Raw genomic sequence first — 57,443 nt, 5'->3', positions numbered from 1 at the left:
ATGATGTCGGCGCACGGACCGGACCGGGAGACCTTCGACCGGGCGAGCGCCGCGGAGCTGCGACCCCAGAAGATCGACGACGGCCTGGCGTTCATGTTCGAGACCCGCTGGCCGGTGACGGCCACGGCCCAGGCGGCACACGCCGACCATCTCCAGCAGGACTACGACGGCGTCTGGCGGGGCCTGCAACGCCACTTCCGCCCCACGCACTGACAGTTCCCCAATTCCCCACCGTCCTACGGCCCTTGCACTGATCCCTCCCGACCGGTACGGATGGCCCCGTGACCTCCTTCGCCCCGGATTCGATCGTCCTGAACCGCAAGCTGCCGCTCTGGTACCAGGTGTCGCAGTCCCTGCGCGCCTCGATACTCGGCCGCTCGCCCCGGGACCCGCTGCGGCTGCCCACGGAGGAGCAACTCGCGGGGCACTACGGCGTCAGCGTGCTCACCATGCGGCAGGCGCTGAAGGAACTGGAGGACGAGGGCCTGATCACCCGGCACCGCCGCCGGGGCACGTTCATCGAGCCGGACGTCCGACGGGCCACGCCGGTACGGCTGTTGGGCTCGGTGGACGCGATCGTCGCCCAGCAGTCCGGCATGACGACCGAGCTCCTGGACCACGGCAAGGTGTCCGTACCCCCCGAACTCACCGAACACTTCCCGGACTTGGCCGAGGTGGCGGCGTACCACCGCCTCCGCAGCGACGAGAAGACCGGCGAGCCGACGAACCACGCCCGCAACCACATCCGTCCCGAACTGGCCGCGCGCCTAGATCCGGACGACCTGGTCCGCTGGCCGATGACCAAGGTGCTGCGGGATGTCGTCGGGGCGGACATCAGCCGGATCACGGACACGGTGGAGGCGCGTCTCGCCGACCCGGAGACGGCGCGGCTCCTTCAGGTGCCGTTGCTCAGTCCGATCCTGCACTACACGGGCATCACCTATGACACACAGGGGAGGGTGCTGGATGTGGCCGTCATCCACTATCGGGGGGACCGGTTCTCGTTCTCCGTCACCCTCGACGCGTGACGCTCCGCCGGGTGGGCGGTGCGTCGTCTGCGGGTTCGGTGGGGGCTGGTCGCGACCACGCGGCGGAGCCGCGTATCAAACAGAGCCCCGCGCCCCCGAGGGGCGCTACCGCCACCCCTGCTGCCACAGGCAGGTCGTACGATGCCGAGCGTGACGCACGATGACGCTCCGCTGCTCGCGGACCTGATGCCGTGGTCCGTCGCACCGATCCGGCTCGGCCGGGGGTGGCCGACGGCGCCCGACGCGGCAACCCTGAAAGCGCGCTGGGACGCCCTGGTGAAGGCCGAAGTCCCGGACCGGGAGACGCTGTTCGAGCCGAGCCGCTCGCGCACCCTGCACTCGGCGGTGTCCCAGCTCCCGGGCCAGTCCAGCGGCACGGAGAAGCTGATCCGCGCCACGGGTCCCTGCCCGGAGCCGGTCCGTGTCCTGCACGCGCCCTTCGACGAGCAGTGGCTGATCCCGGACCACCGGCTGATCGACGTGGCACGGCCGGAGTTGTGGCGGGTGGCGGACGAGCGCCAGATCTTCGTGGTGGAGACGGCGGGCGCCCCCGGCCCGCTTCTCCTCGCCTCCTCGGTCCTCCCCCAGCTCCGCCCCGGCCGCGTCCGCCCCCTCTACCGCCGCCCCGCCGCCGAGGAACCCAACCTGGCGCCGGGCCTGTTGGACCACCTCGCCACCCACCTCGGCCACTCCCCCACCCCGGCGGACGTCCTCGCCTGGACGGTGACGACGGCCCGCCCCGGACTCGCCGTACCCCTCACCCGCGACCCCGAACTCTGGTCGCGCGGAGTCGAGTTGGGCCACCGCGTCCTCTGGCTGATGCGCCGCAACGGCGACCGCCCCAAACTCCCCGGCGGCCGACGCCCCTACGTCCGCGCCCCGCTCCCGCCCCTCCCCCTCACCCTCCACTACGACCGCGACGAGGAGACCCTGCACCTCGACGAGGGCCGCATCTCCCCGGTACCGCCCGGGTCCTGGGACTTCGAGGTGAGCGGAGTGCGCGTCCTGGAGGAGTGGTTCACGTCCCGGACCTCGGAGTCCGCCGAGCCGGGCACCCTGGCCGCGATCCGCCCGACCACATGGCAGCAGACGTGGACGTCGGAACTGCTGGAGCTGATCACGGTGTTGGCCCTGCTGGCGGAACTGCGTCCACAACAGGAGCAGTTGACGGTGACCGACCCGATCACCTCCGCCGAGCTACGCAAGGCGGGCGTCCTTCCGGTGCCGGAGTGGACGCGCCGCCCCGCATCGGTCCTGGACCACCACGAGGAGGGCCCGGAGGGCCAGTTCGCTCTGATCTGAGACACGTAGCCGATCTGAGACGCGTAGGGGACCCGCTATTCCTGGGGCGCGAGTTCAGGCCCCAGCGAAGAGAACTTCTCCTGGGACACCACCCGTCGGGGCGGCCAGGTGATGTTGTCCGGTGGCCAGGTCTGGCCGGTCCGGTCCAGGAACCACTGGGGTGGTTCGTACATGGGCGGTTCGTAGCCGTCGGGCAGGGCCGTCCGCCACTCGATGCCCTCCGTGCGGAGCCTGAACTCGTCCTTGATCGAGGCGAGTCGGTCCGGCTGGGTGAGCAGGTCGATCGCCGTCGCCGCGAGGTAACGGGCGGCGGCGATGACGGTCGCCCGGCCGGGGGCCGCCGCCGCGCAGGAGGTGACGGCCCAGGTGTGCAGTTTGGTGCCGATCGGGGCGAGGGCGGCGCCCATGGAGACGGTCGGTACGTTCCAGCTGATGTCGGCGACGTCCGTCGAGCCGCCGCCGAGGAACACCGGGTTGGGCGGGGCGAGTTCGGCGATCTCGGTGTGCAGGCCCTTCGGTGGGAGGCCGAGCGACTCCTGGAGGTCCCGTGCCAACCGCTGTGCCTCGTCGGTGAATTCGGGCGGCCCGAGCTGTCGCATGTTGTCGTGCATCAGCTCCGCGAAGGCCCTGGAAGGGAGTTGGTTCCAGCAGGCGGCGGTGACGCGGTGTCGTACCGATGTCCGTGATGCCTTCGCCGCCGCCTCGGAGACGGCGATCACCTTGTCGAGGAGGACCTGGACTCGGGCGGGGCTGCCCTCGCGGACGTAGTAGCTGATCTCGGCGATCTCGGGTGTGACGTTGGGGATGTCGCCCCCGTTGTTGATCACCCAGTGGAGGCGTCCGCTGTGCGCCAGGCTCTCCTCGCGGAGGAACTCGGAGAGGGTCGCCATCATCACGGCCGCGTCCAACGCGCTCTTGTTGCCGAGGGGATGGCCGCCGTGCCCGGCCACGCCGAGGAAGGCGAAGGTCACCGCCGTCATCGCGGTGCCGCTGCGCCAGCCGGTGGCGTTGGACGTCGAGGGGTGCCAGTCGAGGAAGGCGTCGAGGCCGTCGTAGACGCCCTGGCTGACCGCGTACGTCTTGCCGATCAGGTTCTCCTCGGCGGTCGAGCCGAAGAACCTGACGGTGACGGGCAGTCGGTGGCGCTCCGCGGCCCGCGCCACGGCCGCCGCGGCCGCTGCCGCCGCCGTGCCTAGGGCGCAGTGGCCGCAGCCGTGTCCGGGGCCGTAGCCGGGTGCGAAGGGGTCGTGGACGTACTCGCGCGGGTCGTGGTGGCCGACCCCGCTGCGCTGGGAGAGGCCGGGGAGGGCGTCGTACTCGCCGCTGAAGCCGAGGACGGGGCCACCGGTTCCGTACGAGTAGGTCGCGGTGAAGGCGGTGGGGAAGCCGGCCGTGCCGAACTCGACCTGGAATCCGGCCTGTTCGAGGAAGGCGGCCTGGGCGAGGGAGGACTTCCACTCGCGCAGGCTGAGTTCGGCGTTGTCCCAGATCTCGGCGTTGAGGCCGGTGATCCGGTCCGTGTGCTCGCCGATCCAGTCCAGCGCGGTCGTCTTGGCGGGGCTGTCCCGGGCGAGGCCCGTGGGCGGGACGTAGGCGGACGCGGCCAGGTGGGCGGCTGCCGGCACCGGGTCGGTGGCGGTCGGCGGCTCGTGTTCGTGCTGGTCGTGGGGGTCACACATGTGCGCCTCCGGGAGCGGCGAGGATCGGTGCATCGGCCATACGCATCATGCTCCCCGTACTCCCCCCGCATGCTCTCCCCATGACAAAGGTGTCGGGCGCGGGACATGATCCCCGGCATGGAGCCCTTGCCGCTGCCCCTGGAGGGCATCACCGTCGTCGCCGTCGAGCAGGCCGTAGCCGCCCCCTTCGCCACCCGCCAACTCGCCGATCTGGGCGCCCGGGTGATCAAGGTGGAGCGGATCGACGGGGGTGACTTCGCGCGCGGCTACGACACCGCGGCCGGCGGTCTGGCCTCGCACTTCGTGTGGTGCAACCGGGGGAAGGAGTCGATCGCCCTCGATCTGAAGGATCCGCGCGGGATCGATGTCGTACGGCGGCTGGTCGCGGACGCCGACGTGTTCGTGCAGAACCTCGCGCACGGGGCCGCCGCCCGGCTCGGGCTCGACGCGGCGACGCTGTGCGCGGCGCATCCTCGGCTGGTCGCCGTGGACGTCTCCGGATACGGCCCGGACGGCCCGTACGCCGGCAAGCGGGCCTACGACATGCTCGTGCAGTGCGAGGCGGGGCTGGTGTCGGTGACGGGGACGCCGGAGCTGCCGGTGAAGGCGGGGATCCCGGTGGCAGACATCGCGGCGGGGATGTACGCGTTCTCAGGGGTGCTCGCGGCGCTCGTGCGCCGGGGTGTGAGCGGGCGCGGCGGTCCGGTGGAGGTGTCGATGCTGGACGCGCTGGCGGAGTGGATGGGGCATCCGCTGCATCACGCGATGCACGGCGGAACTCCCCCGGCGCGCACGGGACTTGCGCACGCCGTCATCGCGCCGTACGACGCCTATCCGACGGCGGACGGCTGGGGGTCCCCCCACGCCCCTTCAGGGCAGTGGGGGAGGGTGCTGCTGTCGGTGCAGAACGACCGGGAGTGGCGGCGGCTCGCCGAACAGGTGCTGGAGCGGCCGGAGTTGGGGACCGACCCGGACTTCGCGACGAACGCGGCGCGGGTGGCGAACCGGGAGCGCACGGACGCCCTCGTCGGCAGGGCGCTGGGTGGGCTGGGCGCCGACGAGGCCGTGGCACGGCTGGAGGGCGCGGGTGTGGCCTGCGCGCGCCTCAGGAACGTACAAGAGGTGGCGCAGCACCCGCAGTTGGCGGCCCGGGAGCGATGGCGGGAGGTGGGTTCGCCGGTCGGGCCGCTGCGGGCGCTGCTGCCGCCCATCACCTTGCCGGGCGGAGGCGAGGCGCGGATGGGCGACGTGCCCGCGCTCGGGGAGCACACCGTGGCGCTGCTGCGTGCCGTGGGGATGGCGGACACAGAGATCGCAGCGCTGCGCCGGGACGGTGTGGTGGCCTGAGCGCGGGTCCCCGGGAACTCCCGGGGGACGCCGAGGACTTGCTCAGCGCCCGCCGAACAGCGAACGGCGCAGTCTGCGCAGTGGCGCGAAGAGCTTGACGCGGCTCACGCGGGTACCTGTGGCACTGCGTTCCTGCGTGGTGTCACGCGAGGTCAGCTCACGCATCAGCGAGGTCGCCTCGGCCGTCTCGCGCTGCGGGACGACAGGGCCGCCCAGCACCGAGAGATGGCGGTCGAGGCGCGAACTCGTCGCGCTGCTCCCGCACGTGATCGCAGGGACCCTTGCCCTGCTGCGCACTATCTGTTCCATGTCACTCCCCACCCGTACGAGTCCACCCGGCCCGGGCAGGGTAACCCTATCGCCCCAACCGGGCACTCGTGTATCGAGGTCTCAGGATTCACCTTCCCCGTAAGGGTGTTGACCACCCCTCCGTGATTACTCTCCGAATCCAACCGATTTCAGGGCGAGTTGGACAACTGGCTGAGTTGTGGGCTGTGCTGAGCCTCCGTCGGGCTCCACGGTCACTGCGAGTGATGTTGCGGATTTGTCGAGTCCGGTGGTGACCAAGGGCGTGTCGTCCTTGAACAGCCCGAGGGAGCGCGGTTGCACATTGGGGCGCATCAGCCACAGTTGACGCACTCGCCCGCTCGGTGGTGCGCCGTATCCGCTCAGGGTGACGACCGCGCGCCCCTCCGAGGCGGAGGCGATCACGCCGATGCTCCGGCCCGTGGTGTCCGCGCCGGTGGTCGCGCGGGCGTCGGGAGCCGCGAGAACGTGGGCGATCTCACGCGACTGCGCCTGCGCGGCGTCCAGCTTGTCCTGTGTCTTGTTCGCCTGCACGGCGAACAGCGAGGCCACGACGAGAGCGGCGGCGGCCGTCGCGGTGGCGAACGGCACGAAGAACGGGCGCCGTTGGGGCACGCGGGCACGCGAGGCCTGCGGCTGTGTGCCCCACACATGCGCCGGCAGCCTAGGTGTGTACTCCCGCTTCCGCTCCCCGGCACGATCCCCCGTCCGCTCCCGTATCTGCTCCCGCGCGTGCTCCCTCCCGTGCTCCCGCAGCGGCCCGGACTCCTGCGGAGTGTTGCGTACGGCGGCCAGCACCCGGTCGCGCATGGCGAGCGGCGGCTGGGCCACCGTGGACCAGGCGAGGCGGACCGCGTCCTCGGCCATGGCCCGCACCTCCTCGGCGCAGCGGTCGCAGCCCCTGAGGTGTTTCTCGAACTGACGTCGCTCATCGGGTTCGAGGGCGTCGAGGGCGTAGGGGGCGGCGAGCGAGTGGAGATCCCCCCGGCGGAACAGTCGGGCGAGGATGCTCATGCGACACCTCCCAGGCAGTCGCGCAGCCGGGTGAGTCCGTCGCGCATGCGGGTCTTGACCGTGCCCAGCGGCAGCGACAGCCGCTCGGCCACTTCACGGTACGTATAGCCGTCGTAATAGGCGAGGGTGACCGACTGCCGTTGCAGGGCGGTGAGCCGGTCCAGGCAGCGGCGCACCAACTGGCGTTCCAGGCCTGCCTCGACCTCCTCGGTCACCTGGTCGAAGGCGGGGTGGTGGGAGCGGCGGGCCTCGCGCTGCTCGCGTTCGCCGGCCGCGCGGGCGCTGCGCACCCGGTCGACGGCCCGGCGGTGGGCGAGGGTGAGGACCCAGGACAGGGCGCTGCCCCGGCCGGGGTCGAAGCGGGCGGCGGACCGCCACATCTCCAGGAGCACCTCCTGGGATACCTCCTCGGACTGCGCCGGGTCGCGCACCACCCGGCGCACCAGCCCGAACACCGGCCCGGACACCAGTCCGTACAGCTCCTCGAAGGCCCGTTGGTCACCTGCCGCCACCTGCACCAGGAGCTCGTCGGCCTCCACCCGTCCCCCACTCTTCGACCGCACGCGGCCCATCCCCTCATCACATCCCGTCACACGAGGCGTTCGTAGCGAACACCCCTACGGATGGGTTACGGATCAGAGTGCCCAAAACGCGGGTCAAGGGAAGGATTGCGGGGCGCCAAAAAAACTTTTCAGGTTTGACCAATCCGCCCCGCCGCCTGCTCCGAATCCTGGTGCGTCAGGCAAGTTGGCACTGAGGACGGACGGCATGACACCTATCTCCAGGAGCGGTGCGGGACGCAGGAAGCTTGCGGCCCTCATATGTGGCGCGCTGGCCACCGGGGGGCTCACGGCCGCCGGCACGGCCGCGCTGGTGCCGGGAGTGGCCTCGGCCTCCTCCCACCGGGAGGCCCCCCTGATCTCAGGGACCCCGCAGTACGACAACACGGACCTGTACGCGTTCGTCAGTCCGGACAAGCCGGACACCACGACGATCGTGGCGAACTGGATCCCGTTCGAGGAGCCCGCCGGCGGCCCGAACTTCTACCAGTTCGCGGACGACGCCCAGTACGACCTGCACATCGACAACAACGGTGACGCGCTGGACGACTTCATCTTCCGCTACACCTTCAGCACCCAGATCAAGAACAAGAAGACGTTCCTGTACAACACGGGTCCGGTCACCAGCCTCACCGACCCCGACCTCAACATCACGCAGTCGTACGACGTCGAGCTGATCAAGCTCAAGAAGGGCAAGGCGGTCTACAAGACCAAGATCGCCGACGACATCCCGGCGGCGCCCTCGGACGTCGGCGACGCGTCGATGCCGGACTACGCCAAGCTGCGCTCGCAGGCGATCTACAAGACGACGAACGGCGGCGCGACCTTCGCGGGCCAGGCCGACGACCCGTTCTTCGCCGATCTGCGGGTCTTCGACCTGCTCTACGGCGGCAATCTGAGCGAGGTCGGCAATGACACCCTCAAGGGCTACAACGTCAACACGATCGCCCTCCAGGTGCCGAACGACCTGATCCGGCAGTCCAAGTCCCGTCCGACCGTGGGTATTTACTCCACGACCCAGCGCAAGAACGCGAAGGGCTACTACACGCAGGTCTCGCGCCTGGGCAACCCGCTGGTCAACGAGGTCGTCAACCCGCAGAAGGACAAGGACAAGTTCAACGCGTCCGAGCCCAAGGACGACGCGCAGTTCCTGAAGAACGTGACCGAGCCCGAGATCCCGAAGCTGATCGAGTCGATCTACAAGATCAAGGCGCCGAAGGAGCCGCGCAGCGACCTCGTCAGCGTGTTCCTCACGGGCGTCAAGGGCCTCAACACGGAGCAGCCGTACGCGAAGCCGTCGGAGATGCTGCGCCTGAACACGTCGATCCCGCCGACCGCGCACCCCAAGCGCCTCGGTGTCCTCGACGGTGACAACGCGGGCTTCCCGAACGGGCGTCGGCTCACCGACGACGTGATCGACGAGGCGCTCCAGGTCATGGAGGGCGAACTGGTCGGTTCCAAGAACGACTTGGGCGACGCGGTCGACAAGAACGACAAGGGCTTCGAGAAGTACTTCCCGTACGTCGCCGAGCCGACCTCGGGTTCGCGCGGTCCGCTCGCCAAGGGCACGACCAGCGGCAGTGACGTCAAGAACCAGCTGGGCGACGCGTTGCAGCCGGCGGGTTCGTCCTCCGGTACGGACAACATGATGCTGATCGTCGCCTCGGCGGCCTCCGGTGTGGCCGGCGTCCTGCTGATCGGCGCGGGTGTCGCGTGGTGGCGCCGCCGGATGAGCTACCGCCCGTACTAGACCCCCACCGACTGGCGCGGCCCGCACAGTACCTTCCCCCACGGTGCGGGCCGCGCCACCCCCACGTGAACTCCCCTCGGCACCACAGCACTTGAACCACCCCAGGCGATGGAGGAACGGCATGGCCCCGCGCGAGACCGACAACAAGCCGCCGGAGGAAGAACCGGTGCCTCCGGCGGCTGAGCGGGAGTGGGAGCGGTTGTGGAAGCAGGGGGAGGATTCGGGGGACGTGGGCGACGGGGACGGTGACGGAGAGGTGAGCGCCGAGGTTGAGGGCGGGCGCGCTGCGAAGCGGTTCGCCGGAGGGCCGGGGGCCGAGCGGACCACCGACTCCGACGCAGGAACGGAGGGTGGACGCGCCACGGAGCCGGTCGCCGGAGCACCGGTGAGTGAGCGGAGCACCAACTCCGGTGCTGGATCCGAGAGTTCGGGCAGCTCGGAGACGGGCGCCGGACTGGACAGCGCGGCAGGCCGGGTGCCCGCCGCCTCGGTTGCCTCCGGCACGGAATCGGTGTCGGCCGACAGCGCGGTGCGCGGCGAGGAGTCGCAGGCTACGGACGCCGATGCCTCCGCGGAGGTTGCGGCGGACGCCTCCGGCGACGCGGACGGCGAGACGCCCGGTGGTCCGACTCGTGCCGCCGCCGAATCCGCTGAGCCGACCTCCACCATCGACGACGCGGCTCCAACGTCCGCGCACGGCAACGCCGATGAACCGGTCCCCACCCATCACCACACGGCCGCCCCCCACAGCCACGACGCCACCGGCGAACCGGTCCCCCACAGCCACACCACCGCCGACGGGCCGAGCCCTCACCATCACGACCACGACCACGACCGCTCAACCCCCCACAGCCACACATCCCCCGACGATGACGCCGCCCGCCCCCACCACCCCGACGACGACCGCATCGCCGCCGTGCGTCGGGTGGCCGCCGCGGGCCGGCGCTGGCGGGCGGTGCAACTTGCCGGTTGTGCCGCTCTGTTGGCCGTGGCGATGACCGCCGGGGCCATTGCCATCGGGGCGGCGAAGGACAGCGGGGCCACGGGGGTCGCCGCGTCCAGTGCCGTGTCGCCGGAGTTGTTGGCGAGTGGGAGTCTGGACGCGAGTATCGCCTCGCTGCAGGCTCATCTCAGGACGCAGCCCAAGGACTACGACGGGTGGGCGACGCTCGGACTGGCGTATGTGGAGCAGGCGCGGACGAAGGGCGACCCGTCCCGGTACCCGCAGGCGCAGGCCGCCCTTCAGCGGTCGTTGAAGGTCTCGCCCGGGAACGAGAACGCCATCGAGGGACAGGCCGCGCTCGCCGCGGCCCGGCACGAGTTCAAGGAGGCCCTGACCTACGCGGACCAGGTCCTCAAGGAGAACCCCTACAGCGAGCGCGCCCTGTGCTCCCGTATCGACGCCCTCGTCGAACTCGGGCGTTACGCCGACGCGTCGAAGGCCGCCGACCTCGCCGACGCCCGCAAGCCCGGCGTCCCGGTCTTCACCCGGTACGCGTACGTGCACGAACTGCGCGGCGACGTGACCACCGCCCGCAGCGTCCTGGAGCGCGCGCTCGCCGGCGCGACCTCCCCCGGAGACATCTCGTACGTGGCCGGCACGCTCGGCCAACTCGCCTGGAACCAGGGCGACTACAAGTCCGCCCTCGACTACTACGGCCGCGCCCTCGCCGCCGACGAGAACTACCTCCCCGCCCTGGAGGGCCGCGCCCGCACCCAGGCCGCCCTGGGCGACCGCGCCGAGGCCATCAAGGGCATGGAACTGGTCGTCTCCCGCTACCCCCTCCCCCAACCCCTCGTGGAACTCGGCGAGTTGTACGAGAGCCGGGGCGCCGAGGGCGACAAGGCGAAGGCCGACGACCAGTACGCCCTCGTCGACGCCTGGATCGCGCTGGCCCGCGCCAACGGCGTCAACGCCGACCTGGACACCGCGCTCGCCGCCGCCGACCACGGCGACGTCAAGTCGGCTCTGAAGGCCGCCCGCGCCGAGTGGGCCCGCCGCCACACCGTGCACACCGCGGACGCCCTGGCCTGGGCCCTGCACGTCAACGGCCGCGACAAGGAAGCCCTCCCCTACGCCCGCCAGGCCACGGCGACCAATTATCACAACGCCTCCTTCATCTACCACCTCGGCATGATCGAGCTCGCCACCGGCCACAAGGCCGACGGCCGCGCCCACCTGGCCAAGGCCCTGAAGCTGAACCCGGGCTTCTCACCCCTGGGCGCGAGCAAGGCCCGCAAGGCGCTGGAGGCGACCAAGTGAGGCCCGCCCGCCGCCTGCGAGTGAAGCCGGTCCGCCGCCCTCAACTGAGGTCCGCCCGCCGCCTGTTCGCCTCCGCCGCGGCCGTCCTCACGGCCGCCGGCGCGCTCCTGATCGTCCCCGCGGCGACCGCGAGCGCGCACCCCCTCGGCAACTTCACCGTCAACCGCTACGACGGTCTCGTCGTCGCCCCCGGCAAGCTGCGCGTCACGCACATCGAGGACCTCGCCGAGATCCCGGCGACCCAAGCCAAGCCGGACATCAAGCAGTTGGGCATGACGGAGTGGGCCCGGCAGCGGTGCGACAAGGCCGCCGAGGGCAGCAAGGTCACCGTCGACGGGCGAACGGTCGCGCTCACGCCCGGCAGCAGTACCGCACGGCTGCGGCCCGGGCAGGCCGGGCTCAACACCCTGCGGGTGGAGTGCAGTTCGACCGCGCCGCTCCCCAAGGGCAGCACGGTCGCCCTCGGCTTCCACAGCGCGGGCCTGACCACCGGTCCCGGCTGGCGGGAGATCACCGCGCGCGCCGACCGGATGACGCTCACCAAGTCGGACGTGGCGAAGAAGTCGATCTCGCACGAACTCACCAGCTACCCCAAGGACTTGCTCTCCTCCCCCGCCGACACCACGACCGCGGCCCTGCACGCGCGCCCCGGCGGCCCGGCCCTCACCGACGCCGACCAGTCCACGTCGGAACCGCCCGCCGCCTCCGTGCTGCCGCGCGGCGCGGACCGCTGGACGGAGGCCCTGAACAACCTGGTGGCCCGCCACCACCTGACCGTCGGCTTCGCCGCGCTCGCGCTGCTCATCGCGATCGTCCTGGGCGCGATGCACGCGCTCGCCCCCGGCCACGGCAAGACCCTGATGGCGGCCACGGCCGCCGCGCGGGGCGGTCGCGCCCGGCTCAAGGACGTCCTCCCCCTCGCCGCCTCGGTCACCGTCACCCACACCCTCGGCGTGATCGCCCTGGGCCTCCTGGTCACGGCCGGCTCCGCCGCGACCCCCTCGGTGATCGCCTGGCTCGGTATCGCGAGCGGCGCCCTGGTCCTGTTCGCCGGCGCCAACCTCGTACGCCGAGCCTGGCGCAACCGCCCACGGCCACAAGCCACTTCACACCCGCACCCCCATGCGCACGATCACGCTCACGAGACCGCCAAGACCCCCGAGCGTTCCCTGGTCCTGGCCTCCGCCCACGCACACGCCGGCTCCGCGGCCCCCCACGCCGAGACCCACGCACACCCGCACCCCCACAGCCACGACGACGACCACTCCCACAGCCACGGTCACGACCACAGCCATGACCACCCCCACCCCCACGATCATGGCCACGCGCACGACCACGCCGTCGAACACACCCACGGCGGCTTCACCCACACCCACGAGACCGCCCCCACCGTCCGCGGCACGATCCTGCTCGGCTTCGCCGGTGGACTGGTCCCCAGTCCCTCCGCCGTGGTCGTCCTCGTGGGCGCCGCCGCGCTGGGCCAGGCCTGGTTCGGGCTGCTGCTCGTCGTCGCGTACGGCGTCGGGCTCGCCCTCACCCTCACCGCCGCCGGATTCGCGGTCGTCAAGCTGGGTACAGGGATGAACCGAGTGCTGGACCGGCGCCCCCGCTGGACCACCAGCCCCATGGCAGTACTGGTCCGCCGGACCCTGCCGTTGCTCTCCGCGCTCGTCGTCGTGGGCCTCGGGGTCGGATTGGTGCTCAAGGGGGCGGCATCCGCACTCGGCTGAGCTACGTTTGTGGAGAATTGGCCCGGATGCGAATGGGAGTCACCCATGCCCGAAGAACCGGGCACTGAACGTGTGATCGCGGGCCGCTACCGGCTGCTGTCCCCCCTCGGCGAGGGCGGGATGGGCACCGTGTGGCGGGCCCGCGACGAAGTGCTGCAACGCGAGGTCGCCGTCAAGGAGGTGCGCGCGCCGGCCGGACTGGCCTCCGATGACATCGAGCGGATGTACGCCCGGCTGGAGCGCGAGGCGTGGGCGGCGGCGCGGGTCGCCAACCGCAACGTGGTGACGGTGTACGACGTGGCGACGGAGGACGGCCGCCCCTGGATCGTCATGGAGCTGGTACGGGGCGTGTCCCTGGCCGATCTCCTGGACGCCGAGGGCCCGTTGACGCCGCAGCGGACCGCGCACATCGGTGCCGAGGTGCTCGCCGCGCTGCGGGCCGCGCACGACGCCGGGGTGCTGCACCGCGATGTGAAACCGGCCAACGTGCTGATGTCGAACGACGGCCGGGTCGTGCTGACCGACTTCGGTATCGCGATGGTGGAGGGCAGTTCGGCGCTCACCATGACGGGTGAGGTCATCGGTTCGCCCGAATTCCTCGCCCCGGAGCGGGCGTTGGGCCGTACGCCGGGTCCCGAGTCCGACCTGTGGGCGCTCGGCGTGCTGCTGTACGCCGCGGTCGAGGGCCACTCGCCGTTCCGCCAGAACACCCCGCTGAGCACCCTGCGCGCGATCGTGGACGAGGAGTTGCCGACACCCCGTCTGGCGGGTCCGCTCATCCCGGTCATCGAGGGGCTGCTGCGCAAGGACCCGATCGACCGGATCTCGGCCGAACAGGCGGAGCAGGATCTGCGGCTGGTCGCCGCGGGCGGTGCCCCGCGTGCCGCGACGGCGCCGTACACGCCGACGATGGCGGGTGCCCCGCAGAACGGCTACGGGCAGCAGGACTCGCGGACGCCGGTGCAGGGCTTCGGGCCGCCGCCCACCTCCTACTCGACGCCGACGGCCGCGGACGAACCGCACGGCAACCGGCGGGCGGCCGCCGTGATCATCGCGGGCCTGCTCGCGCTGGCCCTGGCGATCGGCGGGCTGACGTACGCGCTGATGAACCGGAACGACGACGGGGACAACAACGCGGGGACGGGTGCGAGCACCCCCAAGAGCCAACCCTCGGACGGGACTTCGCCCAGTCCGAGCAGCAGCAGGACGACCGAGAGTGAGACGCCGAGCCCTAGCGCCAGCAAGTCCTCCTCGGCTCCGCAGTCGGTGCGGGTGACGGTGGGGGGCGCCAACACCGAGTATTCGGGCAGTTGTCCGCCGTCGACCTCGAAGGCGCCGACGTTCACGGCGAGCATCACGGTGGGGAAGGTACCGGCCGAGGTGTCCTACCGGTGGGTGACGAAGACCGGTTCGCTCTCCGACTCCGGCTGGAAGACGCTGTCGTTCCCGTCGGGCGGCGGGAAGACCCAGCAGGACCGGGTGCGCCTGACGACGTACAAGAACAGCGGGACGTTCACGAACGAGATCAGTGTCGAGATCCGCACCCCGGTGAAGACGACGTCCAACTCGGTGCCGTTCTCGGTGACTTGCGTGGCGGAGACCCCGTCGGACGGGGCCTCCCCCTCGGATTCGGCATCACCCTCGGACGGGTGAGACCTCAGACCGCGCCGGTCAGGACCGGCAGATAGCCGCCGGACTGGCCGGCCGCGGTCGGGTGGTACGACTCGCTGATGCTCAGCAGGTTGAGGCTGTGCAGCCAGGAGCTGCCGGAGCAGATCTCGTGGCCGGTGAACGGGGTGCGGACGTCGCCGAAGGTGAAGCCGTGGTCGGCGGCGCGCTTGGCGAGGGCGGCGTCGAGGTAGTCGGCCGCGCCGTTGATGGCGGAGCGCTTGGTCGCGGAGAGGCCGAGGCAGGTGGTGCCGAGTTTGTAGAAGCGCGGGTAGCCGAGCACGACCACGTGCGCGGCGGGGGCTTTGGCGCTGATCGTCGAGTAGACCTTGTCGAGGAGACCGGGGAGCGTCGAGTCGACGTAGGTCTTCGCGGTGGCGATCCGGGTGAGGCAGGAGCTGTCGGACTGCAGGACGCAGGTCGTCATGACGTCGGTGAAGCCCGCGTCGTTGCCGCCGACGCTGATCGAGACGAGGGCGGTCGAGGTGCTGAGGGTGCCGAGCTGATTGGCGAGAACATCACCCGTACGAGCGCCCGAGCATGCCTTGAAGTCGAACGTCGAGGGTGAATGCGCGGCCGCCCAGAGGTAGGGGTAGGCCTTGGTGCTGCGGTCGCAGGACCCGCTGGAGCTGATCTTGCTGCCCGCGCCGACCCCCGCGGAATAGGAGTCGCCGAGGGCCACATAGCCGCCGGTGGCGGCGACTTGGGATGCCTGCGCCGTCATCGCCCCGGTGAGGGCGAGGCCGGCGGCGAGGAGGAGCGAGGTCACGTATGCCGTAAATCGGGAACGTCTCATGGAACCTCCCTTAGCAGGATCTCTGCCACAACTGTCGTACCAACTACGCGCATTGCCGGGAAGTGTGCATGCCAATGGAGAGCTCGCCAGGGTCATTGATTGCGTGCTCATGACAGCCCTGTGACAGGCCGTCAACTCCCTTGAACCAGACCGGTTCATGACCCAGGCTTTGCTCAGCCTTGGTGCGGAACGCAACGCTCCAGGGTTGTGCGCGCGACAGCGTGCGCACCCCCACAGTCGCGCGCCGGACCCAGGCGCGCGCCGCCTGGAGGAGGACTCCCTCGCAATGGCACTCCTGCGTAGCAACAAGCTCCGGCTCGCCGCGATAACCGGCGCGGCCACGGCCGCCCTCGTCGGCGGGCTCACCGCGTTCCCCGCCCAGGCCGCCCCGGCCACGGGCACGGTCCTGGCCGCCGGCTCCCCCACAGCCGTCGACGGCAGCTACATCGTCACCCTCAAGAAGAGCGCCGGCCTCAAGGCGTCCTCGGCCGCGGGCAAGGGGCTGGTCAAGGAGTACGGCGGCACGGTCACGAAGACGTTCAACGCCGTGCTGAACGGCTACACGGCGAGCCTCTCCGCGACCGAGGCCGCGAGACTCGCCGCCGACCCGGCGGTGGCCGCGGTGGAGCAGAACCAGCGCGTCCACCTCACCGACACCACTCAGTCGAGCGCGCCCTGGGGCCTGGACCGCATCGACCAGGCCGCGCTGCCGCTCTCGGGGACGTACACCTACCCGGACACCGCGGGCAGCGGCGTGACCGTGTACGTCATCGACACCGGCGTCCGGATCACCCACACCCAGATCAGCGGTCGTGCCGCGTACGGCTACGACGCGGTCGACGGCGACACCACCGCCTCCGACGGCAACGGCCACGGCACCCATGTGGCCACGACCATCGCGGGCTCGACCTACGGCGTCGCCAAGAAGGCGAACATCGTGGCGGTCCGGGTGCTGGACAACAGCGGTTCGGGTACGACGGCCGGTGTGATCGCGGGCATCGACTGGGTGACCTCGAACCACACCACCCCGGCGGTCGCCAACATGTCGCTCGGCGGCTCCGCCTCCACCTCGCTCGACACGGCGGTCGCCAACTCCATCTCCAGCGGCGTCACTTACGCCATCGCGGCGGGCAACAGCGCTGCCAACGCCTCCTCGTACTCCCCCGCCCGGGTCGCCACGGCGATCACGGTCGGCGCCACCACCAGCACGGACGCCAAGGCCAGTTACTCCAACTACGGTTCCGTGCTGGACATCTTCGCGCCCGGCTCGTCGATCCTGGCGGGCTACAACACCAGTGACACCGCCACCGCCACCCTGTCGGGCACCTCGATGGCGACCCCGCACGTGGCGGGCGCGGCCGCCGTCTATCTCGCGGGCCACACCTCGTCCACGCCGGCCCAGGTCGCCACGGCCCTGGTGAACGGCGCCACTTCGGGTGTCGTGACCAGCGCGGGCACCGGGTCGCCGAACAAGCTGCTGAAGCTCGTTCCGTAGCACTCACCCGCCCCACCCGAACATCCGTTTCCCCGGAGGCAGCACGCGCCTCCGGGGAACATTTGTACGGAGATGCCCGAGAACAGGTACGCGCGGCTTTTGTGTCTTGACGTCCCCGGTCGGGCTGCGCCACATTGAAGTCCGGCATCCGGCGCGCTGGGGGGCAAAGTCGCCAATGCAGACCTTGGGTACCAAGAGAACATCCACCGCCGGCACCGAGCGGGCGCGACCAGGACCGGGGAGGGACCTGTCGGCGTTGCTCGCGGGTGCGGCCGTGGCCCTGGGGGCGGTCGGCGCGGTGCTCGCGCTCACCGACTCCGGATCGCCGTTGCGCGGGCCGTTCGCGCTGTTCTTCCTTTTCTCCGCGCCGGCCGCGGCAATCGCCGCGATATTGCGCGGACTTGATCCCTTCGCGCGCGTCCTCGTCTCGGTGGCGGGCGCGGTGGTCGTCGACATGCTGGTGGCCCAGGGAATGCTGGCCGTGCACCGGTGGTCGTCCGACGGCGGAATCATCGCGGTGGCGGCGATCAGTTGTCTGATTGCCGTGCCGGTATTCGTGCGGCATATGCGGCGCCGTACAACGGCTGACAAAGGAGTGTAACGGTCAAACCAATAAAAACGTGAGGCTTCGTTCCAGGCCTTGCCATACAGGTTCAATCATCAATACCGTCGTACATCTCACCCGCACTGGTTCATCATTGAGCGGCTCTAGGGGAGGGCTCAAGGACCGCGATGATTCCGGGGCGGGGCGCGGTAGGGGGGTGCCGTGCTCGGTGACCGTACCGGTCAGCGAGTCGTGCCGCGCGGCCGGCTTTCATGTCTTTCGGGGGTCGACCAGCTTTGCCAGCTCACCACGCGTGCACGGAGATCCATTAGTCCGTGGCGCCTGTGAGAACCCCCCTTTCGAACCGGAGCACAGAGCCGGGCCGCCCAGGGGCGGGCGGTCCGCCGGACAAGAGGGACCAGACTCGTGAGTTCTGTTCTGCGCCCAGCGACATCGGGCCAAGATCCGTTAATGTCGGCCGCATATCGGCCGATCTCCTCTCACCTGGCGATCACACCGCCGGTGAGCGTGGTGATTCCCGCGATGAATGAGGCGGAGAATCTCCCGTACGTCTTCAAGACACTTCCCGCGTGGATACACGAGGTTGTTCTTGTGGACGGCAATTCCACCGACAACACCGTCGAAGTGGCCCGCGAGCTGTGGCCCGGGGTCAAGGTCGTCGAACAGCAGGGCAAGGGCAAGGGGGATGCCCTGATCACCGGATTCGAGGCGTGCAGCGGCGACATCATCGTAATGGTCGACGCCGACGGCTCGGCGGACGGCAACGAGATCGTCAGCTATGTCTCCGCCCTCGTCTCGGGCGCGGACTTCGCCAAGGGCTCGCGCTTCGCCAACGGCGGCGGCACGGACGACATGACGTTCATCCGCAAGCTCGGCAACTGGGCGCTGTGCACGATCGTCAACCGCAAGTTCGGCGCCCGCTACACCGATCTCTGCTACGGATACAACGCGTTCTGGCGGCACTGCCTCGACAAGATAGACCTCGACTGCACCGGCTTCGAGATCGAGACCCTGATCAACATCCGGGTGGTCAAGGCCGGTCTCAAGGTGCAGGAGATCCCCAGCCACGAGTACCTCCGTATCCACGGCACCAGCAATCTGCGCGCCGTGCGGGACGGGATCCGGGTGCTCAGGGTGATCCTCAAGGAGCGCTCCAACCGGCGTGCGCTGCGCCGCCGTTCGCACTCCACGATGATCGACGGTCTCGACCGGAAAACCGACCCGCAGCTCACCTCGGTCCGGGGAGAGGTGTCTTGAGCGGTCCCGACATCTCTGTCGTGATCTGCGTCTACACCGAGGACCGCTGGGAGGACATCCTCGCGGCGGTCTCCTCGGTGCGTACGCAGTCACGGCCCGCGCTGGAGACGTTGCTGGTCGTCGACCACAACCCCGCTCTCCTGGACCGACTCACCAGGGAGTACAAGGACGTTGAGGAGACCGGCGAGGTCCGCGTGCTGGCGAACGCGGGCCCGCGCGGGCTGTCCGCGGGCCGCAACACCGGCATCGCCGCCTCGCACGGCGAGGTCATCGCCTTCCTCGACGACGACGCCGTGGCCGAACGGGAGTGGCTGCGGCATTTCGCCGAGGCGTACGCCGATCCGAAGGTGATGGCCGTGGGCGGCCGCACGATGCCGATCTGGGCGTCGGGCCGCCGGCCCCTGTGGTTCCCCGAGGAGTTCGACTGGGTGGTGGGCTGCACCTACCTGGGCCTGCCGCCGGGCCGGGTCCGGGTGCGCAACGTCCTCGGTGGGAACGCCTCGTTCCGGCGTACGGCCTTCGCCGCGGCCGGCGGCTTCGCGTCCGGTATCGGCCGCGACGGCGACAAGCGTCCGCTCGGCGGCGAGGAGACGGAGCTCTGCATCCGGCTCACCCGGGCCAGGCCCGACGCGGTACTGCTGATCGACGACCGGGCGGTGATCCACCACCGGGTGCCGGAGGTGCGCGAGCACTTCGGCTACTTCCGTACGCGGACGTACGCCGAGGGTCTCTCCAAGGCACTGGTGGCCCGAAGTGTCGGCGCCGACAAGGGACTTGAGTCCGAACGCCGGTACACGACCCGGGTGCTGCCGGCCGGGGTGGTGCGCGGGCTGCGCGACTTCGTGTTCGCCCGGCCGGGCGGCGCGGGCCGGGCGGGGGCGATCGTCGCCGGGGTGTTCACGGCGGCGGGCGGATATGTCGTCGGGAGCTTCCGGGCCCGGCGCGGCGGGGTCACCTTCTCGGTGGTGGGGATCGAAGGAGACGTACACGAGCGTGGGGAGCATGACCATGGGGGGCACGACCGTGGGGGGCGGACATGAGTGACGCACCGGTGCCGATCCTGATGTACCACTCCATCGCCGCCGCCCCGAACGACGCCACCCGCGCCCTGTCCGTCGCGCCGGAGGCGTTCGCCGAACAGCTGGCCCTGCTCGGCGACCTGCACTTCACACCGGTCAACACCGCCGACCTGGCGGCGAGTTGGCGCTCGGGCAAACCGCTGCCCGAGCGCCCGGTGCTGATCACCTTCGACGACGGCTACGAGGGCGTGCACCGGCACGCGCTGCCCGCACTCGCGCAACACGGCTTCGCGTCCACCCTGTTCGTCTCCACCGGCTGGATCCGGGGCGCGTACGACACCGGGGGCGGCCTGGACACCATGCTCGACTGGGACCAGGTGCGCGAACTCGCGGGCGCCGGCGTCGAGATCGGCGGCCACAGCCACACCCACCCGCAGCTCGACCAGCTCGACGACGACACCCTGCGCACCGAGCTGGTCCGCTGCAAGGAGATCGTCGCCGACGAACTCGGCGCCGTACCCGTCTCGTTCGCCTATCCCTACGGCTACTCCAGCCGCCGGGTGCGCGTCGCGGTGCGGGAGACGGGGTTCGCGCAGGCGCTCGCCGTCGGCAACGACCTCGCCCGCCGCAAGCAGGGGCCGTACGCGCTGCGACGGGTAACCGTGCGCCGCGGTACGGGAGTCGAGGAGTTCGAGCGGCTCGTCGAGGGCCGTGCGATCGCCCGCAACTTCGCCAGGGACCGGGCCCTCACCCAGGGGTACGCCATGGTCCGCAGAGCTCGACAGGTCCGCCGGAAGGCCAGCCGTTCCCGTGTCTGACACGACCACCACCACCCAGGCCGCAACGCCCGAGACCGAGCCGCCCCGACAGCCGGGGCGCCGTCTGCGCCTGCCGGGGAGGGGCAAGTCCCCCGGCGGCAGCCCGCTGTTCCGCAACGCCTACGCCCTGATGCTCAACACCGGGATCTCCGCGGTGCTCGGCCTCGGCTACTGGCTGATCGCGGCCCACTACTACTCGGCCTCCGCCGTCGGACAGGGTTCGGCGGCGATCGCCGCGATGAAGCTGCTCGCCGGGCTCACCGCGGTGACCCTGACCGGCGCCCTGGCCCGCTTCATCCCGGTCGCCGGACGCGCCACCGGCCGGCTCATCTTCCGTACGTACGTCGGCAGTTCGGTCGTCGTCGCGATCGGGGCCGCGATCTTCCTGCTGACCCTGAACGCGTGGGGACCCTCGTACCGCTTCCTGCACGGGCCGGTCAACGGCCTCGGCTTCGTCCTGGCGATCGTCGCCTGGAACGTGCTCACGCTCCAGGACGGCGTGCTGACCGGGCTGCGCAGCGCGCCCTGGGTGCCGGTGGGCAACACCGTGTTCTCGGCGGTGAAGCTGGCGCTGCTCGTGGGGCTCGCGACGGCGCTCGCCACGAGCGGTGTCTTCGTGTCCTGGGTCGCCGCGATCGCGTTCTCCGTGGTGCCGCTCGGCTGGCTGGTGTTCCGGCGGCTGGTGCCCCGGCACATCAAGGCGACCGAGGCGCACGCGAAGCCGCCGACGCTGCGGGAGATCGGGCGGTTCCTCGCCGGGGACTACACCGGCTCGCTGTTCTCGCTCGCCGTGGTCTATCTCGTGCCGGTGATCATCGCCTCGCAGGTCAGTTCCGAGGACAACGCGTACTTCTACATCACCACGACGATAGGCGGCACGGTCAACCTGCTCGCCATCAACATGGGTGCCTCACTGACCGTCGAGGGCTCCCACGACCCGGCGCGCATCGCCGCCAACACCCGGGCCGCGCTCAAACGCATGGCCCGGATCATGCTGCCGATCTGCGGGCTGCTGTTCATCGGCGCCCCGTACATCCTGGGCGTGTTCGGCACGGGCTACGCGGACGCGGCGACCCCGCTGCTGCGCTGGTTCGCGGTGGGCGCGCTGCTGCGGGTCGTCATGGAGACGTACTTCGCGGTGCTGCGCGCGCAGAGCCGCACCGGTGGACTCGCCTGGCTCCAGGGCCTGTTGTGCGTCCTGGTGCTCGGTCTGACACTGCTGCTGCTCCCCCGTATGGGCCTGACCGGCGCGGGCGTCGCCGAGATCTCCAGCCTCGCGGTGATCGTGACGATCGCCGCGCCCAAACTCTTCAGGACGCTCAGGGCGGCACCCGCCGCGCCCGAGGACGCGGCTCCGGACGGCGACCTCGCCGACCTGGGGACGCTCCCCCACGCTCGGCTTCGCTCGCGCGGGGGGACCCCCACCGTCCCGGCCGCGCCGCGCCGTCGCGGTCCGGCCTGGGCGCTCGACTCCGACACCCTCGCGCTCGGCATCCACGTCGACTTCGACCACCTGGAACGCCGGCCGGACGTACGGCCGGGCCCCGGCACCCCGCCCACCGGCACCCCGATCGTGTCCGGCGATCAGCGTCCGACCTGGGCACTCGGCATCAAGCGGTCCGAGATCGTCGGGCTGCCGGTGGAGATGGGGGTCCCCCCGCGCGAGGTTGTTCGAGCGTGGGGGAGGGAGCCCGGCTCGGAGGCATCCCTGAGCCCGTCCGCCGAACCCGAGGTGGACGCGCCGTTCGAGCCCCCCAACGGCTCCGACCGGGTGGTCGTACCGGAGGCAGCGCTCGTACGGCGGCAGGCCCGGAAGGAAGCGGCGGAGAAGGAGGCTCAGGAGGCCGAAGTGCCGCCGCCCGCCCGCCCGTTGTCGCTGCGTGAGCGTCTCGTGCCGACCCGGCCCGGGGTCGTCCTGGGCTGTCTGCTGGTCGCCGCGCTGCTCCTGTACTGGGTGCCCGCGTCCCGGCTGGACGAGTCCGATCTGGACCGCATGGGCGGGCTCGGCCTGATCTCGGTGCTGCCGCTGCCCACGTTGGTCGGGGCCGCGCTGCTGATCACGGTGTTCGCCTCGCTGCTGTGGCTGGGCCGTGAGCACAAGGCGCTGCTGCTGATCACCCTGCTCGCGACCGTGGTCTCGCTGCACGCGCTGCCCGCGGTGATCGAGCCCGAGCCGCGTTTCCCGACGGCCTGGCAGCATCTCGGGTTCATCGACTACATCGACCGCACCGGGTCGGCCGTACCCGACCTGGACGCCCGCTGGAGCTGGCCCGGCTTCTTCGCGGTGGCCGCGTTCGTCGGCAAGGCCTGCGGGGTCACCGACTGGACCGAGGTCATCCGCTGGTGGCCCACCGCCATCCAACTCGCCTATCTGGCACCGATGTTCCTCCTGGTGCGTTCGCTGCGGGCGAGCTGGCGGGCGAAGTGGACCGGCATCTGGATCTTCGTGCTCAGCGGCTGGGTCGGCCAGGACTACTTCTCCCCACAGGGCTTCACCTTCCTTCTCTATCTGGCCTTCGTGGCGATCCTCCTGGTCTGGTTCCGGGCGCCGGGGGTGCTGTGGACGAGGATCCGCCCGGGCGAGGCGGAGGTGGAACCGACCGACCGGCGTCAACAGGCCGTCCTGCTCCTGGTGTTGATCGGCCTGTTCGCGGCGAGCGTCCCGGCCCACCAGCTCACGCCGTTCGTGATGCTGGGCGTGCTCACGGTCCTGGTCCTGATCGGCCGCTCCGAACTGCGCGGTCTGCCCATCCTGTTCGGGGTACTGGTCGCGGTCTGGCTCGGTTTCATGGCCGAGCCGTACTGGTCCGGACACTTCAACGACCTGTTCGGCGGGGTCGGCGGCGTCGGCAGCAATGTCTCGACGTCCGTCTCCGGCCGTATCCAGGGCGGCAGTTCGACCCACAAGCTGGTCCTCTACACCCGCGTCCTGCTGGCCGGCGGCGTCATGGCCTTCGCCTGCTGGGGCTGGTGGCGCCGCCGCGACCACAAGTACCGCGAACGCTCCCTCCTCGTCCTCACCTTCGTCCCGTTCCTGGGCTTCGGCATGCAGTCCTACGGCGGTGAGATGGCGCTGCGGGTCTTCATGTTCGCGGTGCCGGGCGCGGCCCTGCTCGCGGGTCTCGCCCTCTTCCCGCGCACCGGCGCAACCGCCAAGGAGCGCGAGAAGGACCGGATGAGCCTCGCCCCGCTGGCCGCGCTGCTCGCGGGTCTGCTGCTCATGAGCGGCTTCCTGGTGGCCCGTTGGGGCAACGAGGGCTTTGAGCGGGTACGGCCCGGCGAGGTCGCGGCCATGAACTACGTGTACGCCCACGACAGGCCGACCGTACGGCTGCTGTGGCTGACCGACGACACGGTCAACGACGTGACGCCGGCCATGCCGTGGGGCGCGAAGGACATGGAACGGGTCAACTACGTTCCCACGCTGGCCCCTTCGGACCCGGTGCTGGTGTCCGGTCTGGTCAAGGCGCTCAAGGACGCAGGCCCGAACTCGTATCTGATGCTCAACAAGAGCCAGGTCGTCTCGCTCCAGATGGACGCGGGCTACTCGGCGACCTGGGAGTCCCGGCTCATCCAACACCTGGACAACCGGCAGGAGTTGAAGAAGGTCCTCGTCAACGCGGACGTCACCATGTACGCGCTGCGCGAGCAGCCGGCCGGCGCGGTCCCCCAGCCCGATCCCGGGCCGATCGGACCGCAGATCACCTGGACACCGTGGTCGGTGGTCGGCGCACTCGCCGCGCTCGCCCTGATCCTGATGCTGACGGCCCGCGAGGTCGTCCGGGTCGCGGTGCGGCCGAGCGTGCGTCAACTGCGGTGGCTGCAGAGCAGTTTCTGGTTCTCGCTGCCCCTGCTGGCGGTGCTGCTGGCCTCGTTGGTGCAACGGTTCCTGACGATGAAGTAGCCAGGCGCTACGGGGTCAGGTGGCTCAGCGTGTCAGCCACTTGACCCCGTAGGCCGCCAAGTCGAACTGCTGCCCGTCGACCTTCGCGGTGATCTGCCGGTCCAGGGTGTTCACGACCAGGACGGACTTGTCGGTGGCGAGGACCTTGACGTTGGGCACGTCGTCGGCGGCAACGGACACCGTCTCGTACTTCGTGCCGGGCCCGAAGGCCGCGTCGAAGCGGGAGATCAGCTCGTACATGGGGAGTCGGCGCCCGCCGTCGGAGCTGTCGGTCGGGGTCCACAGGCAGCCCGCGCAGTTCGCGCCCCTCTCGTCCTCCGGGTTCCAGTAGAAGCCGGAAGTGGCGCCGCCCTTGGCCATGGCGATCAGACCGGCGGCCTGGACGGCGACGCGGTGGGTCTCGGACCAGCCCTTGCGGTCGTCGTTGCCGTCGGCGGGCTCGACGTAGTACTCGGCCCACCACAGCGGCAGGTCGTGCGTCTGCTCCCGGACCCACTCGCTCACGGCGGTGAGTTTGTCGGTGGCCCCGAACTCGTTCGGCAGCAGCTCGTCGTCGTTGGTGTAGCTGGAGCCGTCGACGACCACGAAGTCCGCGCCGGCCTTGTGCTTGTTCCAGTAGTCGAAGGCGTCGATGCTCCGCTGGTCCATCGCGCCCCAGGTGCCCTTGAAGGTGCTGGAGGCGTTCGCGTCGCGCGGGTCGACGCTGTCCATCACCAGATAGGGACCGCCGACCATGATCTTCGGGTTGACCTTCTTCAGCGCCTTGTAGACCAGGTTGTAGAGCCTGGTGTAGCCCTCGTAGTCCCAGCGCTGTTGGGTGTTGTTCCAGAAGCCCTTGAACTCGTTCCACACCATGAAGTGGGTGACGTCCGGGTACCGCTTGGCGACCGTCGCGGCCAGCGCGGCGAAGTCGGCGTAGTGGTCCGGCTTCGGGGCCGTCTCCAGCGACGCCTGGCTCCAATCGGTGTTGCCCACACCGGACTTGCCGCCCTTCATCCAGTCCGGGGAGCAGCACAGCGTGATGACGGGCGTACCGCCGGACTCGCGGACGAAGTCGACACGGCGGTCCAGGGCGCCGAAGTCGTAACGCCCCTTCACCGGCTCGGGGTTGTCGGCGCCCCAGCCCATGATGGCCTGGTCCTGCGGCAGTTGGGACTTCGCCAGCAGCCCCTCGACGCGCTCGGTCGCGGTGTCGCTGCCCTCGTCGGCGCTGTACTGGGTATGGGTGAAGCCCCAGCCGACCTCGGGCCGGTCCTCGTCGGGCGGGGTCGCCGGGGTGCCGTGCACCTTGTCGCCGTCGCGTGAGGTGCCCGCGGTGCTTCCGCCGCCGGGAAGCGTGTTGATCAGGGTCACGATCAGAGCCAGTGCGGCTGCACCCACGCCGAGCAGCGCGGTGAGCCGCCACCGCAGTGCCCCCGAATTCCACCCATGACGTCCCATCAAGGACAACACTAACGTCGGGTCCGGGTGGTGGGGCAGGTCTCCGCGTACACAGCCTTGTAACAGGGAGAAGGTGATACACGGCGGACACGGAGCGGACACATCGGATGGACCGGGCGGAACCGACACTCGGGGGCGCACTCCGGAAAGCGGGTGCACACGGCGTCGTCGTGCCGGATCATGGCCCCATGTCCACCAACCCGCACGACGCGTTGCCGATCCGGCTCAACGTCGACGACTCCGACTCCCCGTCCGATGTCGTCGACGCGCTGTTCCTCGGCCGCTTCGCGACGGGCGAGCAGCCGTACTCGCACGCGGCGAACATCGACCGCGTACGGTCCGGGGCGACCCTGCTCCCACCGGGCGCCCGGGTGCTGCGCGCCGCCCGCGACGACGACCGCAGCGCGACGCTGGCCGAGGGCGACGGCTGGACCCTGCTGATCTCCCGCTGGAACCGGGGCGCCGACGTCACGGTCACCGCGACCAGCGAGGAACTCGCCGAGAAGGTCCTGGAGCAGGCGACCGACGGCGCGGCCGACGAGCCCGAACCGCAGCCGGAGAACGTGACGATGGGGTTCTGGTACGTCTCCCCCCGGCGCGGTCCGCACCGTACGACCCGGCAGATCTCGGCGGGTACGTGGGACGAGGTGCGCCCCAACTACACGGGGCCGGTGGCCGATGCGATGGACACCCTGATGAAGACGACGCCGGAGGACATCGCGGGCCGGCTGCTGTTGCTGCACGGCCCGCCGGGCACCGGCAAGACCTCGGCGCTGCGCACGCTGGCGCGTTCCTGGCGGGACTGGTGTCAGGTGGACTGCGTACTGGATCCGGAGCGGCTGTTCAGTGACGTCGGCTATCTGATGGACATCGCGATCGGCGAGGACGACTCGACGGGCAAGGGCCGTTGGCGGCTCCTTCTCCTTGAGGACTGCGACGAGTTGATCCGCGGCGAGGCGAAGCACACGGCGGGCCAGGCCCTGTCCCGGCTGCTGAACCTGACGGACGGACTGCTCGGCCAGGGCCGCAACGTCCTGGTGGGCGTCACCACCAACGAGGACCTGGAGCGCCTCCACCCCGCCGTGGTCCGCCCCGGCCGCTGTCTGGCCCGTATCGAGGTCGGCGCGCTCACCCGCAAGGAGGCGGTGAACTGGCTCGGCACGGAGGAGGGCGTCGGCCGCGAGGGCGCGACCCTGGCGGAGCTGTACGCGTTGCGCCGGGGCACCCAGCCGACATCGGTACCGGACCAGCGGGAGGGGGCGGACGCGGGGTTGTACTTGTAGGCGCCGACTCCGCAACTGCCGGTCGTCTGTCTCCGCCGCAACGGCGCCCAGCCACAACAGCGCTTCACGGCGGTGCCGAACCCGCCTCACCCCTCCCCGTAAGCCGCCCGCAGGGCATCCCGCACAGCAGCCACCGCATCCCCCTCCGACAACCCCAACCGCCGCACCTTCTCGGCGTACGCCTGTGCGGCCAACGACGCCTCACGCTCGGCCGCCGAACCCGCGGCAGCGATCAGCGTTCCGTTGCGGCCCCGCGTCTCGATCACCCCGTCCGTCTCCAGGGCCCGGTACGCCTTGGCGACGGTGTTGGCGGCGAGGCCTAGCGACTCGGCCAGCCCGCGCACCGTGGGCAGCCGGTAACCGACCGGCAGTGCTCCGGACCGGGCCTGCTCCGAGATCTGGGCGCGGATCTGCTCGTAGGGCGCGGCGCTGTCATCGATGTGGATCTTCAGGGTCACGGCCCGATTGTCCCGCACCCGGCGACGGACGCGCCCCCCGGAAAATGGGAGGCACGCCCGCACGGCTCCGCCGTAGCGTGCGACCCCATGACCGTGATCGTGCGCGACCTCCGCCCCGACGTCCCGGCCGACCTGGACGGCTTCGTCCAGGTGCGCCACCTCGCCCTCCCCTTCATGGTGTTCACCCCGGAGTCCGTCGCCTTCGACATCGCCCACGCCCATCCGGAGGCCAGGCTGCGCAGGCTGGTCGCGGAGGAGGACGGCGAGATCATCGGCACGGCCCAGGTGGGCATCGCCTACGAGAGCCCGGAGCCGGGCCAGGGCTTCGTCAACGTGCATGTGCACCCGGAGCACACCCGTCGTGGCGCGGGCGGACTCCTGGTGCGCACCGCCGAGGAACACCTGGCCGGCGCGGGCGCGACCCGGCTCCTCTCCTGGGTCCTGGACACACCGGCGAACCGCGCTTTCGCCGAGCGCTTCGGCTATACGGCGAGCCGTTCCGCGCGCTTCCTCCGCCTGGACCTGGCGCACGGCACCCTGCCTCCGCTCCAGGACCCGCCGCCCGGTGTGGAGATCCGTCCGGGCTCGGCCTTCTCCGACGACCCACGCCCCCTGTTCGCCCTGGACGCGGAGGCGTCGCTGGACGAACCCAGCGACATCGACACCGAGTTCAGCGACTACGAGGCCTGGCTGGACGAGAACTGGCGACACCCCCTGTTCAGCGCCGAGTTGACGTCCGTGACCGTCGTCGACGGACGCCCGGCGGCGTTCAGCGCGGTCCGCGCGGACGGCGGCACGCGCTACTTCACCGCCATGACCGGCACCGCCCGCGCCCACCGCGGCCGGGGCCTCGCCAAGCTCGCCAAGAACGACTCGCTGCACCGCGCCCGCGCCGCCGGATACACGGAGGCGTTCACGGGCAACGACACCGGCAACGGGCCGATGCTCGCGATCAACAAGTGGTTCGGCTACGAGATCTGCGCCTCGGAGGTGCGCTATGTCAGTGAACTCACCTGATCCCACCCGTCAGTTGGACGTCGTCCTCGTCAAGGCGGGCCGTACGAAGATCCGTTACGCGGCGGAGCTGCTCTTCGACGACGGTGTCCGCCTCGCCGTCCGCGCCCCGTGGGCCGGTGACGGCGTCCGCGACTTCGGCTTCGTGCGCTTCGAGCGCGGTGACGTGTTCACCGAGTACTACTGGCGGGACCGCTGGTACGCGGTGAAGGAAGTGCGGGACAGCGCCGGGGAGTTGAAGGGCTGGTACTGCGACGTCACCCGCCCCGCCGCGCTCTCCGGTGCCGAACTCGTCGTAGAGGATCTCGATCTGGACCTGTGGCGATCCGCGGACGGCAGGGACGTACGGCGCCTGGACGAGGACGAGTTCGCGGAGAGCGGGCTGGCCGAGTCGGACCCCGCGGCCGCGGCGGCGGCCGTGGCGGCGCTCGACGAGCTGGAGCGGCTGGCCCGTGAGGGCGGGTTCGACGCGCTGCTGGAGTGACGTTCGGCTCGCTGTCGGTGCGATGCGGGCGGGCCGGGCTACGGCACGGCCACCACCGCGTACCGCTCGTCGGCCACGGGTCCGCCCCACAGCAGCGGGTCCTCGGACAGCCGCTCCACGCGCACGTGCCCGGTGCCGGACACCAGGGGTGCCAGGAGCTCGGTGAGGCGGTCGGCGGGTATGCCGACCGGGCTGACCGTGCCCCAGCGGCCCTCGATCAGCACGAGCCGGCCTCCGGGGCGCAGCAGGTCGCACCAGTGCCGCAGGACCCGGGCGGGGTCGGGCAGCGACCACAGCACATGCCGGACGAGGACGACGTCGAAGCGCTGCTCGCCCACCGGTGGCGCCGTCGCGTCACCTTCGAGGAACGCCGCGTCACGGCCGGCCAGCTTGGCGCGGGCGAGGTCGATCATCGCCGGGGAGAGGTCGACACCGGTGACGCGGTGGCCCTGCTCGGCCGCGAGGAGCGACAGGGTGCCGGTGCCGCAGCCGAGGTCGAGGACGTCGGCCGCGCCGGCGGGCAGCCAGGTACGCAGCCGGTCGGCCCAGGCCCGCCTGATCTCCGGGTCGCGCAGGCCGTGATCAGGCTGTTCGTCGAAGGCGGCGGCCTCCGCGTCCCAGTCGAAGTTCGCTACAGATTCACTCATGCGCCAAGCGTGACACCCACCACTGACAGTCCAATCGTGACAGCCGCCACAGACAGACCCGCGCCGATGAGTCACCCTCCCGGGAACGGTCCACCTCGTGAGAACACGAACCCGGGTGGACACAAGGAGGCAGCCATGCGCCGCGTGACCGTGCAGAAGCCCCTGAGGAAGTCGGACACCCGCCGTGTGCGGGACGAGGCCGACGAGCGCCCCGCCGAGCGCCCCGAGGTCCGAAAGGACATCGCCCGCACCTGGTGGCCGGACGGCTGAGCCCGGTCCGGCACCGGTCGGTCGAGCCGCTTCCGGTAGTGGACGCGGTCGTAGGGCCCGTCCGTGCGCCGCGCGACGACCTCGTACCCGAACTTCGGGTAGATCTCCTGGTTCTCCCACATCAGCGCGTTCGTGCAGAGCCTGACCTCCGGCAGCCCGAGCTCACGCGCGCGTGCGTCCACGAAGCCCAGGAGCAGCCGTCCGACGCCCCTGCCGTGCGCCTCGGGGTGGACGGCGATGCTGTCCAGGAACAGGTGATCGTCGCGCTCCTCGATCACCACGAGTCCGATCACGGGGTCGCCCGTCACGAACACCCGTCCGGCGGCCACATTCGCCGTATGGTCCGCCTCCATGGGCTGCGGCACCACACCGATGCGCGCGATGTAGTGGCGGTACGCCATGTCGGTCACGGCCTTGACGACGGGCACGTCGGTGGCGACGGCCGCGCGAACCTCTTCCGGCCCACTCATCCGCAACACCTCTCCGGGCTCGCGGAGCCGTTTCTCCCTGAGCCCTCAGTTAGCTCTGCCTTAACGCGACCATAAGGATCTCCCTCCCCCCTCTCCAGCAGGCGGTTTCGCGGTTTTCAGGGGCTAGCTTCTGATCACCCCCACGGGATCAGTCCCCGCACCGCGAACCGTCCGAGGAGTTGGAGTCCGTCATGCCCGCACGCCGCAAGGCCGCCGCTGTCGCCGTCCTCGGTCTGGCCCCCCTCGCGCTGACCGCGCTCGCCGCGGCGCCCGCGGCGGCGCACGGTTCGATGGGCGACCCGGTCAGCCGGGTCGCGCAGTGCTACGCGGAGGGGCCGGAGCACCCGAGGTCGGCCGCGTGCAGGGCGGTGGTCGCGGCCGGTGGGACCCAGGCGCTCTACGACTGGAACGGCATCCGGATCGGCGACGCGAACGGGCAGCACCAGACGCTGATCCCGGACGGCAGGCTGTGCAGCGCGAACAACGAGGAGTTCAAGGGCCTCGACCTGGCCCGCGCCGACTGGCCGGCGACCGACGTGAGCAGCGGCTCGTACACCTTCAAGTACCGCGTCACCGCCCCGCACAAGGGCACCTTCAAGGTGTACATCACCAAGTCGGGCTACGACCCCGCACAGCCGCTCGCCTGGGCGGACCTGGACCTGGAACACCCGGTGGCGACGAGCACCGACCCGGTCGCCGCGGGTGGTTTCTACACCTTCTCCGGGACCCTGCCGCAGCGCTCCGGCAAGCAGCTCCTGTACGCGATCTGGCAGCGCTCGGACAGCCCGGAGGCGTTCTACTCCTGCTCGGACGTCAGCTTCGGCGGGAGCAGCGGTGGCAGCAACAGCGGTGGTACGGCGGGCAGTTCGACGCCGACGCCCACCCCCGCCACCCCCACCACTCCTGCGGCCACCGCCTCCGCCCCTTCCGACCGGCAGATCGCGGAGGGTGCCGACAAGTCGACCGTCGAGCACAACGGCCACGGGGACGCGGACGCGAGCACCTCGGCGGAGCCGGTCGCCGCGACGGACCGGGCCACCACTGAGGCCAACGAGCCGCAGGCGGCGGGCAGTTCACCCGACCTCGCCGAGACCGGCGCCAACGACAACTCGCCGTATCTCGCCATGGGCGGCGCGGCCTCCCTGGCGCTCGGCTCGGCGGCCCTGTTCGCCTCGGTCCGCCGTCGTGCGACCAACGGCGGTCGACGGCACGGCCGTTAGGGCGGCTGTGCAGAGGGCGGGGCCTGTCCGGCGGCTCAGGTCGGACAGGCCCCGCAGAGGTGCGATCAGCTCAGTGCCGACAGGCAGTTGGTGGTGGTGGCGCGGGCGGGGTCGAGGGCGTTGGCGACCTCGTGGAAGGCGATCCGGTCCGTCAGCCCGAGCAGGGCGTGCTCGGAGAGATCGAGTGAACACAGGTTCTGGATCAGCACGTTGTGCACGTCTGACCCGCTCAGGAACTGGCTGCTGTACGGCGTGACCACCTCGTCGTACCGGGTGGCGATGACCGTGTAGTGCACGCCGGGGACGGTGTCGCCGCCCGCGTTCAGCTTGGTGAGGAAGGCCGAGCCGGCGATCTGGTCGGCGAGGGCGGGAGTCGCCGCCGAGATCACGTCCTCGGCGCCGGGGAAGTACGGCAGGAGTTTGGTGAGGCCGTCCAGGGTGGTGCCGTGGTTGTCGGGCGCGATACCGACGAAGGTGTCCACCTTGGCGGCTCCGCCGAGGAACTTGAGGTAGTAGCGGGGCATCATCCCGCCCTGCGAGTGCCCGACGAGGTCGACCTTGACCGCGCCGGTCGCGGCGAGCACCGTGTCGACGTACGTCTGGAGTTGTACTGCCGACTTGTCGATGGGGCCGAGGCCGTAGACGAGGGGGACGCCGGGGAGCCGGCCGTAGTCGAGGGAGAAGACGCAGTAGCCGCGGGCCTCCAGATACGGCGCGAGAACCAGCCAGTTGTCGGTGCTGTTGGCGAACGTTCCGTGTACGAGAACGACCGGATCGGGGTGGGCGGCGGAGGGCTTGCAGCTGTAGTCGTTCCAGCCGGTGCTCGGGGCGCTCGCCGCGTGGGCGGCGGTGGGGAGAGCGGCGACCGCGGCGGTCAGGAGCAGTGCGGTCAGGGGTCTGAGCACTCGTTTCCAGGGCAGCATCGTGTGATCTCCTTGCGGCTCAAGGGAGTTGCGACGGCCTTACGCCCTGTGATCCGGATCACAAGAATGCTGTTCACTCGTCAAGTTACGAGCGAGTAGGTGAAGTGTGAAGTTACGCGTCAGTAAAAACTTCCAGTGATAACCAGTCACCAGGCGGGCTTGAGGGGACCGTAGGGCGCAATACGCCACAAACGGTCACACAACACGCGCACTTCACTCTCGCCGAGCAGTTCGACCCAGGGCCCCCACCGCGTCGGACAGTTGACGTCCCCTCAGCACGTCAGTCGGTACGACGTTCCCGTTCCGTAAGGTTTTCGACCGCCCCGGTCGCACCGAACGGGACGAAGCTGGGCGGTGGACGCGGGCGGGTGCCGCCGCGGACGTACCGGTGCGAGGAATGGAGTGTCCATGGTGGTCCGTGGTGTCGGGGGGATCATCCTCGTCGTGCTCGGCGCGGTCTGGATCGCGCAGGGCACCGGCGCGATGAACGGCTCGGCCATGTCCGGCCACGGCCAGTACGCGGTGCTGGGCGTGGCGGCCGCACTGATCGGGCTCTTCCTGCTGGTGCGGGCCTGGCGGGTGCGGAACGACGACCGCCGCCAACGGTAGGAAACCGATGCAGACCAGCACGTGCACCCGAAATCCACGGGTGGTCGAGCACGCCGGCTTGCTGACGGCTCCGGCAGGTCCGGCAGCGTTGACGACCCCGCGCTACCCTCAGGTCGTCGGAGGAATGTCGACGGGGTGGAGGACGACGTGCCGGACTCGGAGCCGTTGAACGGCGACCCGATCGCCCCGCACGGGACGCCGCCGGCGATCGACCCGACCGTGGCCACGCCGGCACGCATCTACTCGTATCTGCTCGGCGGCAAGGACCACTTCCCGGCCGATCGCGCGGCTGCGGAGAAGGCCCTGGAGGCGATGCCGGTCCGGGACTTCGCCCGCGTCAACCGCGCTTTCCTGACCCGCGCCGTACGGCACCTGGCCTTGACCGGCGTGGATCAGTTCCTGGACGTGGGCATCGGCCTGCCCGCCCCCGGCAGCACGGCCGAGACCGCGCTGTCGGTGCGGCCCGACGCGCGGATCGTCGGCGTCGACAACGATCCGACCGTCCTGGCGTACGCCCGCGCGCACGGCGAGGAGCCCGCGCCGTCGGGCGCGACGATCGTCGCCGGGGACGTCCGCCGTCCGGCGGAGATCCTTCAGAATCCCGAGGTACGCGGCCGCCTGGACTTCGACCGGCCCGTCGCGGTGCTGCTGGTCGCGGTCATGCACTTCGTCATCGACGAGGACGACCCCTACGGCGCGGTGCGCACCTTGATGGACGCCGTCGCCCCGGGCAGTGTGCTGGTGCTGTCGCAGGTGACCGCCGACCTGGACCCGGACGGGGTGCGCGCGACGGCGAAGACCTACGCCCGATCGTCGGTGAGGACCGCCGTGCGAAGCGGCAAGGAGATCGCCGCGTTCTTCGACGGCCTGAAACTGATCGACCCCGGCCTGGTGCCGCTGTCGCAGTGGCGGCCGGACGAGCAGGTCCTCGCCGGGGACGACCGGATCGGGATGTACGGCGGAGTGGCGTTCAAGCCCTGAGCTTGTGGTTGCAGCCGACGCCTATGCCGACCCGTCACCGCTCTCCTGCCCGTCAAGGGGGCGTGCGATGCGAGGCTTCGCGCCTCTGTACGGCAGTCCACCGGGCCCGGCAAAAGCTGTTGGTGCCACTCGGGGACCCACGTGTCGGTGGGTCCCCGAGCCGCCGGTGTGCGCGCCGGGTGACTTACATCGGGGTCGCCTTGATCACGGCGAAGCGGGCGCCCTGGGGGTCGGTGACCACGGCCGTGCGGCCGGCCGCCAGGTCCGACGGCGGAACCAGCACGTTGCCGCCCGCCTTGACCAGGGCGTCGACGGTGGAGTCCGCGTCGTCGACCGCGAAGTAGGTCCGCCAGTACGGCAGGGTGCCGGGCGGTTCCTCGTCGAGCGTGGTGACGCCGCCCACCGACCGGCCGTCGGCCTCCACTGTCCAGTACGACTCCGTGCCGCCCATCGGCGTGACGCTGACGCCGAACACCGTGCTGTAGAACGCGCCGGCGCCGGACACGTCGCTGGTGCGCAGTTCGTTCCACACGAGCGCGCTGGGCTCGTTGACCACCTGGGCGCCGGGGAAGTCGACGGGCTGCCAGACGCCGAACACCGCGCCCTGCGGGTCGGCGGCCACCAGCATGCGGCCCCTGGTGCCGATGTCCGCCACCGGGGCGAGCAGGCTGCCGCCCGCGGCGACGATCGCGTCCTGGGTGGCCCGGGCGTCGGTGCCGACCAGGAAGGTGGTCCACGCCGGCGGCGGCTCCGGCGCGTCCCCGACCGGCATCGTCGGACTGATGCCGGCCACGGGCTTGCCGGTCAGCGTGCAGATCGCGTACCCGCCGAACTCGGCCGGGCCGATCTCCCCCTGCCAGCCGAACAGGTCACGGTAGAAGTCCAGCGCGGCCTGCTGGTCCTTCGCCGTCAAACTCACCCAGCAGGGAGTACCGGGCGCGTACGGCTCGGTGACTTCGGGCATTCTCGCTCCTTCAGAAAGGGATCATTGCCACCCTTTCGTCCCTGACCGGAGCCGACCGTCCGACACGCCACCACGAAGGACGGAAACGGGCCGCCCGCCAGGTCATCACGCGACGACTCCAGGAGCCCGAACCAACAGCCCTGAGCGCAGGGGCGGTTGTCGGCGGCGGAGGTCAGTCGGCCAGCGCGGCCGGGCGTACGGCCTCCGGCCCGAAGCGTCGGCGGGCCCGGTCCGCGGCGGCCTCGACCGCGCGGGCGCGATCGGCGGCGGGATCCATGGAGAGCTGACGGTAGGCACTGCCGGCCGGCCGCAGGCCGTCGGCGCGGAGCACGAAGGCGCGGACGCGGGCGCGTTGCAGTCCCAGGGAGGTCAACAGGCCCAGGGCGGTGGACGCGAGGGCGGGTGAGTGGTCGGTTGATTCCGGCAGGGCGCGGGTGCGCGTGGTGGACGTGGGGGTCCCCCCGCTCGAACGAAGTTGAGAGTGGGGGAGGTCGGCGTAGCGGACCGTGAGGGTGAGGCGGCTCGCGAACTGCCTTTCCCCGCGCAGGCGTTGGCCGATCCGGTCGGCAAGTCCCAGGACGGCCCGGTGGTGTTGGGCCGGGTCCAGACAGTCCCGGCTCAGGGCCAGGTCGGCGGCCATGTGCGCCGCCGGTTCCGCGGGGACGACCGGGCGGGGGTCGTGGCCGCGGGCGCGCTCGGTCAACAGCCGTGCCTGGCCTGCCCCGAGGAGCCGTTGCAGGGTCGCCGGAGGCAGGTCGGTGAGCTGGCCGATGGTGTGCAGACCGTACCGGCGCAGCGTGTCCGCCGTGGCGCGGCCGATCCCGGGCAGCGCGGTGACCGGCCGGGGGTACAGCCAGTCGGCCGCCTCTCCGGTGGGCACGTGGGTGGTGTCCCCCGGCGCGGACGCGTCGGCGGCCATCGCCGCCAGCATGCGGTTGCCCGCGAGCCCGGCGCTGCTGTCGATGTCGTAGAGGGCCTTCAGTCTCATCTTCACCGTCTGGACCGCGTCGTAGGCGGACATGTCGAAGTACCGGAGCGCCGAAGTCAGGTCCACCTGAAGGGCGTTGGGCGGAACGGCCTGGACGTGAGGCGTGAATCCGGACACCAGTTCAACCAGGTCGTCGTACTGAGCCTCGCTCAGCGCGGCATGCAGATGGAAGTGGGCGATGTACCGCCGACGCACGGTCATCCCGCGCTCCCTGGGCTTCGGTGGCCGAACTTCTTCAGGTCGGCCGAGCGGGTGCCGGCGGGCTGGAGGTCGGCGTACGGATGCAGACGGGCGCCGGTGGTGCCGTTGGCCAGGGTGCGGTGCGGCTGGGCGGGGGTCGGATGCGGACGGCTCGCCCCGAGGAGCGCGAGGGCGGCTTCGGGGCCGTTGTCGCGGCGGGCGGCGGCGATCTCGTCCAGGTCCCAGGCCATGGAACCGACGACGGTACGACGGGTGCCCCGCACCTGGACCGTGCCGCGTACCAGCAGCAGTCCGCTGTGGAAGACGGTGTGCGCGCAGGCCGGGTGGGAGTCCTCGAAGAACGCCAGGTCGACCAGGCCCGAGCCGTCCTCCAGGGTGACGAAGATGATCCGCTTGCCGCTCGCGATCGGCGGGGTCTGGGTGGAGGCACGGACCCCGGCGACCAACACCTGCTGACCTGCGCGCAGTTCGGCCAGGTGCGCCGCGTCCGTCGCGCCGATCTCGCGCAGCAGCCGGTGGTGATGCTCCATGAGGTGCTTGGAAACGTCGATGCCAAGGGTGCTCAGCTCGGCGTTGAGTGCTTCACGTCCGGTCATCTCCGGCAGCCCGCTCGGCTCCGCTCCCCCAACGGCGCCTGTGTCCATGGGCAGTTGACCGGCTCCCGCGGTCCGGTTGCGGGACTGCCGGTGCAGCTCGGTGATCTGGAGCAGCAGATCGCGCCGGGTGAGCTGGCCGTCGTGCAGAGAGGTCAACGCGCCGATCTCCGCGAGCCGTTCGGCGACCGGTCTGCTGGGCCGGGCCCGCTGCCAGAAATCGGAGAGCGATCCGTACGGCTGCCCCTCCTCGATCCGCGCGCACTCCTCCTCGCTGATACCGCGCACCCCGGACAGCGCGAGCCGCACGCCCCACTCCTCCTTCTCGGTCATCTCCACGGTGTGCCGCACCCGGGAGCGGTTGATGTCGACGGGCAGCACCGGCACACCCCGGCGCCGGGCGTCGGAGACCAGGACCCGCTTGGGCCACATCCCGGGGTCGTGTTCGAGCAACCCCGCCAGCAGGAACGCCGGATAGTGCGCCTTCAACCAGGCGCTCTGCAACGCCGGTACGGCGAACGCGACCGCGTGGGCACGGCAGAAGCCGTAGGCCCCGAAGGCCTCGACGGTCGCCCAGACCTCGTCCCGGACGGCCGCGCTGTAGCCGCGCGCGCGTGCCAGCTTGTGGAACCAGTCCTTGATGCGGGGCAGTTGGTCCTTGTCGCCGAGGGCCCGCCGGGTGATCTCCGCGAAGGCCCGGTCGCAGCCGGTCAGTACGCGGAGGGTCTCGATGATCTGCTCGTGCCAGATGGTCACGCCGTAGGTGTCGGCGAGCACCGGCTCCAGGTCCCGGTGCGCATACACCGGCGTACCGCCATGACGCGCGGCGATGTACCGCTCGGGCATGCCCCCGGCTACCGGCCCCGGACGGAAGAGGCTGATGTCGGCGATGACGTCCTGCACGTCACGGGGTTGGAGCCGGGACAACAGGTCCTGCTGGCCGGGAGATTCGAGTTGGAACAGACCCAGCGTCTGGCTCTCCTGGATGAGCTTGAACGCGAACACGTCGTCCAGCGGCACCTGTTGGGGGTCGTCGAGCTCGATCCGGTCACCGGTGGTGCGTTCGATCTCGGTGACGGCGTGGGCCATCGCGGACTGCATACGGACGCCGAGGACGTCGAGTTTGATGTTGCCGAGCGCTTCGATCTCCTCCTTCGCGGCCATGGCCATGGGGTAGTCGCCCTGGGGGGTGGGCTGCACGGGCAGTCGGTCCAGGAGGGTCGCGTCGCTGATGACGACTCCGCAGGGGTGCATGGCCATGCCGTGGATCAGGGAGTCGAGGCCTTCGGCGAGTTCCCACAGAGGGCCGAACCGGTGTGCCTCGCCTGCGAGTTGGCGTAGTTCGGGCAGTTCGGCGAGCGCGCTGGTGATGTCGGAGGCGCGCAGGTGCGGAAAGCTCTTGGCGATCCGGTCGACGTCGGCCGGAGCGATACCGAGGGCGAGACCGGTGTCGCGCAGCGCCCTGCGCGCGCGGTAGGTCTCGGGCATCGCGGTGACCGCCACCCGCTCCTTGCCGAAGCGTTCGAAGATCGTGTCGTAGCACTCCAGGCGGCGGGCGGACTCCACGTCGATGTCGATGTCGGGCAGCGATTCGCGGCGGGTGCTCAGGAAGCGTTCGAACAGCAGGCTGTGGTCGAGCGGGTTGGCGGTGGCGATGTCCAGTGCGTGGCAGACCAGTGAACCGGCGCCGGAGCCGCGGGCGGCGACCCGGATGCCCTTGGCCCGGATGTCGGCGACGACCTGTCCGACGGCGAGGAAGTACGCGTCGTAGTTCCAGTGGGAGATGACGGTGAGCTCCTCCTCCAGCCGGTCGCGTGCCGCCCGGTCGCGGTCGAGGCCGCGTCGGACCAGACCGTCCTCGCACTTCCGCCGCAGCAGCCGCGCCGTGCCGCCCGCCTCCGGTCCCGAGCCACCCGACCCCGGCCTCAGCCCCGACTCCGCCCCCACACCGAACAGCGACGGTTCCGGGAAGTGCCGTCTGCCGAGGCCGAGGTCCGCGGGGTCCACGGCGCACGCCTCCGCCGTGTGCGCGGTGTCCGCCAGCAGACGGCGTGCCCGGCGGACGTCCGCTCCGGCGCACTCGGCGATCATCCGTGCCACGACCGTCATCTCCTTCTCGTCCTTGAGCCAGCGCTGCCCACTGTCCAGGCGGCGCCGGTCGATGGGGCGCAGCAGCCGGGCGGCGTCCAGGACGTCGGCGAGGCGGTGCTGGTCGGGGTCGGCGTAGCGGACGGCGTTGGAGAGCACGGCGGTGGTGCGGGTGCGGTCGGCGAGCGCCAGGGTGCGGGCGGCCAGGCGGAGGGAGCCCGGACCTTCGCTGAAACGTTTCTGCGCGACGGCCTCCAAGCGGATCCCCCGCCCGAAGACCTCCTTCCAGGGCGCCAGCAGTTTCATCGCGACGTCCTCCCGGCCCACCGACAGCGCCCGCACCGGCTCCGAGAGCGGCCCGAGCAGGACGGTCAGTCCGGGGCCGCCGTACGTGCGCAGCGCCTCCCACGGCACCACCGGCGCCGTACCGGACAGGGCGCCCTCGTGAGCCGCCGACGTGATGCGGCACAGCCGGGCCCATCCCTCCCGGTTCTGGGCGAGCAGTACGAACCGCAGGGGCGGTTCGATCACATGCGCGCCACCCCGCGCGGGGGTCGGACGCCGCCGACCGGGCGGCGGGGGCGCCAGGGCCTCCACCGCCAGGTCGACGCCGAAGAGCGGCCGGACCCCCTCCTTCTTGCACGCCCGCGCGAACCGGACGATCCCCGTGACCGTGTCCCGGTCGGTGAGCGCGAGCGTCGCCAGGCCCCGTTCGGCCGCCTGCCGGGCGAGCTGCTCGGGGTGGGAGGCGCCGTAGCGGGCGGAGTAACCGGACGCGACGTGCAGATGGGCGAAGCCCGCCATGCCGCACCTCCATCACTCCACCCCTTTTCGGCCATCCGCCCGATATGTTCATCGCACGCCCGTTCGATTACCCTAACCCCATCAGCCCCGGTCAGCGACCTCATTCGAACATGCAAACGATTCTTTGGGGAGGTGCGCGGTGTCCGAAACAGACACCACTCCGTCAGCTCCCCGCCCGGGCCGGGCAGTTGGGGAAAAATCTCTTCCGAGCATCCATTCCGAACAGGTGTACGACATCCGTTCGGCCCCTTACCGCCTGCGCGAACCCCCTGCCGCCGAGACCGTGGGGACATGACAGAGACCCCGGGTGCCGGTACGTCCCGTACGTCCTTCTTCGGGGAGGTGAAGGACGCGGTCAGCCTGCGGGCCACCCTGCTCGTCATCGGTGTGGTCGCTCTTCAGTTGCTCTTCATCGCCTCCTACGTAGGCGCGCTCCACAATCCGAAGCCCAGGGACGTGGCTTTCGGGGTCGTCGCTCCTCAGGTCACGGCCGAGCAGACGGTGGCCCGGCTGAAGCGGTTGCCCGGCTCACCGCTCGACCCGCGCGCGGTGTCCGACGCGGCGACCGCGCGGCAGCAGATCCTGAACCGGGACATCGACGGCGCTCTCGTCATCGACACGCGCGGCATCAAGGACACACTCCTGGTCGCCACCGGCGGTGGCACGGTCCTCGCCACCACCCTGGAGACCATCACCGCCACCCTGGAGCGGACCGAGCAGCGCACGGTCCGGACGGTGGACGTGGCCCCGGCCTCCGCCCAGGACTTCGACGGGCTGTCGTCCTTCTACCTGGTCGTCGGCTGGTGCGTCGGCGGCTATCTCTGCGCGTCGATCCTGGCGATCAGCACCGGCGCCCGGCCCGCCAACCCGCGCCGCGCGGTGATCCGGCTGGTCACCATGGCGCTGGTCGCGATCGCCGGCGGTCTCGGCGGCGCGGTGATCGTCGGGCCGGTCCTGGGCGCGCTGCCGGGGAGCGTGCCGGCCTTCTGGGGGCTCGGCGCGCTGATCACGTTCGCCGTGGGGGCGGCGACCCTCGGGCTGCAGGGTGTCTTCGGGGTCGTGGGCATCGGGCTGGCGATCCTGCTGGTGGTGATCGCGGGCAACCCGAGCGCGGGCGGCGCCTTCCCGCTGCCGCTGCTGCCGCCGTTCTGGAACGCGATCGGGCCCGCGCTGCCGCCGGGCGCCGGGACCTGGGTGGCCCGCTCGATCGCCTACTTCAAGGGCAACGCCGTGACCGGCCCGCTGCTGGTCCTCTCCGCGTGGGCGCTCGCCGGGATCGTGGTCACCCTGCTGGCGGCGACACTGCGCCGAAAGCACGAGCACCTCCTGGACCGACCGGCGTTGTCAGACCCGTCTGCAACCCTGGACGAATGATCAGCACCCTCGCCGTCGAGAACTACCGCTCCCTGCGCCGCCTGATCGTCCCGCTGACCACGCTGAACGTGATCACGGGGGCGAACGGCACGGGCAAGTCGAGCCTCTACCGCGCGCTGCGTCTGCTCGCCGAGTCCGCGCGCGGTGGCGCCGTCGCCGCGCTCGCGCGGGAGGGCGGGCTGCCGTCGGTCCTGTGGGCCGGCCCCGAGAAGATCAGTCGCGCGGTGCGCGAGGGACTGCATCCCGTGCAGGGCACGGCCCGCTCGGGCCCGGTCAGTCTGCGACTGGGCTTCGCGGGCGACGAGTTCGGATACGCGGTCGACTTCGGGCATCCGAGTCCCACCTCGGGGTCGGGCAGCGCGCCGTCGATGTTCAACCTCGACCCGGAGATCAAACGCGAGTCCATCTGGAGCGGCCCCGTACTGCGCCCCGCCTCGGTCCTCTCCGACCGCGCGGGCGCCGCCGTCAAGTTGCGCGGCGCGAGCGGCGGCTGGTCCCGCGCCCACGGCACCCTGCGCCCGTACGACAGCATGCTCGGCGAACTGGCCGACCCCCAGCACGCACCCGACGTCCTCGCGGTACGGGAGTTCATCAGGTCCTGGCGGTTCTACGACCATGTCCGCACCGACGCGGACGCGCCGGCCCGCGCCGACCGGATCGGCACCCGGACACCCGTGCTCAGCGGTGACGGCTCCGATCTGGCCGCCGCCCTGCAGACGATCCGCGAGGTGGGTGACGGCGCGGCGCTGGACGCGGCCGTGGACGCGGCCTTCCCCGGCAGCCGGGTGCACATCGCCGACCTCGGCGGACGCTTCCAACTCGCCCTGCGCCAGCACGGGTTGCTGCGCGCGCTCACCGCCGCCGAGCTGTCGGACGGCACCCTGCGCTATCTCCTGTGGGCGGCGGCGCTGCTGACACCCCGGCCACCGTCGCTGCTGGTGCTGAACGAGCCGGAGACGAGCCTCCACCCGGACCTGATCCCCCCGCTCGCCGAGCTGATCCTCACCGCCGGCAAGCACACCCAGATCATCGTGGTCACCCACGCCAGACCCCTCGCGGACGCCCTCCGGAAGGGCGCGATACGGCATCGTCTCGACGTCAACTCCACAGAGCTGGTGAAGGAGTTCGGGCAGACGACGGTGGCGGGGCGCGAGGGCCCGCTCGACGAACCGCTGTGGTACTGGCCCACGCGCTGAGCGGACCGTACGGACGCGATGACCCCCGCCCCTCGCGCGCGCGGGGCGGGACCTCACCGTCGTACCGCTACTGCTACCGCTAGCCGATCTGCGCCCCGAGCGTCGACAGCGCCTCGGTGACCGGCTGGAAGAAGGTCTCGCCGCCCGAGGTGCAGTCGCCGCTGCCGCCGGAGGTCAGGCCGATCGCCGCGTCGCCGTCGAACAGGGAGCCGCCGCTGTCACCGGGCTCGGCGCAGACGTCGGTCTGGATGAGGCCGTTGACGATGTCGCCGTTGCCGTAGTTCACGGTGGCGTCCAGGCCGGTGACCGTGCCGGTGTGCACCTGGGTCGTCGAGCCGCTGCGGGTCACCTTCTCGCCGACGGTGGCGTCGGCGGCGTGGGTGATGGTCTGCGAGGAGCCGTTGTAGAGGTCGACCGCGCTCGGGTGGGCGGCATCCGAGGTGTACTTGACCAGGCCGAAGTCGTTGTCCGGAAAGCTCGACCGCTCGTTCGTGCCGATCTGGTTGCCACTGGAGTCGGTCCAGGTGGAGATGGCCTCGGTGCAGTGCCCGGCGGTGATGAAGTAGGGCGCGCCGCCCTTGACCACGTTGAAGCCGAGCGAACAGCGGCCGCCCGAGCCGGTGATGGGGTCGCCGCCCGCGATGAAGGGCTTGAACTCCCCCTTGGTGCGCTGGAGTTCGGCCGTGCCGCCGAGTGCGTCGACGACCTGGGTGAGCTTGGTCCACTCGGTGTCGGAGACCGTGCGGTCGGCGGTGACGACGACCTTGTTGGTGGTGGGGTCGGTCGCCCACGAGGTGCCGGGGATGGTCGCGTCCCGCTTGAGGGCCGTACGGGCGCTCGTCAGCTCGGCGAGGGAGTTCTCGACGATTCTCGCCCGGGCGCCGGCCGAACGGACGGTGTGGACGGCGGCTTGGTCGAGCACGTTGACCACGAGGCTCTTGGTCTTCGCGTCGTAGAACGCGCCGGCCGCGTCGGTGCCGAGGTCCTCGCCGAGCGTCGAGGCGAGCTTTCCGGCCGCCAGGGCCGAGAGGGTGTGGGGTGCTGCCGCCCGCGTGGTCTCGCTGGCGTTCGCACTCTGCAAGGTGACTCCCGCGACGACCAGTGCGGCTGTGCCCGCGCCCGCCGCGACCGCCCGTCGCCGGAATATCCGTCGGTGCTTCAACTCGTGTCCTCCTGTGGGGGATCGGCCCGGCAGGTCAGAGGGCCCGGGGGGCCGAAAGGTAGGTTGACGGGCACCCACTCTTCCCAACCGCACAGGGGGCGCACAAGGTCGACTTCAGGTCGCGCGCGGGACACAGCCGCACGCCCTCATTGCTTTGACCGTTCACTGTCACCCCAGGCCGTTCGCACTGCAAACACCGCGTGCGAGCACCGTCCATCAGCCAGTGAGGTCTAGCCCTGTCCTGAATTCGACCCCGCGGACTCCGGATCCGAGTGGGGCTCTGCGGGCGGGAGTTGCTCCTGCACCGGTTGCGGCGCCACGGGGGCAACTGGTGCCACGGGCGCCGCGGGCGCCACGGGTGCGGCCGGGGCCGCGCGCTCCAGGAAGCGCAGCAGCTCGACCGGGAAGGGGAGGACCAGGGTCGAGTTCTTCTCGGCCGCGACCGCCACCACCGTTTGCAGGAGGCGGAGTTGGAGTGCGGCGGGCTGTTCCGACATCTGCTCGGCGGCCTCGGCGAGTTTTTTGGAGGCCTGCAACTCGGCGTCGGCGTTGATGATCCGGGCCCGGCGTTCGCGGTCGGCCTCGGCCTGGCGGGCCATCGAGCGCTTCATCGTCTCGGGCAGGGAGACGTCCTTGATCTCGACGCGGTCGATCTGCACGCCCCAGCCGATGGAGGGGCTGTCGATCATCAACTCCAGGCCCTGGTTGAGCTTTTCGCGGTTGGAGAGGAGGTCGTCGAGGTCGCTCTTGCCGATGATCGACCGCAGCGAGGTCTGCGCCATCTGCGAGACGGCGAACCGGTAGTCCTCCACCTTCACCAACGCGTCCGCCGCGTCGACGACCTTGAAGTAGACGACCGCGTCCACCCGGACCGTCACGTTGTCGCGCGTGATGCCCTCCTGCGCGGGCACCGGCATCGTCACGATCTGCATATTGATCTTGCGGAGCTTGTCCACGAACGGGACGACCATGGTGAACCCGGGTCCGCGCACGTCCGGCCGGAGTCTGCCGAGCCGGAACACCACACCGCGCTCGTACTGTTTGACGACCCGCGCCGCCGCCATCGTGTAGACCACTCCGACGGACGCGAGTGTCACTCCCGCCGTCACCAGCTCCTCGACCATCACGGCCCCCAGGGTCCGACGTGGCGCATCAGGTGCTTGCCCTACCACGACGGTAACCCCGCCCCACGCACAAGAGCGAGCCCCCGCACGCCAGTTGCGTACGGGGGCTCACCCGCTGCCGGCTGCAGTCCGGAGCGGAAGAGATCAGGCGGGCGTCAGCCGACGCTCACGCCGTAGTAGCTCAGCGCCTCGGTGACCGGCTGGAAGAAGGTCGTACCGCCGGAGGTGCAGTTGCCGCTGCCGCCGGAGGTCAGACCGTAGGCCACGGTGCCGGAGTACAGGGGACCGCCGCTGTCGCCGCCCTCGGCGCAGACGGTGGTCTGGATCATCTGGTACACCACGTCGCCGCTGCCGTAGTTGACGGTGGCGTTCAGGGCGGTGACCCGGCCGCTGTGCGTACCGGTGGTGGAGCCGCGCCGGTAGACGGTGGTGCCCACGGAGGGCGTCGCCGCGCTGCTGATCGTCTGGGTGCCGACCGAGCTCGGGTGCGCGGCCGAGCCGGTGTAGCGCACCAGGGCGAAGTCGTTGGTCGGGAAGCTGTAGCTGACGTTGGTACCCAGCACCGTGCTCTGACCGGAGTTGGAGTACCAGGTGGAGGCGACCTCACCGCAGTGACCGGCGGTCAGGAAGTAGTACGTGCTCCCGCTGTGCACGTTGAAGCCCAGCGAGCAGCGGTAGCCACCGCCGTAGATGGCGTCGCCGCCGGTGATCAGCCTCTTGAACTGACCGGCCGTGTGCTTGATGGTGAGCGCGCCTGCGGTGGAGCCCGCCTGCGACTTGATCTTCGCGATCTCGGCCTGGGAGACCGTGCTGTCGACGGTGACGACGACACGGTTCGTCTTGCTGTCGACCGCCCAGGCGGTGCCCGGGATATCGGCCTTGAGCACGGACGAGTTGGCCGCGGAGAGCTGGGTCGCGCTGAACGTCGGAGTGGCGCTCGCGCTCGCGGTGGGGACGGCGAACGCGGCAGCGGCGACGAATCCGGTGGCCACGGCGATCAGCCTGGTCCGTCTCGCGATTCCGCTGCGCGGGGTGGTGCGCTTGATCCTCACGTTTCGTTCCCTCCTAGGGGAATTCGGGGGCCCGCGTGGGGTCGGGGCCCGTGAGGCGCAGTCAGGGTCGGCCGTCCGGTTTTCGAACACGTCGTGCTCCTGACAAGCGCTGTGGGGGAGTATTCGGCCGCCCGGTCGCCGGGCGCAAGGGCGCCTTTCGGCCGTGCGGCCTTCAACTTGCCCACGATCTACGCGAGTTGATCACCCCTGAGCAGTGGTCCACAACCCGGTCCACCGCAGGTCACCGCCCCACCTGCCGAAGGATGCGCTCCCCCGCCTCGATCGCGAGGCCCAGCGTATTCCCGGGCGGCGGGAAAGGGCAGATGAAATGTTCGGCGAACGCGCACGGCGGGAGCACCGCCCGGTTGAAGTCCACCGTTGTGCGCCCCTCGGCATCGGGCGTGGCCGGGTACAGGAACCGGAACCGGTAACTGCCGTCCCCGCTGGTGGAGTCGGCGAACACCGCCCACAACCTGCCGTCGTCCTGCACCGCCACCTGGAGCGTCACGTCCAACCCGTCGAGCCGAAAGGCGAGTTCACCCGCGAGTCCGAGCCCGCGTTCGACCCCGTCCGCCGTACCGACGCGCACGATGCGCCAGGTGTCGCACGGCGTGAAGCGCCCCGGCACCGAGCGGCTCGGATCGTACGGCGTGGCCTCGATGCCCCGGAACGCGCGGCGCGTCGCCGAGTCGGGGTCGTAGTCGCGCACGCACCAGGCGCCCTCGCGGATCAGGACGACCAGCCGGCGCTCGCCGAGGCCGACGCGGGCCGCGCTCACCGGGCCGGTGTCCACACCGAGGCGGATCTCGCCGGTGAAGGGTTTCCCGTCGACGGTCAGTCCCGTGCGCCCGTCCGCCGGCGCGGTGAGGACGACGGCGTCACCGTCGAGGACCCAGGTGCCGGGAATATCAGGGAGTCGACCGTCCGGATGGTCCGCCAGCCAGTGCGTGCCGGTCAGGGCCAGCGGTCCATAGGGGGCCGACACCGTCTCCGTGCGGTGCTCGTGCCACTGCTTCCATGCGCCGGCCGCGTCCGAGGTCATGCCGTCAGCTCCATCATCCTGCGCTCGGTTCTGTCGTCGTGCGGTCACCCCTGCCCGGCCGGGTCGGGGAGCCCGAGGTGTGAGCGCAGGGTCGTGCCCCGGTATTCCGTGCGGAACGCGCCCCGTTCCTGGAGCAGCGGCACCACCCGGTCCACGAACTCGTCGAGACCGCCCGGGGTGAGATGCGGTACGAGGATGAAGCCGTCGGCGGCGTCCTGTCGTACGAACGTCTCCAGCTCGGCGGCGACCGCCTCCGGGGTGCCGATGAAGGACTGCCGGCCGCTCGCCTCGATAACGGTCTGCCGGATGGACAGCCCCTTCTCCCGGGACAGCGCCCGCCATTTCTCGGCCGTCGCGACGGTGTCGCCGTGCCGGTTGCGGCCCTGGGTGAGCGACGCGTCCGGCACCGGGTCCTCGTCGGGGAACGGGCCGTCGGGGTCGTAGGAGGAGAGGTCCGTGCCCCAGATCTGCTCCAGGGCGAGGATCGCGTTCTGCGGGGAGACCTGCTGACGCCGGATCTCGGCGGCCCTCTCCTGCGCCTCGGCGGCCGTGTCGCCGAGGACGACGGTGACGCCGGGCATGATCTTGAGGTCGTCCGCGCTCCGGCCGTACTGGGCGAGGCGGCCCTTCACATCGGCGTAGAAGGCGCGGCCGTCCTCCAGCGTGCCGTGCCGCGTGAAGATGACGTCGGCCGAGCGGGCCGCGAACTCCCGGCCCTCCCCCGAGTCCCCGGCCTGGATGACGACCGGGTGCCCCTGCGGTGCGCGCGGCACGGTGAACTCGCCCGCGATGTCGAAGTGTCGGCCCCGGTGGGCGAAGGGGCGGGAGAGTCCGTCCGGGGTCCAGGAGTCCCACAACTCCCTTGCCACGGCGACGAATTCGGCCGCTCGCGTGTAGCGGTCGGCGCGGTCGAGGTAGCCGCCGCGCCGGAAGTTCTCGCCGGTGAAGGCGTCCGAGGAGGTGACCACGTTCCAGGCCGCCCGGCCACCGCTGAGATGGTCCAACGTGGCGAGTCTGCGGGCGAGTTCGTACGGTTCGTTGAAGGTCGCGTTGACCGTGGCGGCAAGGCCGATCCGCTCGGTGACGGCGGCGAGCGCGTTCAGGACCGTGAGGGACTCCGGCCGGCCCACCACGTCCAAGTCGTGGACACGGCCCTTGTGTTCGCGCAGCCGCAGCCCCTCGGCGAGGAAGAAGAAGTCGAAGAGCCCGCGTTCGGCGGTGCGGGCGAGATGCTCGAAGGAGGAGAAGGCGATCTGCGACCTCGACCGCGGATCGGCCCACACGGTGGTGCTGTTGACGCCCGGGAAGTGCGCCGCCAGATGCATCTGCTTGCGAGCAGGCCTTCGTACGGTCATGACGCTCCCCCGGTCACGGCGTACTGGTTGACGGGCCGGGCCAGGCCCAGATGCTCCCTGAGCGTGCTGCCCGGGTAGAACGTGCGGAACAGGCCCCGGTGTTGGAGCAGCGCGACCGTGCCGTTGACGAGCCGTTCCAGGTCGCGGCGGGGTTCGAGGGGCGTGAGGTGGAAGCCGTCGACGGTACGGTCGCCGTGCCAGCCGACGATCAGTTCGGCGAGGTCGACCGGGCCGCCCCGGTACAGCGGACCGTGCGCGGTCTGCCGGGGGCCGCCCCCGCCGTGGCCCGGTTCGGCCGCGTGCTCGCCGTCGCCGAGGTCGACGACGAGGCTCACCAGGACCCGCAGGCTGTCGGGGTCGCGGCCGAACTTCTCGGCGGACGCCCGCAGTTCGGCCCGTACGGCGCCGGCCTGCGCGGAACTCGCCGCGCGGACGAGGGCCACATCGGCGTACCGGGCGGCCGTCCGCCGGGCCTGGCCCTCGGTGGCGTCGACCACGCGGACCGGGTGGCCCTGCGGCGGTCTCGGCACGATCGAGGGGCCCTTGACCGAGAACCCGGAGCCCTCGAAGTCGACGTAGTGCAGCTTGTCGCGGTCGACGAAGCGGCCGGTGGCCGTGTCCCGGATCTCGGCGTCGTCCTCCCAGCTGTCCCACAACCGGGCCGCCGCCTCGGCGACTTCGCCCGCTTCCTGCCACAGGGCGTCGGCGGGCGCGGCGTGCCGGCGGCCGAAGAGCCGGGCCTCGCCCTCGGTGGTCGACACGTCGATCCGCCAGCCGGCCCGGCCCCGGCTGACCCAGTCGAGGGTCGCGACCGCGGCCTGCACATGGAAGGGCTCGGTGTGCGTGACGGTCACGGTGGGCACCAGGCCGATCCGGTTGGTGACCGGGGCGACGCGGGACAGGACGGAGAGCGCGTCGGGTCCGGGACGCGCGAAGGTGTCGTCGAGCGTCACGAAGTCGAGGCCGCCGCTCTCGGCGAGCCGCGCCAACTCGACGTAGGAGCCGGCGTCGTAGGCCGACCGCTGGTCGACGGCGGCGGCCAGATGCAGGCCCCGGCCGTGCGAGGAGGTCATGGGAGGAAAGCCTTCCTGTCGTTCGGAGCACCTCGGCGAGGGTCAAGTCCTTGCGCCTCGGGGAGGGCCAAGTCCTTGATGAGGCGCGGGACTTCACCGACCTGATCGGGCGTTACGCGGCAGCCCGACACGCGAGGTCGCGCAGGAAGGTCAGCATGGCCCGCGCGGTGGCGTCGTTCTGCCGGAAGGCCGGCCCGCCGGTGCGCGGCCGGGTGAACGCGCCGGGCGTCCGTACGTCGGTGTAGGGCCCGAGCGCGAACCGCCGGGGGTGCGGCTGTCCGGCCCTGTCGAGGATCCGCCCGTCGGTGCGGTCCACCCGCAGCAGTCCCTCGGGGCTCTCCACCACGGCCCCGTCGGCGTGCAGTTCACGCAGCAGCGGGTCGATCGACCGCCCGACCGTGGGCTCCGGCAGCCGTGCCTCGACCAGCGCCCGCGCCTCGGTCGTCACACCCGGCACGGTCGCGCTCGACGCCCGGAACACCCCGTCCTCGGCCGCCACGGCCATGTCCGCGCCGACGAACCGCACGACGCCGGCCCGGGAGAGCGCGAGGAGTTGGCGCAGCCGGGGTCCGGGCGGCCCGGAGGCGAGATAGCTGAAGAAGCCGTGCCACCAGGGCCCGACGTCACCGAGCCGGATCAACTGCCCGTAGACGGACAGCAGTCCGAGGAAGACCGCCAGGTCCTGGCTGTGGGAGGGATCGTGACGACGGCTCAGATCCCCTTCCACATACGCCCGTAGCCCCTTCTGGAACTCCTCGTGCGACGCGTACCGGACCCCGTCCAGCGGATGGTCGAGTGCCGCGAGGTCGAGCCGGTCGGCGGGGTCGGGCACCGCGGACGCCACGAGGGCCGCGCGCTCGGCCGGCTCCGCGGTCGCGTACTTCTCCTCGAAGACGGTCCAGGCGATGCTCGTCCGCTCGGGGTGCACACCGAACAGCCGGTGGTAGTGCGCGAACCCCAACTCCTTCTCGATCAGCGGCCATACGTCCCGCCGGAAGTCGAAGCCCCCCGGCAGCGCGAGCACCGCGTCGACCTCGGCGGGCCCGAAGAACCGTGGCAGCGGCGGCCGCTCACCGCTCCACTCGTAGCCGATCTTCGAGTGGTACGGCACTCCGCGCCGCGACCCGACGTACAGCACCGGCTCCTGCCCCGAGGGGACATAGGTGTCGCCGTCGTAGCGTCCGCCCCGCCCTTCGGTGAGCAGCACCATCAGGTCGACGAAGGCGAGGCCGAAGCCGCGAACGAGGACGGGTTCGCCGGGCGCGAGGGCGGACAGGTCGCTGTCGGCGGTGAAGTCGGGCGGCAGGTGGATGAGGTCGTGGGCGCGGGCGTAGGCCGCCAACTCGCGCTGGTCCTGGTCGAGTTCGGCGTCGAGGTGGCCGATCGCGAGGACGACGAGGTCGGCGAGGAGCGGGCGCGGGCGGCCCTCCAGCCACACCTGCTGGCGTCCCTCGCGCGGGCCGCTGATCCTGAGGGCGCGTTGCGGGTGGTGGTGGACGGTGATGCCCGGCGGCAGCGCGGCCACGGCCTCCTCGTGCACCCAGCGCAGATAGGCGCCCTGGAGCTGGCGGTCGGCGAAGGTGGAGCCCTCGATGGCGGCCCATTCGTGCAGCGTGGGGCCGGGGCGTACCGGGCCGTCCATGACCACCGTCTCGTCGGTGAACATGGTGACGTCCTCGGCGTGCGAGTTCATCCACAGCAGCGGCGACTGGGCCGCGCGCCAGATGCGTCCGGCACCCGGCTGATGGGGGTCGACGAGGTGGATGTCGAGACCCTCGGTGCCCTCGGCGTACAGCTCGGGAGCGTTCGCGGCGATGCGCTCGATGAGGCCGGTCCCCCGCGGCCCGGCCCCGACGATCACGAGCGAGGACCTTGTGCCCGGGACGGCGGATACGGGGGTGGGAATGTTGGAAGACATGCGAAGACTCCGTGACGTGAGCAACACGGGCGAATGCCTTCACACAGGGTGCCTGGGCGGCACCGTACGGCCGAGCCCCTCAGCAGGACCGTCCACCGACTGTACGGCGCCGTTTCCCCTCGGTGTCAAGGAAGTCCACACTGTGAGCAGTACGTCTCATCTCGGTTGACGCCCCACCGGATGCCTGTTCCACTTAGCTCATGAATCGGCAGCAGTGGCTGGTCAAGCGCTCCCACATCGACCTCGGTCGAGTGTGGTCCTCTTCCTGTTGAGCTGACCCACTGCGCGTCCCGGTCGTCTGAATCTCCCGCTGACCGTGCGCTTCACGTGTTCTCCCGCTCCACCCGTTCCGCCTTCACACACCCCTCCCCTCGGGTTCCGTCCGCGCTTCCTCCACCACACCTACCGCGTCAGCGTGGCCGTACGCCGTCGTGGTGTCGCGCGCACACCGATCACCCGGTCCATCAGGGCTCCGAGCACATCCCGTACGGAGTCCCGGTTCCGGGCGTCGCACTCCAGCACGGGCACGTCCGCGCCCAGCCCCAGCGCCTCCCGGACCTCGTCCACGTCGAAGCGTTCGGCGCCGTCGAAACGGTTCACCGCGAGGACGAACGGCGCGCCCTGCGACTCGAAGTAGTCGACCGCCGGGAAACACTCCTCGATCCGCCGGGTGTCCACGAGGACCACCGTGCCGAGCGCGCCCTCCACCAGGTCGTCCCAGAGGAAGGAGAACCGGTCCTGCCCGGGCGTCCCGAACAGATACAGCGCGATCGTCGGGTCGAGCGTGATCCGCCCGAAGTCGAGCGCGACGGTCGTGGTGGTCTTCGACTCGACGCCCTCCAACGAGTCGACGCCCACGGAGACCTGGGTCATCGCCGCCTCGGTGTCGAGGGGTTCGATCTCCGAAATGGCCCCGATGAACGTGGTCTTGCCGACCCCGAGGCCGCCGCTGACCACGATCTTCACGGCCAGCGGCACGATCTTGTCAGAGCGCCCGGACATGGTCCCTGATCCTTTCGAGCATCGGGAGCGGCAGCTCCGCGGGTTGCCGGCAGGCGAGTTGCCCGGCGACGACGAGGTCGGAGATCAGCACCTTGGCCACTCCGAGGGGTACGCCGACGCGGTGCGCCACCTCGGCGACGGTCGTCGGCTGTTCGCACACCGCGACGATGTGGCGCCGCTCGAAGGCGAGCGACGGATCCGGCACGCCGACGGCGACGACCAGCGTCTCCAGCCGCAGATCGGCCTGGAGAGGCTCGGACCGGCCGCCGGTGATGATGAACGGCCGGACGAACGTCGCGTCCTCGTCAGGTTCTACGTCTCTGGGCTGTTCACCGTTCACCGCGGCAACGCCTGCCGCAGATCGGCGATGAGCGTCGGGGTGAGCAGATCACCCGCCCGCTCCGCGAGCACCGCCATCTCGTAGCCGACCAGGCCCAGTTCACCGCTGCTGTCGGCGAGGACACCGAGACAGCTGCCGTCCCTGATCGCCGAGACGAGCAGGAAGCCCCGGCCCATCTCGATCATGATCAGTTTGACCCCGTCGAAGCTGTACCGCTTGGACGCGCTGCGCGCCAGACTGCTCAACCCCGAGACGATCGCGGCGAGATGGTCGGCCTCGGTCCGTCCGAGGCCGTCCGACACGGCGATCAGCAGCCCGTCGGAGGAGACGGCGACCGCGTCGCGTACGCCGTCGGTGCTCTTGACGAAGTTGGCGAGCAGCCAGTTGAAGGTCTGGGAGTCGTGATGGGTGTCGACAGTGGTCACTTGGCGTCACCCTCGCTGTGTCCGGCGGACTTCTTGGCCTTCTCCTTCTCCTTCTCCACGCTGATGCCGCCGCGCATGTGGGCGCTGCGCAGGGTGGAGAGCATTCCGGAGACCTCCTCGGGGCTGCGGTCGGTGGTCGGTCCGGTGGGCGCCGGGCGGCTGGGCCGGTCCGTCTCGGTGACGGCCTCCGAGATCGCGCTGCGCTGGGGCCGCTTGACGAGTCCGTTGCGGGTACGGGAGGCGGAGGTGCCGCCCTTGGCGCCGGAGGCCTTGCTCTCGACGGGCTTCGCCCCGGCCGTGACGGTCACCGACTCCACGGCGTCCTCCTCGTTGCGCGGCGCGGGCAGCACCGGCTTGTCCGCAGCCTTGCCCTGTGGGGCCTCCGTCAGCAGCGCCGCGGGGATCAGCACCCGGGCGACCACACCAGCCGCCGGTGCCTCGCCGAGGCGTACCTCGATACCGCACTTGCGGGCGAGCGCGCCGACCACGAAGTGGCCCAGGAACCGGGTGGGTTCGGCCATGAAGCTGGCGGTTCCGGAGAGCCGTACGTTGGCCTCGGCGAGGGCCTGGTTGTCCATGCCGAAGCCGTGGTCGACGATCGCGACCAGATAGCCGGCGCTGGTGCGCCGCCCCTCGATCTCCACATCGGAGTCCGGCGGCGAGAAGCTCAGCGCGTTCTCCACCAACTCGGCCAGCAGATGGGCGATTTCGACGACCACGGAGCCGGTGACGAACGCGGGCTCGATCCGGCGCAGGGTGACCCGGCGGTACTCCTCCACCTCGGACAGCGCCGCGCGCAGCACGTCGTTGACGGCCAGCGGGGTGGACCAGGGGCGGGGGCTGGACTCTCCGGCGAGCACGAGGAGGCTTTCGGCGTTACGGCGCATACGGGTGGCCAGATGGTCGAGTTCGAAGAGGTTGGCGAGGGTCGCGGGGTCGGCGTCCTCGTGCTCCAGCTTGTTGATGAAGCTGATCTGACGGCGCACCAGGTTCTGGTTGCGACGGCCCAGGCTCACCAGCGAGTCGGTGGCGTTGCGCCGCAACACGGCCTGCTCGGTGGCGAGATCGAAGGCGGACCGCTGCACCCGGTCGAACGCCTCGGCCACCTCCCGCACTTCGGACCCGGCCCGGTCGGCGACGGCCAACGGCGCGGGCGGCTCCGGCGCCCGCCCGGACGACCCGTCCTGTACGGCGGCCACGGCCTGCGGCAGCCGGGTCCCGGCCACCTGCCGTGCCTGCTGGGCGAGTTCGACCAGCGGCGTGGAGACGGACCGTACGCAGTCGAGGGCCAGCGCGGCGAGCGCGGCGACCGTGCCGAGGGCGAGCAGCAGGAACAGCAGCAGATCGCGCTGGGCCGAACTCTCCAACTGGACGGCCCTGTTCTCCACATCGGTGCCGAGGGAGATCTGGACGTTCCGCATCCCGTTGATGGTGGAGGTCGTCGAGTCCCACCAGGCCATGGGCGGGATCGCGCTCGACTTCAGCTTCCCGGTGCCGTGCACCGCCTTGCTCTCGTACGCCAGCGCGCGCTCGGCGTCGGGCGTGGTCAGGGCGGTGTTCAGCCGCCGTTCCTGCACGGCCGTGGCCGACCGCGGGAAGGCGTCGAGGGCGGCGAGGCGCCCGGCACGGATCTCCATGAACCGGCTGTAGTCGGTGCCGCGGAACTTCCCGGCGCGCACCGAGCCGAGCACGATGGCGCGCTCCTCGCCGGTGAACTCCTTGGCGTTGCCGAGGACTTGGAGCGCCTGGTAGGCATCGCGCAGATTGCCGTCGTGGACGTCGCCGAGACCGAGGTCGAGCCGGTCGAGGACGGTGATCGTGGTGGTGAAGTAGTCGAAGGTGTCCTTCACCACGCCGGTGCCGTCGTCGGCGTCCTTGCGGATGCCGGCGAGACCGTCGAGCCGGCCGAGGGACTCGCGCACGGAACCGGCGGCCGAGTCCTCGCGCCCCTTCAGGGCCACGTCCAGCTGCTCGCGCGCGGCGTCGGTCGCCTTGCGCTGCGTGGGCAGTTTGGCGCTGAACTGCCGGACGCCGCCGACGTATCCGGTGGTGAGCCCGCGCTCCTTCTGCAGTTCGTGCACGAGTCCCTGGAGGGTGATTTCCAGGCGGGCGTTGTCGGCGGTCGCGGAGGCGTTGCGATAGGCGGAGATCTGGTCGGCGGCCGCGATACCGAGCAGGGCGAGCAGGACCGCGAGGGCGAGGATCAGAATCCTCAGCAGCCTGGTGCGGATGCTGGTGGTCGCTTTTGTTGTGACGTCCACTGAAGTGCCTTAAGTGGGTGGCGAGTTGATCGGGGCTGATCAGGGTTGATCGGGGATCGAACCCGAGGCAGAAATGGTTCTGCTCCCGCCCAACGACACTCACGGCGCACCGGTCACCGGATCATGTTTTTGTTTTACCGCGCCGAAACACGGGCCCTCCGGCCTCGCAGGTCGACAAGGGCCCTCAGAGCGGTCGTATACAACGGCGGTGACTGCCCGTCACGGTCAGCAGTCGCAGCACGAGGCGCATTCACAGCACTCACAGCACTCGCAGGCGTCACAGCACGAGCAGTCGCAGCTCGAACGACACCCCTCGCGCCGCCGCCCCGACCACGGTCCCTCGAACTCGTCGGCGCAGCACACCTTGCAGGTGCAGCAGAGGCCGAGGGCGGCGGCGCATCCGGCCAGGAAACCGCGCCCTTGGGGACGCGGGGGCTCACCGCCGAAGGGATTCCCTCCGTAGGGATTGCCGTCGTGGCGCGGGTCGCCCGGCAGGTAGGGGGTCTGCGGCGGTCCGAAGGCGGCCTGCGGCTCCGCCGCGCCCCCGAGCCCGAGCCCGCCCCCAAGCCCGTGCCCGTGCCCGCACGACTGGGTGCCGAAGGCCCGGTCCACCGAGCGGCTCAGTTCGTGCGCGAGCAGCAGATGCGCCAACTTGCCGTCGGTGAAGGACGTCTCCCGCAGCGCGAGGCGTATCCCGTGCAGCGCGTCGTCGGCGAGGCGGCGGGCCTCGGTGAGCGGAGTGCCGGTCGCGGTGAGCGGGTTCCAGGCGCCCGACGCGGCGTCGGCTTGCCTGTCCTCGACGGCGTCCAGGAGATGCGCGAGCCGGCCGAAGAGGCGGCCGGCCTCGGCGAGCGGTACGGCGTTGCCGGGCCGGCCGGCCAGGAGCGCGGTGTGCGCGAAGGCGGCGGCCGTGGCGGTCTCGGTCGGTTCGGTGACGGTCAGGATCGGGGTGCCGGGCCCGGCGAGCGCCTCGATGCCGAACTGCCGCTCCACGGCCTCGACGAGGACACCGGCGTCGAACCCGACGGCCGAGCCGGTCCGCGCCCCGGCCCGCCCCCAGCTCCCGGCCACCCGCCGCGCGGCCAGCGCCACCGGCCTGCGGGCCAGCAGCCCGTCCCCGTCGGCGACATGGTCCCGCACCTTGGCGGAGGCCAGCACCAGCGAGACGGCCGCCGCGAGCCGCGCCCCCTCGCCCTGGGCGACGGACGCGGTCCGCATCCCGCGCAACGGGCACGGCCCGGCCGTACGCCGCCAGCCGCCGCCCGCCCGCTCGACCTGAGCCTCTGTCAGGACCGAGAGGAGCAGACCGTCGTAATTGGTGACAACCCTCGCGAACTGACCGTGATCCCCGCGCAGCGCGAGACACAGCCCGCACAAATGCGCCATCCACTGGGCCTTGAGACTCTCACCGAGCCTGTGACTGCAAGGCCTGACCATTCCGAACACGACAACCCCCCGTGGCGTGAACGACATCTGACTGGGCATCCGGAGTTCGATATGGCAGCTGACCGGGCGTTGAGCAGCGACGTCGAATCGACCACCCCGTTCACCCGTACGCACCAGCCGTCACCCGGTCGCCGTGAAGAATCATATTTCACTCTCAGTCAGCAGCCCTGTCCAGCAACACCCTTGATACACGGGGGCCCTCGACGTATTGGCTGTGCACCAGTAGCGTCACAAACCCCCCGCGCGGCGTCTATCCACTTGGCGCGCGATCCGCATCATGGATGACCATAGGGATGCGGATAGCAATAAAGACCGCTGTGAGAGGAGGCGTCCATGGGATCGGTACGCAAGGCGAGTGCCTGGCTTGGGCTCGTTGACGACAACGATGACGAGCGCTACTACGACGACGACTACTCCGAAGGGACCGAGCAGCCCGGGGATGCCTGGGTCACGGATCCGCGGGTGAAGGTGGCCGAGGACGTCGCCGAGGTGAAGGGCCGGCGGATCGGCACGGTCACCCCGGACAGCTTCCGGGACGCCCGCGCCATCGGTGAGCTGTTCCGTGAAGGGGTTCCGGTGATCGTGAACCTCACGGCGATGGAGGCGACCGACGCCAAGCGCGTGGTCGACTTCGCGGCCGGCCTCACCTTCGGCCTGCGCGGCACCATCGAGCGGGTCGCGAACCGTGTCTTCCTGCTGACCCCCGCCAACACGGAGATCGTCAGCGGCGACCCC

Annotated in this window: 47 protein-coding genes and 1 pseudogene (2 of these 48 running past the window's edge); 23 read left to right on the top strand and 25 right to left on the bottom strand. The window is 70.7% G+C overall.

Features of this window, described 5'->3' with window-relative positions; genetic code table 11:
- The 3 genes from hmgA to ACIRRY_RS26905 form a co-directional block, all read left to right on the top strand.
- A protein-coding gene (gene hmgA, locus ACIRRY_RS26915) for a homogentisate 1,2-dioxygenase (RefSeq protein WP_403977185.1) crosses the window boundary here: on the top strand, positions 1-213 show its 3' end. 1,113 nt of this gene lie to the left of the window's left edge; the window shows 213 of its 1,326 coding nt (coding positions 1,114-1,326); its start codon lies off the left edge, out of view; it ends in the stop codon at positions 211-213.
- A gap of 68 nt (positions 214-281) precedes the next feature.
- Complete coding sequence (locus ACIRRY_RS26910) at positions 282-1,028, top strand: GntR family transcriptional regulator (RefSeq protein ID WP_403977183.1); 747 nt, start codon at positions 282-284, stop codon at positions 1,026-1,028.
- A 141-nt stretch (positions 1,029-1,169) separates the two neighbouring features.
- Positions 1,170-2,330, top strand: a complete 1,161-nt coding sequence (locus ACIRRY_RS26905) for a type ISP restriction/modification enzyme (protein ID WP_403977181.1) — start codon at positions 1,170-1,172, stop codon at positions 2,328-2,330.
- Between the two features lie 35 nt (positions 2,331-2,365).
- Here the strand turns inward: ACIRRY_RS26905 and ACIRRY_RS26900 are convergent, their stop codons facing one another.
- On the bottom strand, positions 2,366-4,009 hold the full coding sequence (locus ACIRRY_RS26900; protein WP_403977179.1) for an amidohydrolase: 1,644 nt from the start codon (positions 4,007-4,009) through the stop codon (positions 2,366-2,368).
- A gap of 105 nt (positions 4,010-4,114) precedes the next feature.
- Between ACIRRY_RS26900 and ACIRRY_RS26895 the strand changes: the two genes are divergently transcribed.
- Positions 4,115-5,356, top strand: a complete 1,242-nt coding sequence (locus ACIRRY_RS26895; RefSeq protein ID WP_403977177.1) for a CaiB/BaiF CoA transferase family protein — start codon at positions 4,115-4,117, stop codon at positions 5,354-5,356.
- Positions 5,357-5,398: 42 nt separating this feature from the next.
- Here the strand turns inward: ACIRRY_RS26895 and ACIRRY_RS26890 are convergent, their stop codons facing one another.
- The 3 genes from ACIRRY_RS26890 to ACIRRY_RS26880 form a co-directional block, all read right to left on the bottom strand.
- Positions 5,399-5,665 (bottom strand): hypothetical protein, encoded by a 267-nt coding sequence (locus ACIRRY_RS26890; protein ID WP_033286328.1) that lies wholly within the window; start codon positions 5,663-5,665, stop codon positions 5,399-5,401.
- A 126-nt stretch (positions 5,666-5,791) separates the two neighbouring features.
- On the bottom strand, positions 5,792-6,676 hold the full coding sequence (locus tag ACIRRY_RS26885) for an anti-sigma factor domain-containing protein (RefSeq protein ID WP_403977175.1): 885 nt from the start codon (positions 6,674-6,676) through the stop codon (positions 5,792-5,794).
- Positions 6,673-7,215 (bottom strand): sigma-70 family RNA polymerase sigma factor, encoded by a 543-nt coding sequence (locus tag ACIRRY_RS26880; protein ID WP_019059221.1) that lies wholly within the window; start codon positions 7,213-7,215, stop codon positions 6,673-6,675. The genes ACIRRY_RS26885 and ACIRRY_RS26880 overlap by 4 nt, the downstream gene beginning before the upstream one ends.
- A gap of 229 nt (positions 7,216-7,444) precedes the next feature.
- Between ACIRRY_RS26880 and ACIRRY_RS26875 the strand changes: the two genes are divergently transcribed.
- From ACIRRY_RS26875 to ACIRRY_RS26860, 4 genes are all read left to right on the top strand, one after another.
- The gene (locus ACIRRY_RS26875; RefSeq protein ID WP_403977173.1) at positions 7,445-8,986 is read left to right on the top strand and encodes a DUF4331 domain-containing protein; all 1,542 of its coding nucleotides are present in this window, start codon (positions 7,445-7,447) and stop codon (positions 8,984-8,986) included.
- Positions 8,987-9,107: 121 nt separating this feature from the next.
- Positions 9,108-11,249 carry a tetratricopeptide repeat protein gene (locus tag ACIRRY_RS26870; RefSeq protein WP_403977171.1) on the top strand — a complete coding sequence of 714 codons (2,142 nt, stop codon included), beginning with the start codon at positions 9,108-9,110 and terminating at the stop codon, positions 11,247-11,249.
- Positions 11,246-12,979, top strand: coding sequence for a sulfite exporter TauE/SafE family protein (locus ACIRRY_RS26865; RefSeq protein ID WP_403977170.1), 1,734 nt, complete (start codon positions 11,246-11,248; stop codon positions 12,977-12,979). Before ACIRRY_RS26870 ends, ACIRRY_RS26865 begins: the two co-directional genes overlap by 4 nt.
- Positions 12,980-13,024: 45 nt before the next feature.
- Positions 13,025-14,632 (top strand): serine/threonine-protein kinase, encoded by a 1,608-nt coding sequence (locus tag ACIRRY_RS26860; protein WP_403977168.1) that lies wholly within the window; start codon positions 13,025-13,027, stop codon positions 14,630-14,632.
- A gap of 4 nt (positions 14,633-14,636) precedes the next feature.
- On the opposite strand, the gene ACIRRY_RS26855 is transcribed toward ACIRRY_RS26860, so the two are convergent.
- Positions 14,637-15,443, bottom strand: coding sequence for an SGNH/GDSL hydrolase family protein (locus ACIRRY_RS26855; protein WP_403977166.1), 807 nt, complete (start codon positions 15,441-15,443; stop codon positions 14,637-14,639).
- 286 nt (positions 15,444-15,729) lie between these two features.
- On the opposite strand from ACIRRY_RS26855, the gene ACIRRY_RS26850 reads away from it, so the two are divergent.
- From ACIRRY_RS26850 to ACIRRY_RS26825, 6 genes are all read left to right on the top strand, one after another.
- Positions 15,730-16,938 carry a S8 family peptidase gene (locus tag ACIRRY_RS26850; RefSeq protein WP_403977164.1) on the top strand — a complete coding sequence of 403 codons (1,209 nt, stop codon included), beginning with the start codon at positions 15,730-15,732 and terminating at the stop codon, positions 16,936-16,938.
- Between the two features lie 175 nt (positions 16,939-17,113).
- Positions 17,114-17,539: a hypothetical protein gene (locus ACIRRY_RS26845; RefSeq protein WP_403977162.1), complete on the top strand. Its 426-nt coding sequence runs from the start codon at positions 17,114-17,116 to the stop codon at positions 17,537-17,539.
- Between the two features lie 369 nt (positions 17,540-17,908).
- Positions 17,909-18,760: a glycosyltransferase family 2 protein gene (locus ACIRRY_RS26840; protein WP_403977160.1), complete on the top strand. Its 852-nt coding sequence runs from the start codon at positions 17,909-17,911 to the stop codon at positions 18,758-18,760.
- The gene (locus tag ACIRRY_RS26835; RefSeq protein ID WP_403977158.1) at positions 18,757-19,800 is read left to right on the top strand and encodes a glycosyltransferase family 2 protein; all 1,044 of its coding nucleotides are present in this window, start codon (positions 18,757-18,759) and stop codon (positions 19,798-19,800) included. The genes ACIRRY_RS26840 and ACIRRY_RS26835 overlap by 4 nt, the downstream gene beginning before the upstream one ends.
- Positions 19,797-20,597, top strand: a complete 801-nt coding sequence (locus ACIRRY_RS26830) for a polysaccharide deacetylase family protein (RefSeq protein ID WP_403977156.1) — start codon at positions 19,797-19,799, stop codon at positions 20,595-20,597. Before ACIRRY_RS26835 ends, ACIRRY_RS26830 begins: the two co-directional genes overlap by 4 nt.
- The gene (locus tag ACIRRY_RS26825; protein ID WP_403977154.1) at positions 20,590-24,501 is read left to right on the top strand and encodes a lipopolysaccharide biosynthesis protein; all 3,912 of its coding nucleotides are present in this window, start codon (positions 20,590-20,592) and stop codon (positions 24,499-24,501) included. Before ACIRRY_RS26830 ends, ACIRRY_RS26825 begins: the two co-directional genes overlap by 8 nt.
- A 24-nt stretch (positions 24,502-24,525) precedes the next feature.
- Here ACIRRY_RS26825 and ACIRRY_RS26820 read toward each other — a convergent pair whose 3' ends face one another.
- Positions 24,526-25,941 carry a xylan 1,4-beta-xylosidase gene (locus ACIRRY_RS26820; protein ID WP_403977152.1) on the bottom strand — a complete coding sequence of 472 codons (1,416 nt, stop codon included), beginning with the start codon at positions 25,939-25,941 and terminating at the stop codon, positions 24,526-24,528.
- 188 nt (positions 25,942-26,129) lie between these two features.
- On the opposite strand from ACIRRY_RS26820, the gene ACIRRY_RS26815 reads away from it, so the two are divergent.
- Positions 26,130-27,224, top strand: a complete 1,095-nt coding sequence (locus ACIRRY_RS26815; RefSeq protein ID WP_403977150.1) for a DUF5925 domain-containing protein — start codon at positions 26,130-26,132, stop codon at positions 27,222-27,224.
- Positions 27,225-27,310: 86 nt separating this feature from the next.
- Here ACIRRY_RS26815 and ACIRRY_RS26810 read toward each other — a convergent pair whose 3' ends face one another.
- On the bottom strand, positions 27,311-27,682 hold the full coding sequence (locus tag ACIRRY_RS26810; protein ID WP_403977148.1) for a GntR family transcriptional regulator: 372 nt from the start codon (positions 27,680-27,682) through the stop codon (positions 27,311-27,313).
- Positions 27,683-27,769: 87 nt separating this feature from the next.
- Here ACIRRY_RS26810 and ACIRRY_RS26805 point away from each other — a divergent pair, with 87 nt between their 5' ends.
- Positions 27,770-28,699 (top strand): GNAT family N-acetyltransferase, encoded by a 930-nt coding sequence (locus ACIRRY_RS26805; RefSeq protein ID WP_403977146.1) that lies wholly within the window; start codon positions 27,770-27,772, stop codon positions 28,697-28,699.
- Complete coding sequence (locus ACIRRY_RS26800) at positions 28,680-29,180, top strand: DUF402 domain-containing protein (protein WP_403977144.1); 501 nt, start codon at positions 28,680-28,682, stop codon at positions 29,178-29,180. The genes ACIRRY_RS26805 and ACIRRY_RS26800 overlap by 20 nt, the downstream gene beginning before the upstream one ends.
- Positions 29,181-29,218: 38 nt before the next feature.
- Here ACIRRY_RS26800 and ACIRRY_RS26795 read toward each other — a convergent pair whose 3' ends face one another.
- Positions 29,219-29,827: a class I SAM-dependent methyltransferase gene (locus ACIRRY_RS26795; protein WP_403977142.1), complete on the bottom strand. Its 609-nt coding sequence runs from the start codon at positions 29,825-29,827 to the stop codon at positions 29,219-29,221.
- 293 nt (positions 29,828-30,120) lie between these two features.
- A pseudogene (locus tag ACIRRY_RS26790) lies at positions 30,121-30,567 on the bottom strand (GNAT family N-acetyltransferase); the annotation flags it as partial.
- Positions 30,568-30,758: 191 nt separating this feature from the next.
- On the opposite strand from ACIRRY_RS26790, the gene ACIRRY_RS26785 reads away from it, so the two are divergent.
- Positions 30,759-31,787 (top strand): lytic polysaccharide monooxygenase, encoded by a 1,029-nt coding sequence (locus tag ACIRRY_RS26785; protein WP_403977140.1) that lies wholly within the window; start codon positions 30,759-30,761, stop codon positions 31,785-31,787.
- 65 nt (positions 31,788-31,852) lie between these two features.
- Here ACIRRY_RS26785 and ACIRRY_RS26780 read toward each other — a convergent pair whose 3' ends face one another.
- Entirely contained in the window at positions 31,853-32,710 is an 858-nt protein-coding gene (locus ACIRRY_RS26780) for an esterase/lipase family protein (RefSeq protein ID WP_403977138.1), read from the bottom strand.
- 408 nt (positions 32,711-33,118) lie between these two features.
- On the opposite strand from ACIRRY_RS26780, the gene ACIRRY_RS26775 reads away from it, so the two are divergent.
- Both ACIRRY_RS26775 and ACIRRY_RS26770 read left to right on the top strand, forming a co-directional pair.
- Positions 33,119-33,319, top strand: a complete 201-nt coding sequence (locus ACIRRY_RS26775) for a hypothetical protein (protein ID WP_403977136.1) — start codon at positions 33,119-33,121, stop codon at positions 33,317-33,319.
- A 135-nt stretch (positions 33,320-33,454) separates the two neighbouring features.
- Entirely contained in the window at positions 33,455-34,300 is an 846-nt protein-coding gene (locus tag ACIRRY_RS26770) for an SAM-dependent methyltransferase (protein ID WP_403977134.1), read from the top strand.
- 184 nt (positions 34,301-34,484) lie between these two features.
- Here the strand turns inward: ACIRRY_RS26770 and ACIRRY_RS26765 are convergent, their stop codons facing one another.
- From ACIRRY_RS26765 to ACIRRY_RS26755, 3 genes are all read right to left on the bottom strand, one after another.
- On the bottom strand, positions 34,485-35,264 hold the full coding sequence (locus ACIRRY_RS26765; RefSeq protein ID WP_403977132.1) for a VOC family protein: 780 nt from the start codon (positions 35,262-35,264) through the stop codon (positions 34,485-34,487).
- A gap of 172 nt (positions 35,265-35,436) precedes the next feature.
- The gene (locus ACIRRY_RS26760) at positions 35,437-36,453 is read right to left on the bottom strand and encodes a DNA polymerase thumb domain-containing protein (protein WP_403977130.1); all 1,017 of its coding nucleotides are present in this window, start codon (positions 36,451-36,453) and stop codon (positions 35,437-35,439) included.
- Complete coding sequence (locus ACIRRY_RS26755; RefSeq protein WP_403977128.1) at positions 36,450-39,938, bottom strand: DNA polymerase III subunit alpha; 3,489 nt, start codon at positions 39,936-39,938, stop codon at positions 36,450-36,452. Before ACIRRY_RS26755 ends, ACIRRY_RS26760 begins: the two co-directional genes overlap by 4 nt.
- Before the next feature lie 291 nt (positions 39,939-40,229).
- On the opposite strand from ACIRRY_RS26755, the gene ACIRRY_RS26750 reads away from it, so the two are divergent.
- Both ACIRRY_RS26750 and ACIRRY_RS26745 read left to right on the top strand, forming a co-directional pair.
- Positions 40,230-41,312 carry a DUF3533 domain-containing protein gene (locus ACIRRY_RS26750; RefSeq protein ID WP_403977126.1) on the top strand — a complete coding sequence of 361 codons (1,083 nt, stop codon included), beginning with the start codon at positions 40,230-40,232 and terminating at the stop codon, positions 41,310-41,312.
- Positions 41,309-42,508 carry an AAA family ATPase gene (locus ACIRRY_RS26745; RefSeq protein WP_403977124.1) on the top strand — a complete coding sequence of 400 codons (1,200 nt, stop codon included), beginning with the start codon at positions 41,309-41,311 and terminating at the stop codon, positions 42,506-42,508. Before ACIRRY_RS26750 ends, ACIRRY_RS26745 begins: the two co-directional genes overlap by 4 nt.
- A 79-nt stretch (positions 42,509-42,587) precedes the next feature.
- On the opposite strand, the gene ACIRRY_RS26740 is transcribed toward ACIRRY_RS26745, so the two are convergent.
- From ACIRRY_RS26740 to ACIRRY_RS26685, 12 genes are all read right to left on the bottom strand, one after another.
- A complete protein-coding gene (locus ACIRRY_RS26740) occupies positions 42,588-43,670 on the bottom strand; it encodes a S1 family peptidase (protein ID WP_403977122.1) in 1,083 nt (360 codons plus the stop codon).
- 230 nt (positions 43,671-43,900) lie between these two features.
- Positions 43,901-44,794 carry a slipin family protein gene (locus tag ACIRRY_RS26735; protein WP_403977592.1) on the bottom strand — a complete coding sequence of 298 codons (894 nt, stop codon included), beginning with the start codon at positions 44,792-44,794 and terminating at the stop codon, positions 43,901-43,903.
- A 155-nt stretch (positions 44,795-44,949) separates the two neighbouring features.
- Positions 44,950-45,846, bottom strand: coding sequence for a S1 family peptidase (locus ACIRRY_RS26730; RefSeq protein WP_403977120.1), 897 nt, complete (start codon positions 45,844-45,846; stop codon positions 44,950-44,952).
- Positions 45,847-46,087: 241 nt separating this feature from the next.
- On the bottom strand, positions 46,088-46,888 hold the full coding sequence (locus ACIRRY_RS26725; protein ID WP_403977116.1) for a DUF1684 domain-containing protein: 801 nt from the start codon (positions 46,886-46,888) through the stop codon (positions 46,088-46,090).
- Between the two features lie 44 nt (positions 46,889-46,932).
- Positions 46,933-48,243: an NtaA/DmoA family FMN-dependent monooxygenase gene (locus ACIRRY_RS26720; RefSeq protein ID WP_403977114.1), complete on the bottom strand. Its 1,311-nt coding sequence runs from the start codon at positions 48,241-48,243 to the stop codon at positions 46,933-46,935.
- On the bottom strand, positions 48,240-49,316 hold the full coding sequence (locus tag ACIRRY_RS26715; RefSeq protein ID WP_403977112.1) for an LLM class flavin-dependent oxidoreductase: 1,077 nt from the start codon (positions 49,314-49,316) through the stop codon (positions 48,240-48,242). Before ACIRRY_RS26715 ends, ACIRRY_RS26720 begins: the two co-directional genes overlap by 4 nt.
- A 112-nt stretch (positions 49,317-49,428) precedes the next feature.
- Positions 49,429-51,234, bottom strand: a complete 1,806-nt coding sequence (locus ACIRRY_RS26710) for an FAD/NAD(P)-binding protein (RefSeq protein ID WP_403977110.1) — start codon at positions 51,232-51,234, stop codon at positions 49,429-49,431.
- 402 nt (positions 51,235-51,636) lie between these two features.
- Positions 51,637-52,236, bottom strand: coding sequence for a GTP-binding protein (locus tag ACIRRY_RS26705; protein WP_403977108.1), 600 nt, complete (start codon positions 52,234-52,236; stop codon positions 51,637-51,639).
- Positions 52,220-52,576, bottom strand: coding sequence for a DUF742 domain-containing protein (locus ACIRRY_RS26700; protein WP_033286270.1), 357 nt, complete (start codon positions 52,574-52,576; stop codon positions 52,220-52,222). The genes ACIRRY_RS26705 and ACIRRY_RS26700 overlap by 17 nt, the downstream gene beginning before the upstream one ends.
- Positions 52,573-53,001 (bottom strand): roadblock/LC7 domain-containing protein, encoded by a 429-nt coding sequence (locus ACIRRY_RS26695; RefSeq protein WP_403977106.1) that lies wholly within the window; start codon positions 52,999-53,001, stop codon positions 52,573-52,575. The genes ACIRRY_RS26700 and ACIRRY_RS26695 overlap by 4 nt, the downstream gene beginning before the upstream one ends.
- Positions 52,998-55,262: a nitrate- and nitrite sensing domain-containing protein gene (locus ACIRRY_RS26690; protein WP_403977104.1), complete on the bottom strand. Its 2,265-nt coding sequence runs from the start codon at positions 55,260-55,262 to the stop codon at positions 52,998-53,000. The genes ACIRRY_RS26695 and ACIRRY_RS26690 overlap by 4 nt, the downstream gene beginning before the upstream one ends.
- A 225-nt stretch (positions 55,263-55,487) precedes the next feature.
- Complete coding sequence (locus ACIRRY_RS26685; RefSeq protein WP_403977590.1) at positions 55,488-56,708, bottom strand: DUF5685 family protein; 1,221 nt, start codon at positions 56,706-56,708, stop codon at positions 55,488-55,490.
- Positions 56,709-57,041: 333 nt separating this feature from the next.
- On the opposite strand from ACIRRY_RS26685, the gene ACIRRY_RS26680 reads away from it, so the two are divergent.
- A protein-coding gene (locus ACIRRY_RS26680) for a cell division protein SepF (RefSeq protein ID WP_019059292.1) crosses the window boundary here: on the top strand, positions 57,042-57,443 show its 5' portion. 39 nt of this gene lie beyond the right edge of the window; only the first 402 of its 441 coding nucleotides appear in the window; its start codon is at positions 57,042-57,044; its stop codon lies off the right edge, out of view.

Source organism: Streptomyces sp. NPDC101776, assembly GCF_044766845.1.
Classification (GTDB): domain Bacteria; phylum Actinomycetota; class Actinomycetes; order Streptomycetales; family Streptomycetaceae; genus Streptomyces.
The sequence above is the reverse complement of the archived record's forward strand: the minus strand, read 5'-3'. Positions and strand labels throughout refer to the sequence as shown.

What these genes read in the sequence shown, in the direction of transcription:
- ACIRRY_RS26815 (WP_403977150.1), top strand. Translation starts at nt 26,130, where the DNA reads ATGTCCACCAACCCGCACGACGCGTTGCCGATCCGGCTCAACGTCGAC.
- ACIRRY_RS26755 (WP_403977128.1), bottom strand. Translation starts at nt 39,938, where the DNA reads ATGGCGGGCTTCGCCCATCTGCACGTCGCGTCCGGTTACTCCGCCCGC.
- ACIRRY_RS26885 (WP_403977175.1), bottom strand. Translation starts at nt 6,676, where the DNA reads ATGAGCATCCTCGCCCGACTGTTCCGCCGGGGGGATCTCCACTCGCTC.
- ACIRRY_RS26800 (WP_403977144.1), top strand. Translation starts at nt 28,680, where the DNA reads ATGTCAGTGAACTCACCTGATCCCACCCGTCAGTTGGACGTCGTCCTC.
- ACIRRY_RS26900 (WP_403977179.1), bottom strand. Translation starts at nt 4,009, where the DNA reads ATGTGTGACCCCCACGACCAGCACGAACACGAGCCGCCGACCGCCACC.
- ACIRRY_RS26715 (WP_403977112.1), bottom strand. Translation starts at nt 49,316, where the DNA reads ATGACCTCCTCGCACGGCCGGGGCCTGCATCTGGCCGCCGCCGTCGAC.
- ACIRRY_RS26785 (WP_403977140.1), top strand. Translation starts at nt 30,759, where the DNA reads ATGCCCGCACGCCGCAAGGCCGCCGCTGTCGCCGTCCTCGGTCTGGCC.
- ACIRRY_RS26780 (WP_403977138.1), bottom strand. Translation starts at nt 32,710, where the DNA reads ATGCTGCCCTGGAAACGAGTGCTCAGACCCCTGACCGCACTGCTCCTG.
- ACIRRY_RS26875 (WP_403977173.1), top strand. Translation starts at nt 7,445, where the DNA reads ATGACACCTATCTCCAGGAGCGGTGCGGGACGCAGGAAGCTTGCGGCC.
- ACIRRY_RS26860 (WP_403977168.1), top strand. Translation starts at nt 13,025, where the DNA reads ATGCCCGAAGAACCGGGCACTGAACGTGTGATCGCGGGCCGCTACCGG.
- ACIRRY_RS26735 (WP_403977592.1), bottom strand. Translation starts at nt 44,794, where the DNA reads ATGGTCGAGGAGCTGGTGACGGCGGGAGTGACACTCGCGTCCGTCGGA.
- ACIRRY_RS26895 (WP_403977177.1), top strand. Translation starts at nt 4,115, where the DNA reads ATGATCCCCGGCATGGAGCCCTTGCCGCTGCCCCTGGAGGGCATCACC.
- ACIRRY_RS26775 (WP_403977136.1), top strand. Translation starts at nt 33,119, where the DNA reads ATGGTGGTCCGTGGTGTCGGGGGGATCATCCTCGTCGTGCTCGGCGCG.
- ACIRRY_RS26905 (WP_403977181.1), top strand. Translation starts at nt 1,170, where the DNA reads ATGCCGAGCGTGACGCACGATGACGCTCCGCTGCTCGCGGACCTGATG.
- ACIRRY_RS26745 (WP_403977124.1), top strand. Translation starts at nt 41,309, where the DNA reads ATGATCAGCACCCTCGCCGTCGAGAACTACCGCTCCCTGCGCCGCCTG.
- ACIRRY_RS26795 (WP_403977142.1), bottom strand. Translation starts at nt 29,827, where the DNA reads ATGAGTGAATCTGTAGCGAACTTCGACTGGGACGCGGAGGCCGCCGCC.
- ACIRRY_RS26855 (WP_403977166.1), bottom strand. Translation starts at nt 15,443, where the DNA reads ATGAGACGTTCCCGATTTACGGCATACGTGACCTCGCTCCTCCTCGCC.
- ACIRRY_RS26725 (WP_403977116.1), bottom strand. Translation starts at nt 46,888, where the DNA reads ATGACCTCGGACGCGGCCGGCGCATGGAAGCAGTGGCACGAGCACCGC.
- ACIRRY_RS26830 (WP_403977156.1), top strand. Translation starts at nt 19,797, where the DNA reads ATGAGTGACGCACCGGTGCCGATCCTGATGTACCACTCCATCGCCGCC.
- ACIRRY_RS26820 (WP_403977152.1), bottom strand. Translation starts at nt 25,941, where the DNA reads ATGGGACGTCATGGGTGGAATTCGGGGGCACTGCGGTGGCGGCTCACC.
- ACIRRY_RS26845 (WP_403977162.1), top strand. Translation starts at nt 17,114, where the DNA reads ATGCAGACCTTGGGTACCAAGAGAACATCCACCGCCGGCACCGAGCGG.
- ACIRRY_RS26705 (WP_403977108.1), bottom strand. Translation starts at nt 52,236, where the DNA reads ATGTCCGGGCGCTCTGACAAGATCGTGCCGCTGGCCGTGAAGATCGTG.
- ACIRRY_RS26750 (WP_403977126.1), top strand. Translation starts at nt 40,230, where the DNA reads ATGACAGAGACCCCGGGTGCCGGTACGTCCCGTACGTCCTTCTTCGGG.
- ACIRRY_RS26870 (WP_403977171.1), top strand. Translation starts at nt 9,108, where the DNA reads ATGGCCCCGCGCGAGACCGACAACAAGCCGCCGGAGGAAGAACCGGTG.
- ACIRRY_RS26805 (WP_403977146.1), top strand. Translation starts at nt 27,770, where the DNA reads ATGACCGTGATCGTGCGCGACCTCCGCCCCGACGTCCCGGCCGACCTG.
- ACIRRY_RS26890 (WP_033286328.1), bottom strand. Translation starts at nt 5,665, where the DNA reads ATGGAACAGATAGTGCGCAGCAGGGCAAGGGTCCCTGCGATCACGTGC.
- ACIRRY_RS26850 (WP_403977164.1), top strand. Translation starts at nt 15,730, where the DNA reads ATGGCACTCCTGCGTAGCAACAAGCTCCGGCTCGCCGCGATAACCGGC.
- ACIRRY_RS26765 (WP_403977132.1), bottom strand. Translation starts at nt 35,264, where the DNA reads ATGCCCGAAGTCACCGAGCCGTACGCGCCCGGTACTCCCTGCTGGGTG.
- ACIRRY_RS26720 (WP_403977114.1), bottom strand. Translation starts at nt 48,243, where the DNA reads ATGACCGTACGAAGGCCTGCTCGCAAGCAGATGCATCTGGCGGCGCAC.
- ACIRRY_RS26760 (WP_403977130.1), bottom strand. Translation starts at nt 36,453, where the DNA reads ATGACCGTGCGTCGGCGGTACATCGCCCACTTCCATCTGCATGCCGCG.
- ACIRRY_RS26710 (WP_403977110.1), bottom strand. Translation starts at nt 51,234, where the DNA reads ATGTCTTCCAACATTCCCACCCCCGTATCCGCCGTCCCGGGCACAAGG.